Source organism: Lysobacterales bacterium, assembly GCA_019634735.1.
In the GTDB taxonomy this organism is placed as follows: Bacteria; Pseudomonadota; Gammaproteobacteria; order Xanthomonadales; family UBA2363; genus Pseudofulvimonas.
In genome coordinates, this window is the sequence record JAHCAT010000021.1 from 1 (window position 1) to 42500 (window position 42500).

At 72.0% G+C, this 42500-nt stretch carries 36 protein-coding genes (1 of these 36 running past the window's edge); 23 read left to right on the forward strand and 13 right to left on the reverse strand.

Annotated features, from left to right (window positions below; translation table 11 throughout):
- Positions 1-181 precede the first annotated feature (181 nt).
- The 3 genes from KF823_15690 to glmS all read left to right on the forward strand — a co-directional run bounded on the left by KF823_15690 (position 182) and on the right by glmS (position 4573).
- Entirely contained in the window at positions 182-910 is a 729-nt protein-coding gene (locus KF823_15690; GenBank protein ID MBX3727349.1) for a ParA family protein, read from the forward strand.
- A gap of 169 nt (positions 911-1079) precedes the next feature.
- Positions 1080-2444: a bifunctional UDP-N-acetylglucosamine diphosphorylase/glucosamine-1-phosphate N-acetyltransferase GlmU gene (gene glmU / locus KF823_15695; protein ID MBX3727350.1), complete on the forward strand. Its 1365-nt coding sequence runs from the start codon at positions 1080-1082 to the stop codon at positions 2442-2444.
- A 299-nt stretch (positions 2445-2743) separates the two neighbouring features.
- Positions 2744-4573 (forward strand): glutamine--fructose-6-phosphate transaminase (isomerizing), encoded by a 1830-nt coding sequence (glmS, locus tag KF823_15700; GenBank protein ID MBX3727351.1) that lies wholly within the window; start codon positions 2744-2746, stop codon positions 4571-4573.
- An 83-nt stretch (positions 4574-4656) separates the two neighbouring features.
- On the opposite strand, the gene KF823_15705 is transcribed toward glmS, so the two are convergent.
- The gene (locus KF823_15705) at positions 4657-5625 is read right to left on the reverse strand and encodes a cyclase family protein (GenBank protein ID MBX3727352.1); all 969 of its coding nucleotides are present in this window, start codon (positions 5623-5625) and stop codon (positions 4657-4659) included.
- A gap of 489 nt (positions 5626-6114) precedes the next feature.
- Here KF823_15705 and KF823_15710 point away from each other — a divergent pair, with 489 nt between their 5' ends.
- A complete protein-coding gene (locus KF823_15710) occupies positions 6115-6501 on the forward strand; it encodes a hypothetical protein (GenBank protein MBX3727353.1) in 387 nt (128 codons plus the stop codon).
- Between the two features lie 100 nt (positions 6502-6601).
- Here KF823_15710 and KF823_15715 read toward each other — a convergent pair whose 3' ends face one another.
- Complete coding sequence (locus tag KF823_15715; protein MBX3727354.1) at positions 6602-7771, reverse strand: S8 family peptidase; 1170 nt, start codon at positions 7769-7771, stop codon at positions 6602-6604.
- Between the two features lie 375 nt (positions 7772-8146).
- On the opposite strand from KF823_15715, the gene KF823_15720 reads away from it, so the two are divergent.
- The 4 genes from KF823_15720 (at position 8147) to KF823_15735 (ending at position 11719) form a co-directional block, all read left to right on the forward strand.
- Positions 8147-8698, forward strand: a complete 552-nt coding sequence (locus KF823_15720; protein MBX3727355.1) for a GNAT family N-acetyltransferase — start codon at positions 8147-8149, stop codon at positions 8696-8698.
- 47 nt (positions 8699-8745) lie between these two features.
- A complete protein-coding gene (locus tag KF823_15725) occupies positions 8746-9564 on the forward strand; it encodes a hypothetical protein (protein MBX3727356.1) in 819 nt (272 codons plus the stop codon).
- A 62-nt stretch (positions 9565-9626) separates the two neighbouring features.
- The gene (locus KF823_15730) at positions 9627-9884 is read left to right on the forward strand and encodes a hypothetical protein (protein ID MBX3727357.1); all 258 of its coding nucleotides are present in this window, start codon (positions 9627-9629) and stop codon (positions 9882-9884) included.
- A gap of 59 nt (positions 9885-9943) precedes the next feature.
- Positions 9944-11719, forward strand: a complete 1776-nt coding sequence (locus tag KF823_15735) for a GGDEF domain-containing protein (protein ID MBX3727358.1) — start codon at positions 9944-9946, stop codon at positions 11717-11719.
- A 30-nt stretch (positions 11720-11749) separates the two neighbouring features.
- Here the strand turns inward: KF823_15735 and KF823_15740 are convergent, their stop codons facing one another.
- Both KF823_15740 and KF823_15745 read right to left on the reverse strand, forming a co-directional pair.
- A complete protein-coding gene (locus KF823_15740; GenBank protein ID MBX3727359.1) occupies positions 11750-12379 on the reverse strand; it encodes a CoA transferase subunit B in 630 nt (209 codons plus the stop codon).
- A gap of 2 nt (positions 12380-12381) precedes the next feature.
- Positions 12382-13080, reverse strand: coding sequence for a CoA transferase subunit A (locus tag KF823_15745; protein ID MBX3727360.1), 699 nt, complete (start codon positions 13078-13080; stop codon positions 12382-12384).
- Between the two features lie 192 nt (positions 13081-13272).
- Here KF823_15745 and KF823_15750 point away from each other — a divergent pair, with 192 nt between their 5' ends.
- The 7 genes from KF823_15750 (at position 13273) to KF823_15780 (ending at position 23047) form a co-directional block, all read left to right on the forward strand.
- Entirely contained in the window at positions 13273-13734 is a 462-nt protein-coding gene (locus KF823_15750) for a hypothetical protein (protein ID MBX3727361.1), read from the forward strand.
- 90 nt (positions 13735-13824) lie between these two features.
- Positions 13825-15222, forward strand: coding sequence for a hypothetical protein (locus KF823_15755; GenBank protein MBX3727362.1), 1398 nt, complete (start codon positions 13825-13827; stop codon positions 15220-15222).
- A 73-nt stretch (positions 15223-15295) separates the two neighbouring features.
- Positions 15296-15793: a sigma-70 family RNA polymerase sigma factor gene (locus KF823_15760; protein ID MBX3727363.1), complete on the forward strand. Its 498-nt coding sequence runs from the start codon at positions 15296-15298 to the stop codon at positions 15791-15793.
- Positions 15790-18477 (forward strand): serine/threonine protein kinase, encoded by a 2688-nt coding sequence (locus KF823_15765; GenBank protein MBX3727364.1) that lies wholly within the window; start codon positions 15790-15792, stop codon positions 18475-18477. The genes KF823_15760 and KF823_15765 overlap by 4 nt, the downstream gene beginning before the upstream one ends.
- Before the next feature lie 76 nt (positions 18478-18553).
- Positions 18554-19366: a bifunctional DNA-formamidopyrimidine glycosylase/DNA-(apurinic or apyrimidinic site) lyase gene (gene mutM, locus KF823_15770; GenBank protein MBX3727365.1), complete on the forward strand. Its 813-nt coding sequence runs from the start codon at positions 18554-18556 to the stop codon at positions 19364-19366.
- A 100-nt stretch (positions 19367-19466) separates the two neighbouring features.
- Entirely contained in the window at positions 19467-20021 is a 555-nt protein-coding gene (locus KF823_15775) for a sigma-70 family RNA polymerase sigma factor (GenBank protein MBX3727366.1), read from the forward strand.
- Between the two features lie 182 nt (positions 20022-20203).
- The gene (locus KF823_15780; protein ID MBX3727367.1) at positions 20204-23047 is read left to right on the forward strand and encodes a tetratricopeptide repeat protein; all 2844 of its coding nucleotides are present in this window, start codon (positions 20204-20206) and stop codon (positions 23045-23047) included.
- Positions 23048-23399: 352 nt separating this feature from the next.
- Here the strand turns inward: KF823_15780 and KF823_15785 are convergent, their stop codons facing one another.
- The 5 genes from KF823_15785 to KF823_15805 form a co-directional block, all read right to left on the reverse strand.
- Positions 23400-24041, reverse strand: coding sequence for a thymidine kinase (locus KF823_15785; GenBank protein MBX3727368.1), 642 nt, complete (start codon positions 24039-24041; stop codon positions 23400-23402).
- Positions 24042-24271: 230 nt separating this feature from the next.
- On the reverse strand, positions 24272-24952 hold the full coding sequence (locus tag KF823_15790) for a sel1 repeat family protein (GenBank protein MBX3727369.1): 681 nt from the start codon (positions 24950-24952) through the stop codon (positions 24272-24274).
- Between the two features lie 940 nt (positions 24953-25892).
- The gene (locus KF823_15795) at positions 25893-26645 is read right to left on the reverse strand and encodes a sel1 repeat family protein (GenBank protein MBX3727370.1); all 753 of its coding nucleotides are present in this window, start codon (positions 26643-26645) and stop codon (positions 25893-25895) included.
- 249 nt (positions 26646-26894) lie between these two features.
- A complete protein-coding gene (locus tag KF823_15800) occupies positions 26895-28925 on the reverse strand; it encodes a sodium-translocating pyrophosphatase (protein ID MBX3727371.1) in 2031 nt (676 codons plus the stop codon).
- A gap of 132 nt (positions 28926-29057) precedes the next feature.
- The gene (locus KF823_15805) at positions 29058-30317 is read right to left on the reverse strand and encodes a 6-phosphofructokinase (protein ID MBX3727372.1); all 1260 of its coding nucleotides are present in this window, start codon (positions 30315-30317) and stop codon (positions 29058-29060) included.
- Between the two features lie 93 nt (positions 30318-30410).
- Here KF823_15805 and KF823_15810 point away from each other — a divergent pair, with 93 nt between their 5' ends.
- The 7 genes from KF823_15810 (at position 30411) to KF823_15840 (ending at position 38021) form a co-directional block, all read left to right on the forward strand.
- Entirely contained in the window at positions 30411-30986 is a 576-nt protein-coding gene (locus tag KF823_15810; protein MBX3727373.1) for an adenylate kinase, read from the forward strand.
- Positions 30987-31028: 42 nt separating this feature from the next.
- Complete coding sequence (locus tag KF823_15815; protein MBX3727374.1) at positions 31029-31592, forward strand: hypothetical protein; 564 nt, start codon at positions 31029-31031, stop codon at positions 31590-31592.
- Positions 31589-32953, forward strand: a complete 1365-nt coding sequence (gene mpl, locus KF823_15820) for a UDP-N-acetylmuramate:L-alanyl-gamma-D-glutamyl-meso-diaminopimelate ligase (GenBank protein MBX3727375.1) — start codon at positions 31589-31591, stop codon at positions 32951-32953. The genes KF823_15815 and mpl overlap by 4 nt, the downstream gene beginning before the upstream one ends.
- The gene (locus KF823_15825; protein MBX3727376.1) at positions 32950-33552 is read left to right on the forward strand and encodes an LON peptidase substrate-binding domain-containing protein; all 603 of its coding nucleotides are present in this window, start codon (positions 32950-32952) and stop codon (positions 33550-33552) included. Before mpl ends, KF823_15825 begins: the two co-directional genes overlap by 4 nt.
- A gap of 33 nt (positions 33553-33585) precedes the next feature.
- A complete protein-coding gene (locus KF823_15830; GenBank protein MBX3727377.1) occupies positions 33586-34854 on the forward strand; it encodes a hypothetical protein in 1269 nt (422 codons plus the stop codon).
- A gap of 937 nt (positions 34855-35791) precedes the next feature.
- A complete protein-coding gene (locus KF823_15835) occupies positions 35792-37111 on the forward strand; it encodes a hypothetical protein (GenBank protein ID MBX3727378.1) in 1320 nt (439 codons plus the stop codon).
- Between the two features lie 94 nt (positions 37112-37205).
- The gene (locus KF823_15840) at positions 37206-38021 is read left to right on the forward strand and encodes an NAD(P)-dependent oxidoreductase (GenBank protein MBX3727379.1); all 816 of its coding nucleotides are present in this window, start codon (positions 37206-37208) and stop codon (positions 38019-38021) included.
- Positions 38022-38275: 254 nt separating this feature from the next.
- Here KF823_15840 and KF823_15845 read toward each other — a convergent pair whose 3' ends face one another.
- From KF823_15845 to KF823_15855, 3 genes are read right to left on the reverse strand one after another with little or no spacing between them, the layout of a single operon-like run.
- On the reverse strand, positions 38276-39421 hold the full coding sequence (locus KF823_15845; protein MBX3727380.1) for an aminotransferase class V-fold PLP-dependent enzyme: 1146 nt from the start codon (positions 39419-39421) through the stop codon (positions 38276-38278).
- Positions 39418-40698 (reverse strand): glutamate-1-semialdehyde 2,1-aminomutase, encoded by a 1281-nt coding sequence (gene hemL, locus KF823_15850; GenBank protein MBX3727381.1) that lies wholly within the window; start codon positions 40696-40698, stop codon positions 39418-39420. The genes KF823_15845 and hemL overlap by 4 nt, the downstream gene beginning before the upstream one ends.
- Positions 40699-40715: 17 nt before the next feature.
- Positions 40716-41354, reverse strand: a complete 639-nt coding sequence (locus KF823_15855; GenBank protein MBX3727382.1) for a thiamine phosphate synthase — start codon at positions 41352-41354, stop codon at positions 40716-40718.
- A 75-nt stretch (positions 41355-41429) separates the two neighbouring features.
- On the opposite strand from KF823_15855, the gene KF823_15860 reads away from it, so the two are divergent.
- Complete coding sequence (locus KF823_15860; protein ID MBX3727383.1) at positions 41430-41630, forward strand: rubredoxin; 201 nt, start codon at positions 41430-41432, stop codon at positions 41628-41630.
- A 550-nt stretch (positions 41631-42180) separates the two neighbouring features.
- On the opposite strand, the gene KF823_15865 is transcribed toward KF823_15860, so the two are convergent.
- Positions 42181-42500, reverse strand: partial view of a tetratricopeptide repeat protein gene (locus tag KF823_15865; protein MBX3727384.1) — the 3' portion only. Its footprint extends 448 nt past the window's final position; 320 of the gene's 768 nt are visible here — the last part of the coding sequence; its start codon lies beyond the right edge, outside the window; it ends in the stop codon at positions 42181-42183.

Sequence of the window (42500 nt, forward strand, 5' to 3'; positions counted from 1 at the left end):
GATCCCCGGTCCCCGGTCCCCAGTCCCCAGTCCCCAGTCCCCAGTCCCCAGTCCCCAGTCCCCAGTCCCCAGTCCCCAGTCCCCAGGCCCCAGGCCCCAGGCCACGCCCCGCCGGCCCCATCCTCGGTTACCCTGTCCCCGGTCGGGGATCGACCGACACGGCAGGGGGGCCGGAGAAGCGATGCTGCGCATCCTGGTGGCCAATGCGAAGGGCGGCTGTGGCAAGACCATGCTGGCGACCAACCTGGCCGCCGCCTACGCGCATGGTGGCCACGCCACCGTCCTGGTCGACTGCGACCCGCTGGCGGCCAGCGAGCGCTGGTACGCGCGCCGCGTCGCCGGCCTGCCGGGACTGGCCGTGCAGCCCATGCTGCCGACCCGGTTCGGCGCGCCGGCGCTGTGGAGCCTGTGCATCCCGCCGCGCACCCAGGTGATGGTCATCGACGCGCCTGCCGGCTGCGAAGGCGCCCAGCTCGGCGAGCTGCTGCGCCGCTGCGACCATGTGCTGGTGCCCTGCCTGCCTTCCGCGCTCGACCTGGCGGTCACCGTCGACTACCTGGACCGGCTGTCGCGCCTGCACGAGATGCGCCATGGCGGGCCGCGCGTCGGCATCGTCGCGAACCGGCTGCGCGCCAACACCCTGGGCTCGCGCGAGCTGGCCATGCAACTGGCCTCGTCGCCCTGGCCGCTGGTCGCGACAGTGCGTGATTCGCAGATGTTCGTGCAGGCCTCGGCGATCGGCCGCGGCCTGCTGGAGTTCGGCACCCGCCGCTGCCAGGAACACGCCGAGGGCATCCGGCAACTGATGGCCTGGCTGCCGACACCGGCACCGCCAGCGTCGGTCGCGCCGGGCGCCGGTGGCGTGGAAAACCCGGACGGCGCGGTGGCCGCGACGGCGGCCGTGCGCTGAGCGGCACCGGGGCTGCGGTGGGATACTGCGCAGCCGGTCCGGTCGCCGGGCGACCGCTGCGTCGCGCCTCGCATCCGGTCCGGAGACACGCTCCGATTCATCGCGCCGGTCGTCCATGCCGGCGCGGTGGCCTGCCCAGCGCCCTGGCGCGCAACCCCGGGAGTCAAGGATGGACCAGCCCCTGCACGTGATCGTACTGGCCGCCGGCGAAGGCAAACGGATGCGTTCGGCCCTGCCCAAGGTGCTGCAGCCGGTCGCCGGACGGCCGATGCTGGCGCACGTGCTGGCCGCCGCCGCCGCGCTGGCGCCGGCGCGCGTGCATGTCGTACATGGCCATGGCGGCGACCAGGTCCGCCAGGCCTTCGCCCGGGACGAGGCGCTGGTCTGGGCCGAGCAGACCCTGCAGCTCGGCACCGGCCACGCCGTGATGCAGGCGATGCCCGGCGTCCCCGACGACGCCACCGTGCTGGTGCTGTACGGCGATGTGCCGCTGATCACGGTCGACACGCTGAAGGCGCTGCTTGCGGTCGCCGGCGACGGCCTGGCGGTGCTGGTCGACACCCTTGCCGACCCCACCGGCTATGGCCGCGTCCTGGTCGATGGCGACGGGCGCGTCGTGGCGATCGTCGAGGAGCGCGATGCCGATGCCACACAGCGCGCGGTGAACCGCATCAACACCGGCGTGCTGGCGGCGCCGGCAGCCGACCTGCGCCGCTGGCTGGCTGCCCTGGGCAACGACAACGCCCAGGGCGAGTACTACCTGACCGACGTGTTCGCGATGGCCGCCGCCGAGGGCCGGCCGGCGCTGACCGCCGCCTGCCTGGAGCCGCTGGAGGCCGAGGGCGCCAACGATCCCTGGCAGCTCGCCCAGCTCGAGCGCCGCTTCCAGTTGCGCCAGGCGCGCGCGCTGTGCCGGGCCGGGGCCCGCCTGGCCGATCCCGCGCGCCTGGACGTGCGCGGCAGCGTGCGCGTCGGCCGCGACGTGGAGATCGACGTCGACGTCGTTCTGGAAGGCGAGGTCGAGCTGGGCGACGGCGTGCGCATCGGCCCGTTCTGCCGGCTGCGCGACGTGCGCCTGGCTGCCGGCAGCCTGGTGCGCGCGCACTGCGACCTCGAGGGCGTCGACGCCCAGGGCGCGGTCATGGTCGGCCCCTTCGCCCGCCTGCGCCCCGGCACCGTCCTGGCCGACGGCGTGCACATCGGCAACTTCGTCGAGACCAAGGCCGCCGTGCTGGGCCAGGGCAGCAAGGCCAACCACCTGAGCTACCTGGGCGACAGCCGCATCGGGACCGGCGTCAACATCGGCGCCGGCACCATCACCTGCAACTACGACGGCGCCCACAAGCACGTCACCGTGATCGGCGACGACGCCTTCATCGGCTCCAACAGCGCCCTGGTGGCGCCGGTCGAGATCGGCGCCGGCGCCACCATCGGCGCCGGCTCGGTGATCGGCAAGAACGCGCCGCCCGGCGAGCTGACCGTCGCGCGGGCACGCCAGGTCACCGTGCCGGGCTACCGTCGGCCCAGGAAGTAGGTGGCGTCGGGCATGGCCGGCCGGACCGTGTCCCGGGCCGGCGGTGCGTCTCCTCTGCGGTCCGGCCGCCAGTGCTTCGACGATCTGCGCGTTGGTCCTGCCGGGCGGCCGTCGCGGCTGTGCCGGCCAGTGCGGGCGGCGTCGGCCGCAGACCCCCCGCGCCCGCCATGCGCCGCCAGCCGCATCGCCGGCGATCCGGCGCCGGTCCCGCCGCCACCTGAACGCCGCTTCTGGCGACGCCCCGCAGCGGGTGCCGGCCGCCACCTATAATCGCCGCGTCCAACCTGCCGGAGCGGTCCATGTGCGGAATCGTCGCAGCCTGCGCCTCGCGTGACGTGGTGCCGCTCCTGATCGAGGGCCTCAAGGCCCTGGAATATCGCGGCTACGATTCCGCCGGCGTCCTGGTCGAGGTCGACGGCGGCCTGCGCCGCGCCCGCACCCAGGGCAAGGTGCGCGAGCTGGAGGCCCTGCTCGGCCGCGAGCCGCTCGCCGGCAGCACCGGTATCGCCCACACCCGCTGGGCCACCCACGGCGCGCCCAACACCCGCAACGCCCACCCGCACACCTCCGGCGACGTCGCCGTGGTCCACAACGGCATCATCGAGAACCACGCCGAGCTGCGCGAGGAACTGCGCGGCCAGGGCTTCGTGTTCGAGTCCGAGACCGACACCGAGGTGGTCGCCCACCTGATCAGCGCCTACCTGCGCGAGAGTGGCGACCTGCTCACCGCGACCCGCGCCGCGCTGGCGCGGCTGCACGGCGCCTACGCCCTGGCCGTGGTCAGCGCCCGCGAGCCCGGCCGCGCGATCGGCGCCCGCCAGGGCAGCCCGCTGGTGGTCGGCCTGGGGCAGGAGGAGAACTACCTGGCCAGCGACGTCCAGGCGCTGATCCGCTCGACCCGGCAGTTCATCTTCCTGGATGAGGGCGACGTCGCCGACGTGCGCCGCGAATCGGTGCAGGTCTACGACCGCGGCGGCACGCCGGTGCAGCGTGCGGTCAAGACCAGCGAGCTGAGCGCCGATGCCGTCGAGCGCGGCGAGTACCGGCACTACATGCTCAAGGAGATCCACGAGCAGCCGCGCGCGCTCAGCGACACCCTGGAGGCGCGCATCGCCGGCGACCGCATCCTGCCCAACATCTTCGGCACCGACACCGCGCGCCTGCTGTCGCAGGTGAAGTTCGTGCAGATCGTCGCCTGCGGCACCAGCTACCACGCCGGCCTGGTCGCCCGGTACTGGCTGGAGGGCCTGGCCGGCATCCCCTGCGCGGTCGAGGTCGCCAGCGAGTACCGCTACCGGCACACCGTGGTGCCGCCCGGCACCCTGTTCGTGGCGATCAGCCAGTCCGGCGAGACCGCCGACACCCTGGCCGCCCTGCGCGAGGGCCGCGACCGCGGCTACGTCGCCGCCTTCGCGGTCTGCAACGTGCCCGAGTCGACCCTGGTCCGCGAGGCCGACCTGGTGCTGATGACCCGCGCCGGCCCGGAGATCGGCGTCGCCTCGACCAAGGCCTTCACCACCCAGCTCGCCGCGCTCGGCCTGCTGGTCCTGGAGCTGGCCCGGCTCAACGGCCTGGCCCCGGAACGCCACGCCCGCCTGGTCGCCCAGCTCGCCTCGCTGCCGCGGGTGATCGGCGAGGTGCTGGCGATCGAACCGGTGGTGGCCAAGCTGGCCGAGCGCTTCGTGCACAAGCACCATGCCCTTTTCCTTGGCCGCGGCGTGCAGTACCCGGTGGCACTGGAAGGCGCGCTCAAGCTCAAGGAGATCTCCTACATCCACGCCGAGGCCTACCCGGCGGGCGAGCTCAAGCACGGCCCGCTGGCCCTGGTCGACGACGATATGCCGGTGATCGCGGTGGCGCCCAACAACCAGCTGCTGGAGAAGCTCAAGAGCAACCTCGAGGAAGTGCGCGCGCGCGGCGGCGAACTGTTCGTGTTCGCCGACCAGGGTGCCGACCTCAGCATGGACGGCACCCGCGGCCAGATCATCAAGGTCGCCGCCGGCGGCAACCTGATCGCCCCGGCGGTGTTCACCGTGCCCCTGCAACTGCTCGCCTACCACGTCGCCGTGCTGCGCGGCACCGACGTCGACCAGCCGCGCAACCTGGCCAAGTCGGTCACCGTCGAGTAGGTGCAGGCCTCACGACCGGGAGGCAGCCCCCCGGGATCGGGGCGGCTCCCCGAGCGGGAGCCGCCCGCGAACTCGGATCGCCCTCAGGGTGCCGGATGCCCGATCACCACCGGCCGCACCGGCGAGCCGCCGCCGCCCTGGATGCGGATCGGCAGGATGAAGGCGGCGCCTTCCCAGACCCGGGCCTGCGCGATCTCGCTCAGGTACAGGTTCTGGATCTGCAGGACGCCGGCCTGGGTGAGGTTGTGGTGGTGGATGCCGAACGGGATCCAGCCTTCCGGATCGGCCCAGGTCTCCGGCGGCGGCACCGGGCCGGTGCCCGGCACCCACTGCGCGGCGTCGGTGAACGGGTTGTCCAGGCCGAGCAGGGCGATGCCCTGGTCGGCCAGCCACACCGCGGCGTCATGGGCCAGGCCCGGGCCCTCGCGGTAGTAGTCGGCCGGCGCCGACTGCCACAGCCGGCCCCAGCCGGTGTGGATGAACACCACGTCGCCCTCGAAGATGCCGCGGCCGGCCAGGCCCTGGGCGTGCAGCATGGCCTGCACCTGGGCGCGCGAGATGGCGTAGCCGGCGGGCAGCGGCTGGCCGTTGCCGATGTGGCGCTCGGCGTCCAGCAGCACCATGGTGGTGAGCAGCGGCTCGGCGGTCTCCATGCCCAGGCGCAGCAGGCCGTCCGGGCCTACCACCTCGTCCTGGGTGAGGCCGCCGTAGTACTGCGCCGGCGCGTCCGGGGCGCTGCGCCAGCCGAAGTGGCCGATGGCGTCGAGCTGGGTGCCCTGCTGGCCGATGTCGCCGCAGATGTAGTCGCCGTTGAAGGCATGGCCGGCCAGATACTGGGTGCCCGAGGGCACCAGGGTGTACGGTGCCGAGAACGGCGACTGCGGCATGGTCGGCGACATCACGTGGCCGACCTCGAACTTGCGCGGCTGCACCCAGCGCGGCGGGCCGGGACGGACGTGCACGCGGCGCGCGACCATGTGGCTGGCGGCGCGCGCCCAGGTGGCCGGGCCCTGGCAGCTTGTTGAAAAACGACCTTCCTGGTCGTTTTTCAAGTCGCCCGTCCGGCGCAGGTCCGGACGGGCTCCCGTCGAATCAACTGCTTACGCACTTGCTTCGCCGAGCGGCCATCCATGGCCGCCGCCAGCAGGCTGTTTTTCAACAGCCTGCTAGCTGGCGGTGGCGCCGCGGTCGTCGACCTGGGCCTGCGCCGGGCCGCCGGCGGCCTGGCAGAGCGCGGCCAGCAGCAGGCCGGTCGGTAAGGATCGGATCATCGTGTTTCCCCTTGTCGTGGATGGCCGGCCCGGTCGGTGCCGGAACGGGTCGGGTGCGGCGTGCCGCGCCCGGACCTGGCTTGCAGCGCAAACCGTGCCGAAGTCACGACAAGTTCGGCCGGCAAGGATGGCGAGCGTGCGTTCGCGCACGCTTGGCTTGCGCTGTCGATCGGGCCACGCGACGCTGTCGAAGCCGTGCCTTCCCCATCGACCACACGGTGCGGACCGGCGGACCCCTGCCGGTCGCCAATTTTCCTCTGGAGAACAGTCATGCAAGGCAAACCCGTGGTGTGGTTCGAGCTGTACGTGAAGGACATGGCGCGCGCCCAGGCCTTCTACGAGGCGCTGCTGGACGTGCGGCTGGAGGCGCTGGACAGTCCCGACCCGGGCGCGCGGATGATGGTCTTCCCGGGCGCGATGGAGCAGGGCGGGCAGGGCATCTCCGGCGCCCTGGTCGAGCAGGCCGACGGGCCGTCGCCCGGCGTCGGCGGCACGATGGTCTATTTCGGCGGTGAGGATTGCGCCGTGCCGGCCGGTCGGGCCGCGGCGCTGGGCGGGCGCCTGGTCCAGGACAAGATGTCGATCGGCCCGTACGGCTTCTGCGCCGTGGTCGAGGACCCGGACGGCAACCGCGTCGGCCTGCACTCGATGGCCTGAGGGGTGACGCGCGAGGCGGCGGTTCGGCCGCGCGCACGCGGCCCTCATTCGCTGCCCGCAACGGGAGGCCGGCGGCTGCCGGCCTCCCGCCTGTCGCCGCTTACCGCGAGTACAGCAGGCGGTTCGGCGAGCCGCTGCCGATGCCGCTCAGGCGGCCCGTGGTCGCCTTGTTGTAGATCGTGTTGCGCACCGTCGCCGGCGAGGCGGAGGGGCTGCCGGCCAGCACCAGGGCGGCGGCACCGGCCACGTGCGGGGCCGCCATCGAGGTGCCGCTGATGGTGTTGGTGGCGGTGTTGCTGGTGTACCAGGCCGAACGGATCGAGCTGCCCGGCGCGAAGATGTTCACGCAGCTGCCGAAGTTGGAGAACGAGCTGCGGGCATCGGTGTTGGTGGTCGAGCCGACGGTGATCGCATTGGCGACCCGCGCCGGCGAGTAGTTGCAGGCGTTGGCGCCGGAGTTGCCCGCCGCAACCACCACGGTGACGCCGCGGTTGATCAGGTTGTTGGTGGCGGTGTCGGTGGCGCTGGAGGCGCCGCCACCCAGGCTCATGTTGGCCACGGCCGGCAGCACCCGGTTGGCCGCCACCCAGTCGATGCCGGCGATGATGGTGGAGTTGGCGCTGCCGCCGCTGCAGCCGAACACGCGGACCGGGACCAGGCGCGCGGCCTTGGCGACGCCCCAGGTGGCGCCGGCGACGGTGCCGGCGACGTGGGTGCCGTGGCCGTTGCAGTCGCTGGTGCCGCGGCCGTCGTTGATCGCCGTGGCGCCGGCCAGCACGCGGCCGCCGAAGTCGCTGTGGCTGGCCAGGATGCCCGAATCGATCACGTACACCCGCACGTTGCTGGCGGTGGCATCGTAGATGTAGCTGCCGTTGAGCGGACGGTCGCGCTGGTCGATGCGGTCCAGGCCCCAGGTGGCGTTGGTCTGGGTGGCGTCCAGGAACACCTCGCCGTCCTCCTCGATCCAGGCCACCCGCTTGTCGGCCATCAGGCCCGCCAGCGCCTGCCGCGAGGCGGCGGCCGAGAAGCCCTGCAGGGCGTGCGTGTAGACGTGTTCGACGCCCAGGTCGTAGCGGGCGGCGAGCTCGACCGTGGTTTCCGGTACCCAGGTTTCCGGGTCTGCCACGGCGCCGCGGGCACCGGTGTCGGGGGCGTTCAGGACCACGATGTAACGGCCTTCGATGGGCCGCTCGACCTGGCGGTAGTCGGCGGCGGTCGCCGGAATGGCCAGGGACAGCAGGGCCGCCAGGGCGGCAGTTCGGATGTGCATGCGTGCGATCTCCCTCTTCGTTGACGAGACAGCGGATGTCCGTCGCCGACCCCTCCAGGTCGTGCCACGGCCCCCGGGAAGTACCCGCCTCTCGGCGAGGGCGCACCCGGAAGACTTGTGCGCGACAAAGTTCCCGCCAGGACACAAATGTGTCAAATCGCTTCGGCGCAGGGTGAAAACCACCTGCCGAACGAAATCTTTCGTTTCACGTGAAAGTGTGATCCTGCGCACCCGGTCTCCCCCGCGGGCCACCCGCCCGGGCGCCCATTCGGACAGCGATGGAACGGGCCTGGCCGGCCGGCGTCTCGTGGGGGCGGGTCGACGGCATCGTCGGGAATCTGCTATCGGTGCGCCTGGCCCCCCGGGTGAACCAGGATGACGCGGAAGGTCGAGAAGGTCCCTGACGCGGGGTGGGTATTTCCCGGCGAGCTGGCCGGCACGCGGGTCGCCCTGCATCCGCTGCGGGCCGGAGATCGTGCGTTGTTCGAGTCCCTCTACGGCGACCCGCGGGTGATGGCCCAGGTCGGCGCGCCGCTGGCCGCTGCGCGACGGGTGCGCGCCTTCGATTCTGCGCTGGCCGATTCGGCGGATGCCCAGGGCTCTCGCCGGCTGTGGCGGATCCAGGTCGTCGAGGGCGGTGATGCCGGAGGTCTGCTGGGGCTCAGCCGCGGCGACCACGGCATGGAAGTGGGTGCCTTGCTGCTGGCCAGCGCCCAGGGTCGCGGCCTGGCGACCGATGCGATCGCCGTGCTGGCTCGGGCGGTGTTCGCCTCGCCCGGCGTGGACCGCCTGTGGGCCCGCCACCGGACGGACCATCCGGCAGCCGCTGCCTTGATGCGGACCCTGGGATTCCGCCCGGGTCCGCTGCCGGCAGATGGGACCGGCTGGACGGCGTGGTTCCTGGACCGACCGGCCTACCCTGGCTGAGACGGATCGGATACTGTGACGGTTCGCGCGGGGAGGAACGTTGGCCCATGGCCAGGCAAGGCAGCCTGAGTTGTGTCGGAGTGGGCATGGTCCTGGGCGCCCACCTGGCGCCGCGCGCACGCAGCCTGATCGAACAGGCCGAGGTCGTGTTCTGCGTGGTGTCCGATCCCCTGGTCGAGCAGTGGCTGGCCGGCATGAACGCCGAGGTCCGCAGCCTCCAGGACTGCTATGCGCCGGGCCGTCCCCGCCTCGACACCTACCGCGAGATGCAGGGCCGGGTGCTCGGCGAAGTGCGCGCCGGCCGTCGCGTCTGCCTGGCCCTGTACGGCCATCCCGGGGTGTTCGCCCGGATGCCGCACGAGGCGATCGCCGCCGCCCGTGCCGAGGGCCATCCGGCCCACATGGAGCCGGCGATCTCCGCCGAGGACTGTCTGTACGCCGACCTCGGCATCGATCCCGGGCGGGTGGGCTGCCAGCACCACGAGGCCACCCAGTTGCTGCTCAACCAGCGTCGTCTCGACCCCTCGGCCTGGCTGGTGGTCTGGCAGGTGGCGCTGGCCGGGGACCGCCGCAACCTCAGCCGCGGCACCTCGCCCGCGCACCGCGCGCTGCTGGTCGAGCGCCTGCAGCGGGACTACCCGCCCGACCACGAGGTCGTCGTCTACGAGGCGGCAACGCTGGCGATTGCGGCGCCGCGCATCGAGCGGATGCCGCTGTCGGCGCTGCCGGATGCGCGGCTGGAACTGCAGTCCACCCTGGTCGTGCCGCCGGCGTTGCCGTTGCAGGCCGACCCCGTCATGCATGCCCGGCTCGCGGCGCTGGAAGCCGGGGCATGTGCCACGCAAGCCGTCCCGGCGCCGCACTAGTTCGAAGCGCCCGGCCTGGTCGGGCGCCCGGACTCCCTAGTCAATTGCCCAAGGAGTACCGCATGTCCAATCTCGTTGCCTTCCTCGAAAGCCTGGGGACCGAGGGTCGCCTGGCCGGCCTGACCGAGGCGGACTACGCCGCGGCGGTGGACCGGCTCGACCTGCCGGCCCCTGTGCGCGAGGCGCTGCGTCGCCGCGACGTGGCCGCGTTGCACGCCCTCGTGGCCGACGCGCCGATGATGCTGATCCTGGTCCCGGGCGACGAGGCCCCGGACGACGACGACGACGACGGCAAGGACGAGGACGCGCCCGCCGCCTGAACCGGCCGGCGGCGGCGCCGGACCGGCGCCGCCGCGGTCACGCTCGCGTCCAAGCCGTCATGCGCGCCCTGCTCGTCGCCGTCGCCCTGCTGCTCTGCTGCGGCCCCTTGTCCGCCGTCGAGGAGTACGGCCGCCTGCTCGACCGCGCCGATGCCATCCGCAGCGGCGACCGGGGCCGTTTCGACGCGGCACTGGCCGCGCTGCGCGCCCACCCGGGGCCGGCGACCCCGGCCCAGCGCGAGCGTCTGGACTTCCTGGAAGCCTTCGCCGAGGCGCGCAGCGGCGATTTCCCCGCCGCCATCGCCCGCCTGCGCGCCCTGTCGGCCAGCAGTGGCGATCCGGCCGTGCGCTTTCGGGCCGGCGCGTTCCTGGTCAACACCCTGGCCGGTACCCGGGAGTTCGCGGAAGGCTTGCGGGTGCTCGATGCCACGCTGGCGCTGGCCGACCAGGTCGACGATCCGGAGGTGCGCAACGGCGGCCTGCTGGCCGGTGCCGTTCTCTACAACCAGGTCGGACAGTATGTCCTTGGCCGCGAACTTGCGCTGCGCGTCGCGCAGACCGCAACCGAGCCGCGCACCCAGTGCATCGCCGCCGCGGTGCGCCTGGAGGCGGAGCTGGAACTGGCCGAAGTGCCGCTGCACAGCCTGCCCTTCGAACAGACCATCGGGCTGTGCCGCGCCCAGGGCGAGCTGATCGTCGCCGGTTTCGCGAGCGGTTACCTGGCACGGCGTCATGCCGCCGAAGGCGACCCGGCGCGGGCCGCGACGGTGCTGCGCGCGGTGCTGGACAGCGTCGAGGCCACCGGCTACCCGCGCCTGATCGGTGAGATCCATGGCCTTCTGGCCAGCTACAGCCTGGCCACCGGCGACCGCGCCGCCGCCGAGCGCCATGCCCGCCGGGCGGTCGAGCAGGGCGTCGGCATCGCCTATGCCCAGCCCGTGGTCGACGCCCACCACACCCTGCACGAACTGGCCCTGGCTCGCGGCGATATCGGTGCCGCGCTCGAGCACTACCGCCGCTACGCCCAGGCCGACAAGGCCTACCTGGACGACGTCAAGGCCCGCGAGCTGGCCTTCCAGATGGTCCGCCACGAGACCCTGCAGAAGAACCAGACCATCGAACTGCTCAACCAGCGCAACGACGTGCTGGAACTGGAGCAGCGCCTGGCCCGGCAGGCTGCCGCCAACAGCCGGCTGGCCCTGGTGCTGCTGCTGGTCCTGCTCGCCTCGATCGGCTTCTGGGCCTACAAGATCAAGCGCCTGCAGGTGGCGTTCCGGCGTCTCGCCCAGGTCGATGGCCTGACCGGCATCGCCAACCGCCATCATTTCGCCAGCCAGGCCGGCGAGCTGCTGGCGCGGACGGCGCGCGAGGGCACGGCGGCGACCTTGCTGATGTTCGACCTCGACCTGTTCAAGGCCATCAACGATCGCCACGGCCACGCGGCCGGCGACTGGGCGCTGCGCCAGGTTGCACGGAGCTGCGCCCGCGACCTGCGCGAGGACGACCTGTTCGGCCGCCTGGGCGGCGAGGAGTTCGCGGTGTTGCTGCCCGGCCTGGATGCCGCAGCCGCCCTGGCGATGGCCGAACGCCTCCGGGCCGGCATCGAGGAGATCGACACCACGCCCTCGGGCGCCCGCTTTCCGATCACCGCCAGTTTCGGCCTGGCCGAGGGCCGGGGCGCCTGTGCCGACCTGGACGCCCTGCTGGTGCGTGCCGACCGCGCCCTGTACCGGGCCAAGCGCGGCGGCCGCAATCGCGTCGAGGTCGAGCGCCGCCTGGCCCCGCAGGCGAGTCCCGGGGATATTCCCGGCGACTCCAGCCTTGCTGTCTCCTGAGCGGATGCGGCGAGGCAGGGCGCGCCCGGCTCACGCCAGGATCGGAACGCCGGTCTTGCCGCACACCTCGTCCAGCCCGACTCCGGGCGCCAGCTCGACCAGGCGCAGGCCGTCGTCGGCGACGTCCAGCACGCTCAGTTCGGTGATGATGCGGTGCACGCAGCGCACCCCGGTCAGCGGCAGGGTGCACTCGGGCAGGATCTTGTGCTCGCCGCTCTTCGAGGTGTGCTCCATCAGCACCACCACGCGCTTGACGCCGGCGACCAGGTCCATGGCGCCGCCCATGCCCTTGACCATCTTGCCCGGGATCATCCAGTTGGCCAGGTCGCCGCGGCCGGACACCTGCATGGCGCCCAGGATCGACAGGTTGATGTGGCCGCCGCGGATCATCGCGAAGGAGTCGGCGCTGGAGAAGAACGCCGCGCCCTTGCGCGCGGTGATGGTCTGCTTGCCCGCGTTGATCAGGTCGGCGTCGACCTCGTCCTCGTACGGGAAGCGGTCGATGCCGAGCAGGCCGTTCTCGCTCTGCAGCCACACGTCCATGCCTTCGGGGATGTAGTTGGCGACCAGGGTCGGCAGGCCGATGCCCAGGTTCACGTAGAAGCCGTCGCGCAGCTCGCGGGCGGCGCGCTGCGCCATCTCGTCTCGGTTCCAGGCCATGGTCACTTGCTCACGGTGCGTTGTTCGATGCGCTTCTCGGGATGCGCGTTCAGGACGATGCGGTCGACGTAGATGCCCGGCAGGTGCACCTGGTCGGGATCGAAGGCGCCGACCTCGACGATCTGCTCGACCTCGGCGACGCAGACCCGGCCGGCGGTCGCCGCCATCGGGTTGAAGTTGCGTGCGGTCTTGCGGAACACCAGGTTGCCGGCCTTGTCGGCCTTCCAGGCCTTGACCAGGGAGACGTCGGCACGGATGCCGCGCTCCATCACGTACCACTCGCCGTCGAACTGGCGGGTCTCCTTGCCATCCGCGACCACCGTGCCGTACCCCGTTTTCGTGAAGAAGGCGGGGATGCCGGCGCCGCCGGCACGCAGGCGTTCGGCGAGAGTGCCCTGGGGTGTGAACTCCAGCTCCAGCTCCCCGGCAAGGAACTGCCGCTCGAACTCCTTGTTCTCGCCTACGTAGGAGGAAATCATCTTGCGGATCTGACGTGTCTCCAGCAGCAGGCCCAGGCCGAAGCCGTCGACGCCGGCGTTGTTGGAGACCACGGTCAGGTCCTTCGCACCGGAGTCGCGCAGGGCGGCGATCAGCGCCTCGGGGATGCCGCACAGGCCGAAGCCGCCGACCGCCAGGGTCTGGCCGTCCGCGACCAGGCCGGCCAGGGCGGCATGGGCGTCGGGGTAGATCTTCTCGCTCATGGAAGTCCTCGCAGGGGATACCGGATGCGGCGGGGCTCGGCCACGCCGCGCCCTGGCATTCTCGCACGCCCCCCGGGCCGGGCCGATCCGACCAAAGGGAAGGTGCCGCTGGCAGCCACAGGGAGAGAGTGCTGACTTGCGTTCCTGCCCGGTATGGGCGCAAAAAAGGCCGGTACGGCGAAGGAGGTGGCGATGTCGGCGATGCTCTCGACCGGATCGGCGGCCCAGCTCTGGCAGGGACTGCTCAGCCAGGCGCAGGCGCGTGTCCATGCCCGGCTCCCGGAGGACCAGGAAAGCTACCTGGTGTTCACCCTGCTGCGGCACTGCCGCGACGGCCTGCTGCCGGGCCGCACCATGGCCCTGGAGCTGCTCGACGGCCTCGGCCAGCCCGGCAGGCTTCGCTGCGACCGGCTGCGCGACGTGGGCGACCGCTGCCTGCTGCTCGCCGGACTGTTCCCCGGCCAGGCCACCCGGCGCCTGGTGGGGACGGACTACTTTCCCGCCCTGGGACGCAGCGCCTATGGCGAGCTCGGCGCCGTCCGCGGCGACCCGCTGGCGGGACTCTACCGGCAGCTGGCCCTGGCTTTCGATGCCCTGGTCCGCGTCCTGGCCGGCCTGCGCGGCAGCCCGGGCGGCGGTTCCTGGACCGCCTGAGGGCGTTCGGGTCGCCCGGCAGGGGCATGTGTCAGTCGAGGGTGCCTGACCGCGTATCCCCAGGCACCCCAATCGCCCGGAGTGATCCTGATGCATCGCACCACCCTGCTGGCCGCCCTCTCGGCCGCGTTCGGCCTTGCCGCTGCGCCCGTCCTTGGACTGGAGACCTACCAGTTGCTCATCGGCGCATCGGGGCATCCGCAGATCGAGGCGGTCGCCGCGCTGCCAGCCGGCAACGGCGATGTCTACCATGTGCTGAGCGCGGACCTGGTGTCGGGGGGCTGCAGCGGGCCCCGTTGTGTGGTCGTCATGAAGGTGTCCGACGGTCCCGATCCGCTGCAGTCGGTGATCGTGCCGGTTCCCTTCGAGAGCGTCGCGGCGGCAGCCATCGATGCCAGCGGCCGCGTGGTGATCGTCGGCACCGCCGGCAACGGCGGCACCGGCCGCGACTTCCGGGTGGTTCGCCTGCTCCCGACACTGGGCAACGATCCGGCTTTCGGCGCGGCGGGCTCGGGTGTCCGCGACATCGACTTCGCGGCGATCGGACGCACCGGTCGCAACGACGACGTCGCCACCGCTGTGGCGATCTCTCCCCTCGGCGAAATCGTCGTGGTGGGACAGGTGGACAGGACCGCCCCGGACGACACCGACTTCGGTGTGGCCAGGCTGCGCGCCAGCGACGGAGGCCTGGACGTTGGCTTCGGTCAGGGCGTCGGGTTGCGCGCTGTGCATTTCGATCTTGCCGCCAATGCCCGGCTCGATGCGCCTCGAGCCGTCGCCGTGGATGGCGCCGGCCGGATCACCGTCGCAGGCGTCGCCACCGATGGCGCGGCCGCTTCGCAACGCGTGGCGATCACCCGTCTGCTCGCCACCGGAGGTTACGACACGACGCTCTGCAACGACGGGTGCCTGTTCAACAACTACCCGACCATACGGAACGGTCGTCAGGTGTTCTACTTCGGCGCCAACAATACGCATGCCGACGAGGTCGCTGCGCTGGCGCTCAACGGCGATGGCACCCGCTTCGTGGTGGCCGGCCACCGCGACGCCAATCCCGAGCCGAACAGCCAGCGCAAGGCCTACTTCGCGCAGTTCTCGGCAGCCGGCGAGTTGCAGCGCGAGGTCGGCGGCTACATCGACACCACGAACGCCGCCAACGATGCCCAGTATCGTGGCGCGCGCTTTCTGCCGGGCAGCCCCGACCGTCTGCTGCTGGCTGGCAGTTTCCTTGGCGGCTCAGCTCATTTCGTGCAGCGGTTCGGCGCCAGCGGCAACGCCGCCGACCCCGGTTTCGGGAGCTGTGGGCCTGCGTCCGGCGTGCTTTGCGTCGGCGAGGCCGAGGTCCGGGTCCGCGCTCTTCACATCGATGGCCAGGGCCGGGGACTGGTGGCGTTCGACACGACCCATCTCGGCGCGCGCGTCTACCGGGCCTACATCGTGAGCCTGGCCGACGGCGACCGCATCTTCGGGAACGGCTTCGAGCCGTGAACCGCCGCGCCGGAGCCCTTCCGCATCGCGAAATCCGGATCCATACTCCGCCCGACCAGCGGTGGGGCGGGGCATGGACGAGGCGTTCAACGCGGTTTACGGCGAGCTCAAGCGCCTGGCGAGGACGCAGATCCGTCGCAGCGGGGGCGCCACCCTCGACACCACGGCGCTGGTTCACGAGCTCTACCTCAAGCTCGCCGGAAGCCGCGAGGCCGAAGGCAGGGCGCACTTCCTGAACCTGGCCGCGCGTGCCATGCGACAGATTCTCGTCGATGCCGCGCGACGCCGGCAGGCGGCACGCCATGGCGGTGGCCAGTCGGCGTTGACCCTGGAACGCGTCGATCCCGGGCTGGACCAGGATGCGGTGGAGGTGCTGGCGCTGGAGCAGGCCCTTGACCGTCTGCGCGTGGGTCAGCCCCGGATGGCCCGGGTCGTCGAGCTGCGCTGGTTCGCTGGCGCCGAGTTCGCCGAGATTGCCGCGATCCTGGAGGTCACCGAACGTACCGTCTACCGCGACTGGCTGGCGGCCCGGGCGTTGCTGGCCGAGTCCCTGGGTGCGCCTTCGCGATGAACGCGGAGGATCGCGTCGCCACCCTGCTCAGGGAGGCCCTCGACCATCCGGAAGAAGGCGATCGCGAGCGGTTCCTGGCAAGCGCGTGCGCGGGCGACGACAACCTGCGCCGCCGCCTGGACCGGTTGCTGGCAACGATGAACGCAGGCGTCCCGCTGGTCGACCAGGATGTCTGGCCGCTGGCCGGTCGCCTGCTGCACGAAGAGGCGGATCTCCGCGCAGGTCCGGAAGCGCCACGGGTAGGTGAGCGGATCGGGCCCTTCGAGGTAACCGGCTTTCTGGGCCGCGGCGGCATGGGCGAGGTTCTCGCGGCCCGTCGTTCTGGCCAGGGCTTCACCCAGGATGTGGCGATCAAGCGCGTGCACGGCATGCTTGGCAATGCCGATGCGCTGGCGCGCTTCGCTCGTGAGCGGGGAATTCTCGCCGGCCTGCACCATCCCGGAATCGCCCGCTTCATCGACGGCGGAGTCGATGCCGATGGACGGCCCTGGTTCGCAATGGAGCGGGTCGACGGCCGCTCCATCACCGACTGGGCCGACAGTGCCCGCCTCGACGTCCGTGGCCGGGTCGGCCTGCTGGTCGAGCTGTGCGACGCAGTGCAGGCCGCGCATGCACGATTGATCGTCCACGGCGACATCAAGCCCGGGAATGTCCTTGTCGACGCAACCGGTCGTCCGCGTCTGCTGGACTTCGGTATCGCTGGACTGGTCGAGGAGGCGGGGAGCGCGCAGGGCGGCCTTTCGCCGCACACGCCCGACTACGCGGCGCCGGAGCAGCGTCTGGGCGAACCCGTCACCACCGCTACCGACGTCTACGGGTTGGGGGCGTTGCTGCATCGACTGCTGGTCGGGCGACCACCCGATCGTTCCGGGTCCACCCGTCCGATCGCCTCGAGCGACGGTCGGACCGCCCGTACAGGCGGGCGCGGCGAGCCGCCGGCCAGGTATGGCGCGCTGGCGGGCGACCTGGGAAGGGTCGTTTCCCGTTGCCTGGCACCAGAGCCGGCCGGCCGTTATCAGACCGCCGAAGCGCTTGCCGACGACCTGCGCCGCTGGCTGGCAAGGAGGCCGGTGCGGGCAACGCCGCCGAGCGTGCTCCATGCCGCCATGTTGCTTGTGGCCAGGCAGCCCCTGGCGACCCTTGCAGCCGGCCTGGCCCTGCTGGTCCTGGCCGCGGCGTTCGTGTTCAGCCAGATGCAGGCTGCTCGGGCCAGCCAGGCCGCGCGTGCCGCGGCCGCAGCCAACGACTTTCTGGCCAGCCTGTTCGCGGCTGCCGATCCGGCGCAGACGCGCGGTGAGCGGTTGAGTCTTCGCGAGGTGCTCGATGCCGGTGCCGACCGCCTGCTGCGGAGCTTCGAGAACGACCCGGCCACCCGCGCCAGCCTGGCCACGGTCCTGGCTGCCAGCTACGTCGGACTGGGTCGCGCCGACCTTGCCCGCCCGCTGCTGCTCACTGTCCTGCCGAGCTTGCCTCAGGGCACGCCGGAGCACGGCCGGGCCTTGCTCTCCCTGGCGCAGGCGGAGCGGCTGCTGGAGGACTTTCCGGCGACCGAGCGCCACGCACGTGCAGGACTGGCGCTGCTCGACCCCGGTGCCGGCGAACTGGCCGAGCCGCTGGCGACAGCGCGGAACATCCTGGCCTACGCGGTCGCCAAGCAGGGTCGTCACGACGAGGCGATCGAACTGTATCGCGGCACGCTTGCGCGGCTTGCGCCGTCGACCGGGGCTTGGCTGCGCGTCGACACGCGCAACGACATGGCGACCGTGGCCACCATGCGGGGCGACTGGTCTGCCGCCCTGACCGAACTTGAACTGATTGCCGATGCGCTGGCCGACCCGCCGCCGGAGCGCCTCAGGGACGCGCTGATGATGCGCATGAACCTGGCGGTGGCGCGCTTCCGGACCGGCGCATCCGACGCCGGCGCCGGCGAGCTGGAGGCGATCGCCGGCGCCTACCGCGAGCTGCTGGGGCCGGATGGCGCCGAGGAGCTGGCCGCCCGCACGCTGCTGGGCCAGGTCCACTGGCACCAGGGCGACATCCAGGCGTGCGCCGACACCTTCGGCGCGCTGCTTGCGGTCCGGGCCGCGACGCTGGGCGACGACCACCCGCTTACCCTTGATGCGCATGCCAGTGGTGGCCGCTGCCTGGCGGTGTCCGGTCGCGATGCCGAAGCCCGGTCCGCGCTCGATGCCCTTCTGGCCGCGGCCGAAAGGCACGACGCTCCGAGCCGCGCAAGCTTCAGACAGCGGGTCAGCGCCGGGTTCCTGGCCGACGACCTGGGTATGGAGGCGCTGCCTGAAAGCCTCTCGGATGAGGGGCTGGCGACCCTTGGCGAGCAGCTCAACCTGGCCGGCAGCGACGACGACCTCCGCCGTATCGTGCTCGCCGCGGCGCGGCAGCATCGGCGCGGGGATTCCGGGGCGGCGGCTGAGCTGCTATCGCGGACGTCGGCAGGTGGCGTTCGCCGTGAGGGCCAGGATCGCGTGGCTCGCCGGGTGTTCGCGTACCGGGCCTGTCTGTTGCGTGCCGCTGGGCGCGCATCGGAAGCCGATGCCGTGATCGCGCAGGTGCGAGCGGACGGTGGCGGTGCCGATGCGCGCCTGACGACCCTGCTCGACGCGCTTCCGGAGCGCGGGCGCGCGCAGGTCCCGCAATGCCGACCGTTTCTCTATGGCCTTGGTTGAGCATCGACGCCCGGCGACTGGAGGGCGTCCGCCGATGGCTTGACCCCAACCGGGGTCGGTCCCAGCATCGCCGTCCATGCCCGAGTTGCCGGAAGTCGAGACCACGCGCCGCGGCGTCGAGCCGTATGTCACCGGTGCCCGGGTCGCACGGGTGGTCCTGCGTGTGCCGGCGCTGCGCTGGCCGATACCGACGACGCTCGTCGATGAACTGCCGGGACAACGCTTCCAGGCGGTACGCCGACGCGCCAAGTACCTGCTGCTGGACACCGAACGCGGCAGCGTGCTCCTGCATCTGGGCATGAGCGGCGTGTTGCGGGTGCTGCCGACCGGATCGGCCCCGGGGCGGCACGACCATGCCGACATCGAGCTGGTCGGCGGGCGCATGCTGCGTCTCACCGATCCCCGTCGCTTCGGCTGCCTGCTCTGGCAGCCGGCTGGCGCCGTCCATCCCCTGCTCGCCGGCCTGGGACCGGAGCCGCTCTCGGACGACTTCGACGGCGACCGCCTGTGGCGGGCGTCGCGCGGCCGCAGCGTCGCCGTGAAGTCGTTCATCATGGACCAGGCGGTGGTGGTCGGCGTCGGCAACATCTATGCGGCCGAGGCGCTGTTCCGGTCCGGCATCCATCCCCTGCGTGCCGCCGGCCGTGTCAGCCGCGCGCGCTATGCGGTCCTGGCCGTGGCGATCAGGGAGATCCTCGCCTACGCCATCCAGCGCGGCGGCACCACCCTGCGCGACTTCCTCGATCCCAGCGGATCGCCGGGCTATTTCGAGCAGGAACTGAGCGTGTACGGGCGCGCCGGCGAGCCCTGCCGCCGCTGCGGCGCGGCACTGCGCGAGGTGCGCCTGGGCAACCGCGCCTCATGCTACTGCCCGGCCTGCCAGCGCTGAGGTCGCGCCAGTGGCGGGCGCGGGCCCGCGCCGGGCTCGCATCGCGACCTCACGAAACATCCGGGCTAGACTGGCCACGGACATCTTCCGGAGTGACGGCTTGGAACCGGGCCAGGACATCACCGTGCTGCTGGCGCGTGCGCGCGCTGGCGATGCCGCCGCGCTCGAGGTCATGCTGCCCCGCGTCTACCACGAGCTGCGCGCGCTTGCCCGACGCCACCTCGCGCGCGAGGCCGCCGGCCACACCCTGTGCACCACGGCGCTGGTGCACGAGGCCTACCTGAAGCTGGCCGGCGGTGCCGGCGACTGGCGCGATCGGGCGCATTTCTTCGGGTACGCCGCGGCGGTGATGCGCAACATCCTGGTCGATCATGCGCGGCGACGCGGCGCGGTGAAGCGCGGCGGCAACCTCGTGCCGGTCGACTGGACCCTGGCCGAGCCGAGCACCGAGGCGATCGCCGACGAAGTGCTGGCGCTGGACGATGCGCTCAACCGGCTCGCCGCGCTGGAGCCCGATCTGGCCCGCGTTGTGGAGCTGCGCTTCTTCGCCGGCCTCTCGCTCGAGGAGACCGCCGAGGTCACCGGCCGCTCGCCGCGCACCGTGGACCGCGACTGGGCCAAGGCGCGCGCCTTCCTGCACCAGGTCATGGCCTGAAGCGATGGCGGTCGGGTGCGACTGTCGCGATGTCTTGTGGCCCGCCCTCCGGCAGGGGCCTCGCGCGTGAACCCCGCCGGTCCCGTCGCTGCCGCCGATCGGCGGGTCGTCGCTCCGGCGCGGTGGCGGCGCGCGGAGCGTGACGCGCCCCGGCGCGGCCGGTTCGGCCACGGGACCGGGCGATGACGGACAAGTCGCCCGATGCGCAGGCGGTGATCCGCCACTGGCGCACGCTGTCGCCGCTGCTGGATGCCGCGCTGGCGCTGGCGCCGGACCAGCGCGACGGCTGGCTGGCGGCGCAGGACCTGGATCCCGGACTGCGCGGGCTGCTGGCCGGCCTGATCGCGGGCGCGGATGCGCCCGGCCTGCTGGATCGCGGTGTCGACCCGCTGGCCAAGGTGCTGGTCGAGCCCGCCGCGATCGGCGACACCGCCGATTGGACCGGCCGTCAGCTCGGGGCCTGGCGCGTGGTCAGACTGATCGGCGAAGGCGGCAGCGCCAGCGTCTTCCTCGGCGAACGCGAGGATGCCGGGTTCGCCCAGCAGGCGGCGATAAAGGTGCTTCGTCACGGCATGCTGGACCCGCTGGAGCAGCAGCGGTTCGCGCGCGAGCGTCGCATCCTGGCAGGACTCGAACACCCCTGCATCGCCCGGCTCATCGATGGCGGAGTCACCCCGGCCGGCGTGCCCTGGTTCGCCATGGAGTTCGTCGACGGCGAGCCGTTGACCGCCAGCTGCGACCAGCGCAGGCTGCCGGTCGACCAGCGCCTGGCCCTGTTCCTGGAGGTCTGCGAGGCGGTGGCGCACGCGCACCGGGCGCTGGTCGTGCACCGGGACATCAAGCCGGGCAACATCCTGGTCGACCGCCATGGCCGGGTGCGGCTGCTGGACTTCGGGATCGCGCGGCTGCTCGACGAGGGCGAGGACGATGGTCAGGGGACGGCCACCGTCACCGTGGCGGGCCAGCGCCGCCTGACCCCCGCCTATGCGGCGCCGGAGCAGTTGCTGGGCCGGCCGGTGACCACGGCGGCGGACGTCTACGCCCTGGGCGTGCTGCTGCACGAGTTGCTGGCTGGCGTGCGGCCGGCCGGCCCGGGTGACGCCACCACCCGTCCGGCCTCGCACCGGCTGGCCGCCGCCACCGGCGCCGCGGAGATCGCGGCGCAGCGTTCAAGTGCGCTGGCGCCCTTGCGGCGGCGCCTGGCCGGCGACCTCGACCGCATCATCGCCATGGCGCTGCGTGAGGAGCCCGAGCGCCGCTACGCCTCGGTCGAGGCACTGGCCGACGACGTTCGCAACCATCTCGCGCGGCGGCCGGTACGGGCGCGTCCGGACGGCCTGGCCTATCGGAGCCGGCGCTTCCTGCGGCGCAACCGGGTGGCGGTGGTGGCGGCCGTGCTGCTGCTGGCGAGCATCGTCGCCGGGGTGGCTGCGACCCTGCGTCAGGCAGCGCAGGCCCGGACCGCCGCGGCGCATGCCCAGGAGCAGGCGCAGCGCGCCGGGGCGGTCAAGGAGTTCCTGGTCGGCCTGTTCGCCGGAGCGGCGCCGGACCAGGCCCGCGGCCAGCAGATCACCGCCCTGGCCCTGCTCGACCGCGGCGCCGCGCGGATCGGCGAAGAGATGGTGGCGGTGCCGGCGCTGCGCGCCGAGATGCAACTGGTGCTGGCCGGCATCTATCGGGAACTGGGCCAGTATCGTCAGGCCGGCGAGTTGCTCGCCCAGGCCGGCGAGAGTGCCGGGGTCGATGCGGTCGATGCGGGTCTGGAACTGGGCCGGCTGGCCCTCGCGGAAGGGCGTTACGACCAGGCGGCGGAGGCCGTCGATGCGGTCCTCGCCCGGCTGCCGCCGGACGGCGGGCGCGTGTCGGATCGCATCGACGGCCTGCTGTTGATGGCCGAGATCGAGGTGGCGCGCGATCACCGCGATCAGGCACTGGGCCACGCCCGCGAGGCGATCGCCCTGCACGGCTCGCTGCAGGAAGGCGACGTCCTGCAGGAGGCACGAGCGCAGGCCGTGCTGGGCCAGATCGCCTTCGGTCAGGGCGAGCTGGAAGCGGCGGCCGTGGCGATGGCCCGGGCCCTGGCGCTGCGCCAGCGACGGCTGGGCGAGATGCACACCCTGGTCGCCACCAGCGAGCACGACCTGGGCGTGATCGCCCTGCAGCGTGGCCAGGCCGAGGAGGCCGCGGCCCTGCTCGAAGCGGCGCTTGCGACCCGCGGCAGGCTCCTGGGGGAGCGCCATGTCGACACCGCATCCAGCCTGCTCAACCTCGGCATCGCCGAGCGCCGGCGCGGCAATCGCGAGGTCGCCGAGCGCCTGCACACGCGTGCCGCCGAGGTCCTTGCGGGCCTGTTCCCCGAGGGTCATCCGGAGCAGGTGGCGGCACTGAATGCGCTGGCCGTGATGGCACAGGAGCGCGGCGACCTGGAGTCCGCCGTGGCCCGCATGGACGAGGCGGCGCGCATCGCCGGCTCGGTACTGGGGGCCGGCCATCCGACGGTCGCCACCCTGCTCAACAACCAGGCGTCGATGCTGCGCCAGCGCGGCGACCTGGTCGCGGCGGAGCAGGTCCAGCGTCGCGCGCTTGCCCTGGTGCTGGACAGCGTCGGCGAGAGCCACCACCTGCACGCCGTGGCCCTGACCGGGCTGGCCTTCATCGAACTCGAGCAGGGGCGGGCGCGGGCAGCGGCGGACGGGTTCAGGCGCGCGGCCGACATCACGGTCGCCGCGCTCGGCGCGGAGCACCCCGACCATGCCGCGGTGCTGGCCGGGCGCAGCGACGCCGAGCGCGCTCTGGGCGATCTCGACGCGGCGCTGGAACATGCCCGGCGATCGGTGGCGATCGCCGCGGCCGCGTTGCCCGAAGGACATCCGCGGCGCCGTCGCTCGTACTGGTCGCTGGTCGAGTCGCTTGCCGCGGCCGGCGACTGCCCGGCTGCGCGGGCGGCCGCGGACGAGCTGGAATCGCCCCTGGGCGCCGGCGAGCAGGCCAGGCTGGAGGCGCTGGCGCGACGCTGCCCACCCTGAGCCGGATCATCGGCTGCCGACCCGGGCGGGCTGGAAGTCGGCCCGTTCACCGGCAGCCGGCGCACCCGCCGCTGCTCCTCTGCCGAGAGCGCCGGCAAGCACCTGCTGGGCGGGATCCTCAGCGCGTCGATCGCCGCTGGACAGCGACTGCGCATCGTTCCTGGGCGCCTGGCCAGATCGTCCGTTGCCGGCCACGGGCCAGGTGCAGGTCGGCCTGCGGGGCCGATGGTTCGCCTGGTCCCGCCGACGGACCGGGTGAGGTGATGCGATCCCGCGCGCCGCGCGCCGCGCGCCGCGCGGCAGCCGCTGGCCGTCGCCCCATCCGACCCTGGTTCGGACTGTCCGTCCCGATTCAGCCGGACTCCCCCGGCGCCTCCAGTGGCAGGCTGGGTTGCCCGGCGGGAACCGTCGTCTCGCCCCGCACCAGGCGCTTGAACTCCGCGCGGCTGACCGAGACGTAGCGCTCGTTGCCGCCGATCTCCACCTGGGCACCCTCGGTGGTCGCCCGCCCGGCGGCGTCGATCCGGACCACCATGGTGGCCTTGCTGCCGCTGTGGCAGATGGTCTTGATCTCGTTCAGCTCGTCCGCCCAGGCCAGCAGGTGGCGGCTGCCCTCGAACAGCTCGCCGCGGAAGTCGGTGCGCAGGCCGTAGGCCAGCACCGGGACGCGCAGGCGATCGACCACCTCGGTCAGCTGCCAGACCTGCTCGCGGCTCAGGAACTGGGCCTCGTCGACCAGCACGCAGTGCAGTTCGCCCTGCGCCGCGATGTTGTCAGCGACCAGGCCCTCGAGGTCGTCCCCGGCGCCGAATGCCAGCGCCTGGGCACGCAGGCCGATCCGCGAGCGCACCACCCCGACGCCGGCACGATCGTCCAGACGCGGGGTCAGGATCAGGGTGCGCATGCCGCGTTCCCGATAGTTGTGCGCGCTCTGCAGCAGGGTGGTGCTCTTGCCGGCGTTCATCGCCGAAAAGTAGAAGTACAGCTTGGCCATGGGGCGCAGTATAGGCGCGCCCCCGATTGCCGATCGGTCGGCGCACAAGGTGCTGCGTCCCGGCCTTGCCCGGCGTGCCGGGCAGGGCCGCAACCGACCGGAGCCAGCCACGGCGTGGTCCGCGCACCTGCCGAACCGGTGCCAATCGGCACCGGCGTTGCAGCAGTCGGGCTTGCAGTTGGCTGTCGACAGCGCCCGGTACCCGGGGCGCCAGGTGTAGCGCGGTGAACTCAGTCCCGAGCCGCAAACCCGACCTGCGCCCAACGTTCGTCCTGGAGGTGCCAGTAGCGAGCCGGGTCCCACCAGCGCGGGTCGAGGACGTCGATCCGGCCGGAAGCGCCGCGCTTGAAATCGAAGAGGCCGTCGGCATTCGGCTCGAGCTGCCTGACGCCGGTGTTCCAGCCGGTGCGGCTGCCGGTCACGCTGCGCCGGATGCCTGCGCGCAGCACCTGTTCCATGCGCGGCTGCGCGTACTGGTCGCCAAACTCTGCGTACAGGCCGCGTCCGATCGTGATGGCACGGGCCTGCTCCTCCTCGTCCAGGGCGGCCCACATCGCCTCGCGCTCGGCCAGCAGCGGAACGAAGCCACGTTCGGCCGCGATATCCATCCAGGCGTAGGCGGTGGCGCGGTCGGACCAGACACCGACGCCTTGCCAGTACATGCGGGCGATCATCGCCTGCGACAGCTTGTCGGCATGCCGTGCGGCCCTCACGAAGGAATCCATTGCCGCCTGGTTGCGACCCTGTTGCAGTCGCGCCAGGCCCTCCTGCTGGTGTCGGATGTCGGGGTGGTAGGTCAGGAATCCCGGGCTGTCGAGAATGTGCTGCGGCACCGGTTGGGGCATCGCAGGCGCATTCAGGGCAACCACGCCAGGCGCCGCCAGGATGAGGCAGAACAGAAGTGCCGGCATGGGAAGCCGGCGCGGGAGCGAAACGAGCGCACGCATGGGAAGCCTCCGGTGGTGCTGTGATCGGCGCGGACTGCGCCACGGTTGGATGCCATGAGGACGATTGGGGTTCCCCGTGCGTCGCACGAGCTGTTGTGCGGTGCGGCATGCGCAGCCGTTGCCCCGGCGCCCGAAGCCCGGGCCAGACACCGCGCTGCCGATCGCGGGAGGGGCCACGAGCCCCGTCACCGGGCGTCGGAATCCAGCCTGGAACGCAGCCAGCCCGGCATCCAGAGCGCCTCGGGCGCCTCGGGCGGTTCGGTCTCGGCAGTCGGACCGGACAGCCCTCGCAGGGTCCTGATTAGCGTCGTGTCTCAACTCAGGATCGGGTACCCAGGGTCAGGACCCGGTGTTCGGCGAGCGCAGCGCGCTGTGCCCCCCCTCTCCCTTGGGAGAGGGGCCGGGGGAGAGACCTCTGCAGCTCGCCGCGCTGCCGGCTTGTGACCCCGAACCGGGCCGGGCTGTCGACCGCCGGGGCGCTTTGTGCCCCAAAAAATGCGCAGCTAACGCACTGATTTAAAATAGGTTCCCGGGTAGGGCCGGGGCTTGCCATGATCTGCATCGTTGCCGGCCCAGCGGCGTGCGCTGGCTGGGGCGGCCCTCTCCCCCGCCCCTCCCCCGCAGGCGGGGGAGGGGAGAAGTGCGGTGCCGTCGCACCGGCTACACGCCGCCCGGCAGCGAGCCAATCAGGTCGAAGCGTCGGGTCGAGGAGCAGCCCGGAACGCAAAACGGGTGGCGCTGTCGCGACGGACTTGCAACGATGGGGCCAGGCTCTCCGGGCCGGTGGGGGCCGCAGCGGACCCTGGGGCCACCCGTGTGCTGCATCCGCCACCCGCCTACCCGCTGTCGGTGCGGCGCGCATAGACGGAACCACACCCCTGGGCGCCCGGCATGGCTGGCCGGCTCAGTCGTCGTCGCCGGCGCCGTTGTCGGGCCGCAGCGGATGCACGATCACCTCGCCGGTCTGCTCCCCGAAGCCGATCCTGTCCTGCAGCGCCCAGTAGCTGTCCGGGTGCCAGTAACGGGCGTCGTAGACGTCGGCACGGCGGCTCGACATTGTCTCCGACTTGAGGTCCAGGAGGCCATCGGCACGGAGCCCGAGGATTCGGGCGCCGGAGTCGTAGCCGGTCCGGCTGCCGGTCATGCTGCGCCACAGGCCGACGCGCATCACCCGTTCCAGCCGGGGCTTGGCGACTTCGTCGCCGAAGTGCGCGTACAGGTCCTGGCCGACCTGGATGGCGCGTGCCTGCTCGGCCGCCGAGAGTTCCGCCCAGTACTTTTCCCGCTCGACCAGGAAGACCGGATAGCCGCGCTCGGACGCCAGGTCCATCCAGGCGTAAGCCAGGGCGCGGTCGGTCTGGGTGCCCTGGCCGCGCCAGTGCATCTGCGCCAGCATGGCCTGCGAGGCCTTGTCGGCGAAGTGGGCACCACGGCGGAACGAGGTCAGGGCCTGTTCGTAGCGGTGCTGCCGGTAGTAGCCCAGTCCACGCTGCTGGTTGCGGACATCCGGGTGGTGGTGCGTGAAGGCCTTGGTCTCCAGCACGGCGCGCAGCCATACCGGTATCTCCGGTGCGGCGGGCGCTCCGGTGGCGGAAGCCGGTGTGGGCAGCCCGAACAGGGCAATTGTCAGGATCAGGATCAGTGGGGAACGCAGCATGACTTCGACCTCCACGATAAGCCGGCGTCAGCCAGAGCGCGGGGGCAGTCATGGCCTGTGCCGGAGTGGCGAGGGCGCGATAACTCGCATGGACCCGGTGTGCGCCGGGGTGTTTGCCGGGCCGTCTTCCAAATGTAGCAGAAGCCCGCGCCTTGGTCATCGACCGCAACGGGACGGACGAATCCGCTGCCTGAACGAACCGACCCCGGCGCGAGGCCGGGGTCGGTGGGGTGCGGCTGGCTGCGGCCGTTACAGCAGGGGCACGAGCAGCAGGGCGACGATGTTGGTCACCTTGATCAGCGGGTTCACCGCCGGGCCGGCGGTGTCCTTGTACGGGTCGCCGACGGTGTCGCCGGTCACCGCGGCCTTGTGGGCCTCGCTGCCCTTGCCGCCGTGGTGGCCTTCCTCGATGTACTTCTTGGCGTTGTCCCAGGCGCCGCCGCCGGTGCACATCGAGATCGCCAGGAACAAGCCGGTGACGATGGTGCCCATCAGCAGGCCACCCAGTGCCGCCGGGCCCAGGATCAGGCCGACCAGGATCGGGATCGCCAGCGGCAGCATCGAGGGGATGATCATCTCCTTGATCGCCGCGCGGGTCAGCAGGTCGACCGCCTTGTCGTACTCGGGCTTGCCGGTGCCTTCCATGATCCCGGCGATCTGCCGGAACTGGCGACGGACCTCGGTGACCACGGCGCCGGCGGCACGACCCACGGCCTGCATGGCCAGCGCGCCGAACAGGTAGGGGATCATGCCGCCGATCAGCAGGCCGATCACCACCAGCGGGTTGTCGATCGAGAAGTTGGTGGTGGTGCCGGTCTCCGACAGCTTGTGCGCGTAGTCGGCGAACAGCACCAGCGCGGCCAGGCCGGCCGAACCGATCGCGTAGCCCTTGGTGACCGCCTTGGTGGTGTTGCCGACCGCGTCCAGGGCATCGGTGGTCTTGCGGATCTCCGGGTCCAGTCCGCTCATCTCGGCGATGCCGCCGGCGTTGTCGGTGATCGGGCCGTAGGCGTCGAGGGCGACGATCATGCCGGCCATCGACAGCATCGAGGTCGCGGCGATCGCCAGGCCGTACAGGCCGGCCAGCTCGTAGCAGCCCCAGATCGAGGCGGCCACCGCGATCACCGGCGCCGCGGTCGACTTCATCGACACCGCCAGGCCGGCGATCACGTTGGTGCCGTGGCCGGTCTCGGACGCCAGCGCGACGTCCTGCACCGGCTTGTACTCGGTGGCGGTGTAGTACTCGGTGATCACCACCAGCGCCGCGGTCAGCACCAGGCCGATCACCGCGCACCAGAACAGCGCCATCGCCTGCGCGGCCGGGAACATCTCCCGCGCGATGAAGAAGAAGGCGATGCCGGCCAGCACGCCGGACACGGCGAGCCCGCGGTACAGGGCGTTCATGATCTTGCCGCCCGGGCGCACCTTGACGAAGAAGGTGCCGATCACCGAGGCGACGATCGCCGCGGCGCCCAGCACCAGCGGGAACATCACGCCGGCCCAGCCGTAGCCGGCGCCAGTGGCGGATTCGGTGAAGTAGATGCCGGCGATCAGCATCGAGGCGATGATGGTGACCGCATAGGTCTCGAACAGGTCGGCGGCCATGCCCGCGCAGTCGCCGACGTTGTCGCCGACGTTGTCGGCGATCACCGCCGGGTTGCGCGGGTCGTCCTCGGGGATGCCGGCCTCGACCTTGCCGACCAGGTCGGCGCCGACGTCGGCGCCCTTGGTGAAGATGCCGCCGCCCAGGCGCGCGAAGATCGAGATCAGCGACGAGCCGAACGCCAGTCCGATCATCGGCTGCAGCGCGGCGTTGACGTCGCCGGCCTGGCGGCCGGCGCCGATCACGTACATGAAGTAGCCGGCGACGCCGAGCAGGCCCAGGCCGACCACCAGCAGGCCGGTCACCGCACCGCCGCGGAAGCTGACCGCCAGCGCCTCGTTGAGGCCGACCGTGGCGGCCTGGGTGGTGCGCACGTTGGCGCGCACCGACACGAACATGCCGATGAAGCCGGCGGCGCCGGACAGGATCGCGCCGATCGCGAAGCCGGTCGCGGTCAGCCAGCCCAGCTGCGGCACGAAGCCGATGACCAGGAACAGCACCACGCCGACCACCGCGATGGTGGTGTACTGGCGGCGCAGGTAGGCGCTGGCGCCCTCCTGGATGGCCGCGGCGATCTGCTGCATGCGCGCGTTGCCGGTGCCCTGGCGCAGGATCCACTGCGCCGAGAAGACACCATAGAGAATGGCCAGCGCGGCACAGCCGAGCGCCAGCCACATCCCGTATTGACTCAGAACGTCCATCGTCCCTCCCTGGGGGTAAGCGTGTTGGGGCCCGGGGAGTATAGCCACCGTTCAGCTCGGCACGACCGCCACGCGGCGGCGCCGCGCCCCGGCCAGGCCCGGCCGGACTCAGTGCGGCCAGTCGGGCAGCCGGCGCCGCGCCATCCGGAGCTTCAGCTGCGCGATCTCGGGCAGTCCGTCCCGCCAGGGGGTGGGGGCCTCGCCCACGATCAGCGGGGCCAGGTACCGGCGGGCGGCGGCGGTGATCCCGAAGCCGTCGCGGCGGATGAAGGATTTCGGCAGCATCTTCTCCCGGTTGGCGATGCGCTCCAGCGGCGCCGGCACGATGTCCCAGCGGTAGGGGCTGTCGGACAAGCGCCGGATCGCCGGCATCACGGCGTTGCGGCCGGCCAGGGCGTAGTCCACGGCGGCCTCGCCGACGGCCCGGGCCTGGGCCAGGTCGGTGGCGGAGGCGACGTGTCGGGCGGAGCGCTGCAGGTAGTCCGGCACCGCCCAGTGATGCTTGTAGCCCAGCGCGGCGGTGACCAGCCGGGCGATGGCCGGTGCGGCTCCGCCGAGCTGGGCGTGGCCGAAGGCGTCCCGGGTGCCGGCCTCGGCCAGGAAACGGCCGTCGGGCGTGCGCACGCCCTCGGACACCACCACCGTGCACCAGCCGACGCGCTCCACGGTCTGCCGCACCGCCGCCAGGAACCTCGCCTCGTCGAACGGCACTTCGGGCAACAGGATCAGGTGCGGGGCGTCGCCGGGCCGCCGGGCGGCCAGCCCGGCGGCGGCGGCCAGCCAGCCGGCATGCCGACCCATGGCTTCGTAGACGAACACCCGCGTCGACGTGGAGGCCATCGAGGCGACGTCCAGGCTGGCTTCGGCGACCGACACCGCGGTGTACTTCGCGGCCGAGCCGAAGCCCGGCGAGCAGTCGGTGACCGGCAGGTCGTTGTCGATAGTCTTGGGCACCGCCACGCAGGTCAGCGGATAGCCCAGCTCGGCGCCGATCTGCGAGAGCTTCAGCGCCGTGTCGGCGGAATCGCCGCCGCCGTTGTAGAGGAACCAGTGGATGTCGTGGGCCCGGAACACCTCGATCAGACGCTCGTAGGGGCGACGGTCCGCTTCCAGCTTGGGCAGCTTCCATCGGCACGAGCCGAACGCCCCGCCGGGAGTGTGGGCCAGCGCCCGCACCTCGCGGAGGTCCTCGCCGCCGAGATCGTAGAGTTGTTCGCGCAGTGCGCCCAGGATGCCGTCCCGGGCCGCCAGCACGGTGCCGATCCGGCGGCGCTGCCTGCGGGCGGCCTCGATGATGGCGCCGGCAGTGGCATTGATGACGGCGGTGACGCCGCCGGACTGCGCGTACAGCAGGTTGCCCTTGGCCATGTTATTTGACTTGCCTGATGGCGCGGCGCTAGGTTTGCCGCGACTTTCCCCATTCTAAGCGCGCCCGTGGCGCGCCGGCAGGACTCTTCCCCCATGCGCATCGTTCTGTTCGGGCCGCCCGGTTCCGGCAAGGGCACCCAGGCTGCGGTCCTGAAAGACCACCTGGGCGTGCCGCACATCTCCACGGGCGACCTGCTGCGCGCCGCGGTGCGCGCGGGCAGCCCGCTGGGTCTGCAGGTCAAGGCGGTGATGGATGCCGGCCAGCTGGTCTCCGACGACCTGATGCTGGACCTGCTGGCGGACCGCTTCGGCCAGCCCGATGCCGCCGCCGGCTTCATCCTGGACGGCTATCCGCGCAACCTGGTGCAGGCCAACGCCCTGGATGCCATGCTGGCGCGCATCGGCCAGCCACTCGACGGTGCCCTGCTGCTGGAGGTTCCGCACGAACAGATCGTCGACCGCCTGGCCGGCCGGGCCGCCGCGGAAGGGCGCAAGGACGACGATCCCGAGACCGTGCGCGCCCGCCTGCGTGTCTACGCCGAGCAGACCGCGCCGGTCGCCGATTTCTACCGCCGCCGCGGCCAGCTCACCGAACTGGACGGCACCGGCTCGGTGGACCAGGTCCAGGCGCGGCTGCGCGCCGCGCTGGCGGCACTGGCGCCGGCCTGAGCCGGCCCCGGCGAGGGTCCGGTCCGGCATCGCCCGATGCCGGTGCAGTTAATCCGTAGCGCCACCTCCATGCCCGCCCGCCTGATCGCCTTGTTCCTCGACCTGCTGTCCCTGCGCCGCGGCCCGCAGGACCTGCCGCATGCGCCGCCCCTGGTCGTGGCCCTGGTGCTGGCGGTGCTGTTTCTGGAGTCGTGGAGCAGCCGCGCCCTGGGCGTCGCCGCCAACCTCGGACCCGCGCTGGTGCTGTCTGGCCTGCTTGCCCTGGCGATTCCGTGGGGCGTCCTGCGCATGCGCGGATTGCAGGCGCGCTTCTGGCAGACCGCCCTGGCCCTGACCGGGACCGGCCTGGTGTTCGCCCTGCTGGCCCTTCCGCTGATGCTGGCGATGGGCCCGATCGATCCGGCCAATCCGGCCAGCATTCCGCCGCTGCTGGGCTGGGCGATCGTGCTTCTGGCCGGCTGGCGCCTGGTGGTGGCCGGCCACATCTGGCGCCATGCCATGGAGGTGCCGTTGCCGTCGGGCGTCCTGATCGCCCTGGCCACCTTCATCGCCGAGCTGGTCCTGCAGCGGCTGCTGCTCGGACTGGTCGCCGGTCCGGCACCGTGAACCTGCACATCCTGGGCGTCTGCGGCACCTTCATGGCCGGGGTGGCGGCATTGGCGCGCGCCCGCGGCGACCGGGTCGAGGGCAGCGACGCCGGGGTCTACCCGCCGATGAGCGACCAGCTCGCGGCCCTTGGCGTGCGCGTGCGGGAAGGCTATGAGGCCGGGGACCTGGCCGACGACACCGGACTGGTGGTGATCGGAAACGCGCTGAGCCGCGGCAACCCGGCGGTCGAGCATGTCCTGGCGGCGGGTTTGCCCTACACCTCCGGGGCCCAGTGGCTGGCCGAGCAGGTGCTGGCCGGTCGTCGCACGGTGGCGGTGGCCGGCACCCACGGCAAGACCACGACCACCAGCCTGCTGGCCTGGTTGCTCGACCAGGCCGGCCAGGAACCTGGTTTCCTGGTCGGCGGCGTGCCGCTCAACTTCGGGGTGTCGGCGCGCGCCGGCGCCCCCGGCGCCCCGTTCATCGTCGAGGCCGACGAATACGACACCGCGTTCTTCGACAAGCGCGCCAAGTTCGTGCACTACCGGCCGACCGTGGCGGTGCTCAACAACCTCGAGTACGACCACGCGGACATCTATTCTGACCTGGCCGCGATCGAGACCCAGTTCCACCACCTGGTGCGCACCGTGCCCGGCAATGGTCTTCTGGTGGTCAATGCGGCGGACCAGGCGCTGGGGCGCGTGCTGGCGCGTGGTTGCTGGACCCCGGTGCAGACCTTCGGCCTGGATACCGGGGACTGGCAGGCCAGGCTGCTGGCCGCGGACGGCTCGGCCTTCGAAGTGCGCCGGCACGGCAGCCTGCTGGGCGAGGTGCGCTGGTCGCTGCTCGGCCGGCACAGCGTGCTCAATGCCCTGGCGGCCCTGGCGGCAGCCGAGGCGGCTGGGGCACCGCCGGCGCAGGCGCTGGCGGCGCTGCCGGGGTTCGCGCCGCCGCGACGGCGCATGGAACGCCTGGCCAGCGCCGCACCGGTCGAGGTCTACGACGACTTCGCCCACCACCCGACCGCGATCGCCACCACCCTGGCGGGCCTGCGCGCGCGGCCCGGCGGGCGGATCCTGGTTGCCCTCGAGCCGCGCAGCAATTCCATGCGCCTGGGCGCCCACGCCGCGGCGCTGGCGCCGTCGCTGGCCGACGCCGATCGCGTCGTGTTCCTGGCCCGCCCAGGCCTGGCCTGGGACACCGGGCCGGTGCTGGCCGGCCTGGACGGTCGTGGCGAAGTGGTGGACAGCGCCGATGCGCTGGTCGAGCGGCTCGCGGCACAAGTGCGACCGGGCGATCGCGTCGTGTTCATGTCGAATGGCGGTTTCGACGGCGTCCAGGGCCGGTTCCTCAGGGTCCTTGCGGCGATGTCGCCGTGAACCGCCTGCCGCTGTTTCCGCTGGGCACCGTGCTCTTTCCCGGCGGCCCGCTGCAGCTGCGCATCTTCGAGCGCCGTTATCTGGACCTGGTCCGGGACTGTGCGCGCGACGGCTCGTCGTTCGGCGTCTGCCTGATCCTGGCCGGGCGCGAGGCGGGCGAGCCGGCGACGCCCGCGGCGATCGGCACCAGTGCCCGGATCACCGATTTCTTCACCCGCGAGGACGGCCTGCTCGGCATCACCGCCGTCGGCGAGCGGCGCTTCCACGTCGATTCCGTGCACGCGCGCGATAATGGCCTGCTGGTCGCCCAGGTGCGCTGGCTCGACGCGGAGCCCGGCGGCGGCCCGGTGCCGGCGCAGCACGGCCTGCTGGCGACCGTGCTGCGCGACCTGCTGGAGCGCTTCGACGACTTGCCCGACGATGCCACCCTGCTGGACGATGCCGCATGGGTGGCGTGGCGGCTGGCCGAGATCCTGCCGCTGGCCCCGGCGGACCGGCAGGTGCTGCTGCAACTCGACGAGGCCGAAGCGAGGCTGGACCGGCTCGCGCAATGGTTGCCGCGCATACGCGGCGGGGACGACGCACCGGCTGGCGGCTGAGTCCGCGAGAGGGCGGGGGAGAGGAGAAGAATCATGGTGCGCTTGCTGCTTAGAGGCCTGCTGGGTGTGCTGGTCCTGGTCCTGCTGGCGCAGGCGTTGCTGTGGTGGCAGGTGTCGCGCTGGGCCGCGAGCACGGCGCGGGCCCTGCAGCCGGTCGCCGAGCTGACCTGGAGCTCCAGCTACGCGTGGCTGACCGGGCGCGCCGGCCTGCGCAACGTCCGCCTGGCACCGCATGGCGCCCCGGGCAGCACGGCCACGGCTGCCGCGGTCGAGCTGGGTGGCGGCAGCCTCACCGGACTGCTCAGGCTGTTCCGGGGCGACGAAGGCCTGCCGGAGGACGTGCGCCTGGTGGTCAGGCGACTGCGCCTGGGTCCGGAGCTCGAGCGCATGTTGCGTTCGGGCGCGTCGCGCTGGGGCCACCTGCTGCCGTTCGAGGCGACCGGCTGTCGCGACGACGGCCTGTTCACCGGTGTCGACTACGGCGAGCTCGGCTGGCTGCAGACCGAGGCCGACGTCGAGTTCCGGATGCGCCGCGGCGCGACCGACGGTGCCGGCAGAGGGCAGGTCGAACTCGCCTGGGACATGCATCCGCTGGTGCGCATCGAATTCGAGCTGGAGGCGGCCGGCCTGGTATCCACCCGCATGGTGGCGCCGCCGTCGACGATCGAGCGCCTGCGCGTACGTATCGACGACCGCGGCATGGTCGCCCAGCGCAACGCCTATTGCGCGCGCCTCCTGGGCATCAGCCCGGCCGACTTCCAGGCCAGGCACCTCGCCGCCGTCCGCGACCATTTCGAGACCCAGGGGGTCTTTCCCGACGACGCCGCGATCGGCGTCTATGCCGGTTTCGCGCAGAGCGGCGGTCGCCTGGAGCTGCTCGCCACACCGAGCAGCGCGGTGCCGCTGGCCGACTACCGTCACTATCGCCGCGCCGACCAGCTGCGCATGTTCAACGCCATGCTGCGGCACGATCAGGGCGCGGTCACCCAGGTGGCGGCCAGCTTCCTCGACGACGAGGCGGAGCGGCGGGATGCGGCGGCCCTGGGACGCCCGGAAACGGCGTCGGAGGCGGTGCGCGTGCGCGTCGAGGCCGGCGCAGCCGATGAGTTGTCCTTCGACGAGCTCGACGACCTGGCAGGTGCCCGGATCAGCGTGCGCACCCGCCAGGGGATCGGCTACGTCGGCACCCTGCTCGGCACCCAGGGTCCCCTGGTGCGCATCGAGATCCGCCAGCCCGACGGCCGTACCCGGGTGCTGGCCCTGTCCTCGGACAGCATCGAGTCGATTCGGATGGCGCAATGACGGGTCCTGGCGACCCCTCCGTGGGTCGCCAGGACTCGCTCGCGTCCGGCGCAGGTCCGGACGCGGCTCCGCGGCCCCGCCGCTGCCGCGGCGGCCCCGCGGGCGCGCCATCCCTGGCGCGCGGTGCCACCTTGGCGCGGTCGGTTCGGCGTTCCGACTTCCGACTGGACCGATCCCTTGGCCTGGCGACCCCTCCATGGGTCCTGGTTAGCGTCGTGTCTCAGCCTGCCGCCAAGCGGCGTGTCGCCAGTGCGACGGCGCCGCACTTCTCCCCTCCCCCGCCTGCGGGGGAGGGGCGGGGGAGAGGGTTGCCCCGGCCAGCGCACGCCGTTGGGCCGGCAATGATGCAGATCATGGCCAGTCCCGACCCTCTCCCCCGGCCCCTCTCCCACTAGGGAGAGGGGAGCACAGCGCGCTGCGGTCACCGAACACCGGGTCCTGGTCCTTGGTCCCAGATCCTGAGCTGAGACAGGACACTGATCAGGTCTATCTGTCGCCAGGACTCGCTCGCGTCCGGCGCAGGTCCGGACGCGGCTCCGCGGGCCTCCGGTGGTCAGGGGGCTGGCGACTTCCTGGCCATCGAGGCTGCTTCGTTGCGAGCGGATGGAGCGTGGAGCCGCCGCCTGGGACTGGCGGGCAGGTCGGCGTTCCTGCGGCGGTGCCGTGCTTCTTTCATCCCCTGCCGCGCGGAGGCGGGGCGGGGGAGAGGGCGGTTCCGTCGACCGGGGCGACGCGCGGCTTGCGGGCGCGGCGGGTTCGGCTTACGGTGGCGACGGGGAAATGCTTGGATCCTCACCGTGGCCCGTTTGCAGTCCGACCAGCTGCCCGAGTTGAGCGCGCCGGCACGTTGCCGCAGGCCGCGCGGTCGGGGTGCGGTCGGTACTGACCAGGCCACGGCCCGGTCCGGGCCCGCGCAGCCGACCGGGAGTCCTGGACGATGCGCCGTCGGACCCTGATCGGCATTCTGGTCGCCATCGTGTTGCTGGTGCTGCTCGCCCAGCTTGCCTACTGGCTTGGGGTGAGGCGCCATTTCCAGGGGGTCGGCGCTGCGCTCGCGCCGGTGGCGACATTCGAGCATGGCGGCATGGAGGCGTTTCCGCCCGGCAGCTTCGCGCTTCGTGACTTGCGTTTCACGGTGCGGGGACACCCGGAGCTGAGCCTGACCGCGCGCCGGCTGGCGGTGTCCACCGACGACAGAGCCTGGATGCTGCGCTGGCTGGCCGGCGTGTCCGACCGCCCACCGGGCAGGCTGAGCGTCGTGCTGGACGAGGTCCGGGCCAGCCCCGCCCTGCGGCGTGCATTGCGCGCCCGGGCGGGCGGCCTCGGCTGGATGCTGCCCTTCGAGGGTCAGGGCTGCGCCGACGCTGGCGTTCTCGACGAGGCAGCGTACGCCGACCTGAACTGGCAGGAAGAGTCCCTGTCCGTCGTGCTGCAGCTGCGCCACGATGCATCCGCACGCGAACAGCAGGTCGGACTGCGTATCGACCGGGTGCCGGCAGGCGTGCTGACCCTCGACCTGGTGCTGGCGGCAGTCCCGCAGTCCGGGATACCGCCAAGAGCCGATCTGGGGGGTGCGCGCATCGACCACGCCAGGCTGGCCTTCGATCCGGTCGACCTCATCCAGGCACGCAACCGGCACTGTGCCGGCGAGGGCGAACCCGGCCGTTTCGCCGAGGCCCACATGGAGTCCCTCCACGAGTGGCTGGGCGGCCACGGGCTGGTGCCCGACGAGCCGGTCTGGCAGGCCTACCGCAACTGGGTCCTGGATGGTGGCGAGCTGCAACTGGAGATGCGTCCGGCGCCGGGCGTCGCGATGACGGAGTACGGGCAGTTCGCGCCCGAGGACCGATTGCGCCTGCTCGGACTGGAGATGCGGGTCGGTGGTGCCGCCAACGTGCCGGTCGAGGCCACCGCTACCCGTGCCCGGTCCGGTAGCGGGTATCGCGACCTGCCAGCGGTCGTCGAGGAGTACGAGGTGGCCGATGCGCCCGAGGCCGCCGTCGAGCCCGTGGTCCGGCCCCCGGCGACCGCACCCGAACCGGCACGGCCACTGCCGCCCCGGCCCTTGGCGTTCGAGGACCTGGAACACCACCTGGGCGCCCGCGTGCGGCTGGCCACCGTCGGTGGCAACCGCTACGTCGGCACCATCCTTGGGGTGACCGCCGACGCCGTTGAACTGGAGATCCGTCGATACGGCGGACGTGCCCGGCTTCCGGTGACCCGCGACCAACTGGCCCGGATCGAGCTGCTGCCCTGACCCGTCCCGGGCGGCGGCACGCCCCCGCCGTGCGCAGCGGCCTGCTCCGTGCGGTCACGTATGGTCTAATCCGGTTCCCCGACGGAGACCCGACATGAGCACCCTGGCCGGCAAGACCCTGTTCATCACCGGTGCCAGCCGCGGCATCGGCCTTGAGATCGCGCTGCGCGCCGCGCGCGACGGCGCCAACATCGTGGTCGCCGCCAAGTCGGATGTCGCCAACCCCAAGCTGCCCGGCACCATCCACAGCGCCGCCGAGGCGATCGAGGCGGCCGGTGGCCAGGCATTGGCCCTGAAGGTCGACGTCCGGGAAGAGCAGCAGGTGGTCGAGGCGATGGCCGCCGCCGCCGAACGCTTCGGCGGCATCGACATCCTGGTCAACAATGCCAGCGCCATCTACCTGGCCAGCCTGGCCGATACGCCGATGAAGCGCTACGACCTGATGAACCAGGTCAACGTCCGCGGAACGTTCCTGTGTACGCAGGCGGCGTTGCCCTACCTCAAGCGGTCAAGCCATGCCCACATGCTGGTGCTGGCGCCGCCGCCCAGCCTGGACCCCAAGTGGTACGCGCCGCACCTGGCCTACACACTGGCCAAGATGGGCATGAGCTTCTGCGTTCTGGGCATGGCGCCGGAGCTCAAGCGCGACGGCATCGCGGTCAATGCCCTGTGGCCCCGCACGGTGATCCACACCGCGGCGCTGGCGATGATTCCCGGCGTCAATCCCGCCAACTGCCGGACCCCGGCGATCATGGCCGACGCCGCGCACGCTGTGCTGTCGGCGCCGCCGTCGGCCGGCACCGGACGCTTCCTGATCGACGACGAGGTGCTGCGCGGGATCGGCGTCACCGACCTGGACAAGTACGCGGTCCAGCCCGGCCAGCCGCTGCTGCCCGACCTGTTCCTCTGACCCGGAGGTTGATGAGGACGCTGCTGCGGCCTTGTGGAATTCCGGGCTGGGTCAGACGGTTCTGAGGGCGCCTGTCCGAGGCCTCGAGACCGCGCCGCGGGCAGTGGAGAGGCGGCCGCTGCAGCGGCCGCGTGAAGCCTGTGGGTTTTCCGGCTGGCCGCTGAGCGGCCGCCCTGCCTGGCCGCCCTGCCCGGCCGGCGCGAGCGGGCGGACTCGACCGCGCGCCGCCCGCTTCGCAGCGTGCAATCGGATGGTCAGGTGTCGATCGACGCCAGCGCCTGGGCAAGGTCGGCGATCAGGTCGTCGGCGTGCTCCAGGCCGACCGACAGTCGCAACAGGTCGGTCGGGCTCATCGGCGCATCGCCTTCGACCGAGGCCCGGTGTTCGACCAGCGATTCGGTACCGCCCAGCGAGGTGGCATTGGTGAACAGGCGAAGCGCCCCGGCCAGCGCCAGGGCGGCGTCGCGACCGCCGCGCAGGCGGATGCTGAGCATGCCGCCGAAATCACGCATCTGGCGGAGCGCAGTGGCATGGCCGGGGTGGTCGGGCAGCCCGGGGTAGAGCACCCAGGCGACCGCCGGTTGCGCGGCCAGGAAGCGGGCCACCGCCATCGCGTTGCGGCAGTGCCAGTGCATCCGTGCCGGCAGCGAGCGCAGGCCGCGCAACAGCAGCCAGGCATTGAACGGCGCCAGGGTGCCACCGGTCAGGTGCCGGCGGTGCGCGACCTTGGCATGCAGTTCGGGGCGTTCGCCGAACACGAGGGCCCCGCCCATCACGTCGCTGTGGCCGCCCACATACTTGGTGAGCGAATGCATCACGACGTCGGCGCCGAGTCGCAACGGCTGCTGCAACATCGGCGTGGCGAAGGTGCTGTCCACGGCCAGCAGCGCGCCGTGGCGGCGCGCGATCGTCGCGATCGCCGCGATGTCGGAAACGGCCAGCCCCGGGTTGGAGGGGGTTTCCACCCAGACCAGGCGGGTGTCGGGACGCAGTGCCGCAGCCACCGCGGCGGGATCGGTCATGTCGACCGCGGTGGTCCCGATGCCCCGGTCCTGCAGCACGTCCCGGGCCAGCGCGCGCAGTCCGGTGTAGCAGTCCTGCGGCAGCAGCACATGGCTGCCCGGCGGCAGCGACTGCAGCAGCGCGTCGATGGCCGCCATCCCGGTGGCGAAGGCCAGGGCTGCGGTGCCGCCCTCGAGCGTGGCCAGTGCCGACTCCAGCGCATCCAGGGCGGGATTGCCCTCGCGCTGGTATTCGTAGCCCGCGACGCGCTCTCCGGCCGGCCCATGACGGAACGTGGTCGCCAGATGCAGCGGCGGCGCCACGGCGCCGGTGGCCGGATCCGGTCCCGCACCGGCATGCACGGCGAGGGTCTCCGGCGCGGGATCCCGGCTGCTCATGCGGCGACCTCCGCCAGCGCCTCGGCGGCGACCGTCAGGGTGGCGTCGATCACCTCGTCGTCGTGGCTGCTGGACAGGAAGCCGGCCTCGAAGGCCGAGGGCGCCCAGTAGACGCCGCGCGTCAGGCAGCCCCTGAAGAAGCGACGGAAGGCATCGATGTCGGCCGCCCGGGCATCTGCGAAGCCGCGGACCGGCCCACCGCGGAAGAACAGCCCGAACATGGCGGGTGCGCGGGTGGTCGAGAAGGGCACGCCCACGGCGCGGGCGGCTGCTTCCAGGCCGTCGCACAGGCGATGGGTGGCGCGTTCCAGCGCGGCGTGGAAACCAGGCTGTGCGACCAGCGCCAGGGTGGCCAGACCGGCCGCCATCGCCACCGGATTTCCGGACAGGGTGCCGGCCTGGTAGACCGGTCCGGAGGGCGCCACCAGCCGCATGAGTTCCGCCCGGCCGCCGTAGGCGCCGACCGGCATGCCGCCGCCGATGATCTTTCCGAAGGTCGAGAGGTCCGGGGTCACGCCGAACAGCGCCTGGGCACCCCCCGGCGCGACCCGGAAGCCGGTCATCACTTCGTCGAAGATCAGCACCGCGCCATGCCGGTTGCACAGGCTGCGCAGCGACTCCAGGAAACCGGGCTCGGGCAGGATGCAGTTCATGTTGCCGGCGATCGGCTCGACGATGACGCCGGCGACCTCGTCCCCGATCTCCGCGAACAGTGCTTCGGCCGCGCCGATGTCGTTGTACGGCAATGTCGCCGTCAGGTCGGCCAGGGCCTTCGGCACGCCCGGCGAGTCCGGCATGCCCAGGGTCAGCACGCCCGAACCGGCCTTCACCAGGAAGGCATCGCCATGGCCGTGGTAGCAGCCCTCGAACTTGACGATGCGATTTCGTCCGGTGGCGCCGCGGGCGACCCGTATCGCCGCCATGGTCGCCTCGGTGCCGGAATTCACCATGCGCACCATCTCCAGCGACGGCACCATGTCGCACAGGCGCTCGGCCATGTCCACTTCCAGCGCGCACGGCGTGCCGAACGACAGGCCGTCGCGGGCAGTGCGCTGCACGGCCTCAAGCACCGCGGGATGGGCATGGCCGGCGATCATCGGCCCCCAGGAGCCCACGTAGTCGATGTAGCGCCGGCCTTCGACGTCCCACAGCCAGGGGCCTTGCGCACGGGCGGTGAAGAAGGGGTCGCCGCCGACCGACCGGAACGCGCGGACCGGCGAGTTGACGCCACCAGGCAGGCGCGCCTGCGCGCGTTCGAACAGCGAGTGGTTGGACATGAGGGCGTTCCTGGCGGTCATCGGGAGTCGGGCGCCGCGAACAGGGAGGCGTAGCGTCGCGCGGCGTCGCGGGCCTGGTCGGGCGTGCCTGCCAGGCCATCGATGACGGCGAGCAGGTCGGCGCCCGCGGCCAGCAGGGCGCCGCCATTGTCCGGGGTGATGCCGCCGATTGCCACCAGCGGCACGCCATGCCTGCGGGCGATCGCGAGCACCGCCGGATCGGCCGGCGCGGCCTCAGGCTTGGTGCGCGACGGCGCGAACGCGCCGAACGCCAGGTAGTCGGCGCCGCGGGCGGCGAGTTCGGCGGCGCGACCGGCGTCGCCGTAGCAGGACACGCCGATCAGGGCGTCCGCACCCAACAGTGCGCGCGCCGCCTCGATGCCCGGGTCGTCGCGACCCAGGTGCACGCCAGCCGCACCGACCTCGGCGGCGAGGTGCGGGTCGTCGTTGACCAGGAGCGGGCGACCGAGCGACCGGCACACGCCGGCGAGCGCTTCGGCGCGTGCCAGCCTGCCGGCCGCGTCGGCATGCTTCTCGCGGTACTGCAGGCAGACCGCTCCGCCCTCCAGAACTGCGCGGGCCCAGGCGATCAGGTTGGCATCTTCGTCATGCCGGCCGGTGATCGCATAAAGGCCCCTGGCCGGGAAGCCAGGCAGGCTCATGGTTTGGCGCTGCTGCCGCGAAGCTGCCAGAATGCGCGCCCCGAATCCCTTGTCATCGCATCCGCTCCAATGTCCAGCGCAAGCCAGTCCGCCGAGGCACCCTATCGCACCTGGATGTGTGTCGTCTGTGGCTTCATCTACAGCGAAGCGGACGGCCTGCCGGAAGAGGGCATCGCACCCGGCACCCGCTGGGCGGATGTGCCCGACACCTGGACCTGTCCGGACTGCGGCGTCGACAAGTCCGACTTCGAGATGGTCGAAGCGGGCTGATCGGGACTTCCGGACCCGACCGGCTCAGGCCAGGCGGGCTCCAGGCCGACAAGCGGTGGGCGCGTTGGCGCCCGATCTGCGGAGCCGCGTCCGGACCTGTGCCGGCCGCGCGCGAGTCTGCGCGATCCATGGATGGATCGAGCAGACCAGACTGAGAGTTAGCGCGCCATGGATGGCGCGGGCGCGGATGGGGCGCGTTGGCGCCCGATCCGCGGAGCCGCGTCCGGACCTGTGCCGGACGCGCGCGAGTCTGCGCGATCCATGGATGGATCGGGCAGACCAGCCTGAGAGTTTGCGCGCCATGGATGGCGCGGACGCGGATGGGGCGCGTTGGCGCCCGATCTGCGGAGCCGCGTCCGGACCTGTGCCGGACGCGCGCGAGTCTGCTCGATCCATGGATGGATCGAGCAGACCAGACTGAGAGTTTGCGCGCCATGGATGGCGCGGGCGCGGATGGGGCGCGTTGGCGCCCGATCCGCGGAGCCGCGTCCGGACCTGTGCCGGACGCGCGCGAGTCTGCTCGATCCATGGATGGATCGAGCAGACCAGACTAATTTATCGCCTGCCCCCCGGCCGCCCGCTGAGCATCGATGAGCTGCTGCCGGACCGCAGGCGCATCGTCGGCTTCCGGCTGCATCGCCAGGTAACGGCGCAGATCGCGTGCCGCCCCGACCTCGTGCCCGAGGGCGTGGTAGAGCCTGGCCCGCTCCCGGTACTCGGTGGCCAGTGAAGGATCGACCTGCAGCAGCCGGTCGGCGCAGCGCAGCGCCCGCTCGAGGTCGGAGCGCTCGGTGTAGACGCTACGCAGGTTGCGCAGCATCCGGGTCAGGATGGCCCGGTGGCTGGCAGGATCGAGCAGTCGGATGAGGT

What these genes read in the sequence shown, in the direction of transcription:
- KF823_15690 (MBX3727349.1), top strand. Translation starts at nt 182, where the DNA reads ATGCTGCGCATCCTGGTGGCCAATGCGAAGGGCGGCTGTGGCAAGACC.
- glmU (MBX3727350.1), top strand. Translation starts at nt 1,080, where the DNA reads ATGGACCAGCCCCTGCACGTGATCGTACTGGCCGCCGGCGAAGGCAAA.
- glmS (MBX3727351.1), top strand. Translation starts at nt 2,744, where the DNA reads ATGTGCGGAATCGTCGCAGCCTGCGCCTCGCGTGACGTGGTGCCGCTC.
- KF823_15710 (MBX3727353.1), top strand. Translation starts at nt 6,115, where the DNA reads ATGCAAGGCAAACCCGTGGTGTGGTTCGAGCTGTACGTGAAGGACATG.
- KF823_15715 (MBX3727354.1), bottom strand. Translation starts at nt 7,771, where the DNA reads ATGCACATCCGAACTGCCGCCCTGGCGGCCCTGCTGTCCCTGGCCATT.
- KF823_15720 (MBX3727355.1), top strand. Translation starts at nt 8,147, where the DNA reads ATGACGCGGAAGGTCGAGAAGGTCCCTGACGCGGGGTGGGTATTTCCC.
- KF823_15725 (MBX3727356.1), top strand. Translation starts at nt 8,746, where the DNA reads ATGGCCAGGCAAGGCAGCCTGAGTTGTGTCGGAGTGGGCATGGTCCTG.
- KF823_15730 (MBX3727357.1), top strand. Translation starts at nt 9,627, where the DNA reads ATGTCCAATCTCGTTGCCTTCCTCGAAAGCCTGGGGACCGAGGGTCGC.
- KF823_15735 (MBX3727358.1), top strand. Translation starts at nt 9,944, where the DNA reads ATGCGCGCCCTGCTCGTCGCCGTCGCCCTGCTGCTCTGCTGCGGCCCC.
- KF823_15740 (MBX3727359.1), bottom strand. Translation starts at nt 12,379, where the DNA reads ATGGCCTGGAACCGAGACGAGATGGCGCAGCGCGCCGCCCGCGAGCTG.
- KF823_15745 (MBX3727360.1), bottom strand. Translation starts at nt 13,080, where the DNA reads ATGAGCGAGAAGATCTACCCCGACGCCCATGCCGCCCTGGCCGGCCTG.
- KF823_15750 (MBX3727361.1), top strand. Translation starts at nt 13,273, where the DNA reads ATGTCGGCGATGCTCTCGACCGGATCGGCGGCCCAGCTCTGGCAGGGA.
- KF823_15755 (MBX3727362.1), top strand. Translation starts at nt 13,825, where the DNA reads ATGCATCGCACCACCCTGCTGGCCGCCCTCTCGGCCGCGTTCGGCCTT.
- KF823_15760 (MBX3727363.1), top strand. Translation starts at nt 15,296, where the DNA reads ATGGACGAGGCGTTCAACGCGGTTTACGGCGAGCTCAAGCGCCTGGCG.
- KF823_15765 (MBX3727364.1), top strand. Translation starts at nt 15,790, where the DNA reads ATGAACGCGGAGGATCGCGTCGCCACCCTGCTCAGGGAGGCCCTCGAC.
- mutM (MBX3727365.1), top strand. Translation starts at nt 18,554, where the DNA reads ATGCCCGAGTTGCCGGAAGTCGAGACCACGCGCCGCGGCGTCGAGCCG.
- KF823_15780 (MBX3727367.1), top strand. Translation starts at nt 20,204, where the DNA reads ATGACGGACAAGTCGCCCGATGCGCAGGCGGTGATCCGCCACTGGCGC.
- KF823_15785 (MBX3727368.1), bottom strand. Translation starts at nt 24,041, where the DNA reads ATGGCCAAGCTGTACTTCTACTTTTCGGCGATGAACGCCGGCAAGAGC.
- KF823_15790 (MBX3727369.1), bottom strand. Translation starts at nt 24,952, where the DNA reads ATGCCGGCACTTCTGTTCTGCCTCATCCTGGCGGCGCCTGGCGTGGTT.
- KF823_15795 (MBX3727370.1), bottom strand. Translation starts at nt 26,645, where the DNA reads ATGCTGCGTTCCCCACTGATCCTGATCCTGACAATTGCCCTGTTCGGG.
- KF823_15800 (MBX3727371.1), bottom strand. Translation starts at nt 28,925, where the DNA reads ATGTGGCTGGCGCTCGGCTGTGCCGCGCTGGCCATTCTCTATGGTGTC.
- KF823_15805 (MBX3727372.1), bottom strand. Translation starts at nt 30,317, where the DNA reads ATGGCCAAGGGCAACCTGCTGTACGCGCAGTCCGGCGGCGTCACCGCC.
- KF823_15810 (MBX3727373.1), top strand. Translation starts at nt 30,411, where the DNA reads ATGCGCATCGTTCTGTTCGGGCCGCCCGGTTCCGGCAAGGGCACCCAG.
- KF823_15830 (MBX3727377.1), top strand. Translation starts at nt 33,586, where the DNA reads ATGGTGCGCTTGCTGCTTAGAGGCCTGCTGGGTGTGCTGGTCCTGGTC.
- KF823_15835 (MBX3727378.1), top strand. Translation starts at nt 35,792, where the DNA reads ATGCGCCGTCGGACCCTGATCGGCATTCTGGTCGCCATCGTGTTGCTG.
- KF823_15840 (MBX3727379.1), top strand. Translation starts at nt 37,206, where the DNA reads ATGAGCACCCTGGCCGGCAAGACCCTGTTCATCACCGGTGCCAGCCGC.
- KF823_15845 (MBX3727380.1), bottom strand. Translation starts at nt 39,421, where the DNA reads ATGAGCAGCCGGGATCCCGCGCCGGAGACCCTCGCCGTGCATGCCGGT.
- hemL (MBX3727381.1), bottom strand. Translation starts at nt 40,698, where the DNA reads ATGTCCAACCACTCGCTGTTCGAACGCGCGCAGGCGCGCCTGCCTGGT.
- KF823_15860 (MBX3727383.1), top strand. Translation starts at nt 41,430, where the DNA reads ATGTCCAGCGCAAGCCAGTCCGCCGAGGCACCCTATCGCACCTGGATG.